This window comes from Acinetobacter sp. BWR-L5 (assembly GCF_039655985.1).
GTDB classification, from domain to species: Bacteria; Pseudomonadota; Gammaproteobacteria; order Pseudomonadales; family Moraxellaceae; genus Acinetobacter; species Acinetobacter johnsonii.
Genome location: NZ_JAGFEV010000001.1, coordinates 1 through 57671, shown reverse-complemented (window position 1 = coordinate 57671; position 57671 = coordinate 1). Strand labels below are relative to the sequence as shown.

The 57671-nt window shown below is 40.8% G+C and carries 46 protein-coding genes, 1 tRNA gene and 2 pseudogenes; 34 read left to right on the top strand and 15 right to left on the bottom strand.

All coding sequences use genetic code 11. The annotated features are described in order from the left end of the window. The first annotated feature begins 53 nt into the window (after positions 1–53). Positions 54–923 (top strand): DMT family transporter, encoded by an 870-nt coding sequence (locus JZ787_RS00245; RefSeq protein WP_346311360.1) that lies wholly within the window; start codon positions 54–56, stop codon positions 921–923. A gap of 102 nt (positions 924–1025) precedes the next feature. On the opposite strand, the gene JZ787_RS00240 is transcribed toward JZ787_RS00245, so the two are convergent. Continuing rightward, entirely contained in the window at positions 1026–2252 is a 1227-nt protein-coding gene (locus tag JZ787_RS00240) for a pyridoxal phosphate-dependent aminotransferase (RefSeq protein ID WP_346311359.1), read from the bottom strand. 217 nt (positions 2253–2469) lie between these two features. Here JZ787_RS00240 and JZ787_RS00235 point away from each other — a divergent pair, with 217 nt between their 5' ends. Continuing rightward, positions 2470–2649 carry a hypothetical protein gene (locus tag JZ787_RS00235; RefSeq protein WP_004693646.1) on the top strand — a complete coding sequence of 60 codons (180 nt, stop codon included), beginning with the start codon at positions 2470–2472 and terminating at the stop codon, positions 2647–2649. Between the two features lie 43 nt (positions 2650–2692). Here JZ787_RS00235 and JZ787_RS00230 read toward each other — a convergent pair whose 3' ends face one another. The 3 genes from JZ787_RS00230 to JZ787_RS00220 form a co-directional block, all read right to left on the bottom strand. Continuing rightward, on the bottom strand, positions 2693–4159 hold the full coding sequence (locus JZ787_RS00230) for a sensor domain-containing diguanylate cyclase (protein ID WP_346311358.1): 1467 nt from the start codon (positions 4157–4159) through the stop codon (positions 2693–2695). Positions 4160–4366: 207 nt separating this feature from the next. Continuing rightward, a complete protein-coding gene (locus tag JZ787_RS00225; RefSeq protein WP_346311357.1) occupies positions 4367–5008 on the bottom strand; it encodes a hypothetical protein in 642 nt (213 codons plus the stop codon). Between the two features lie 335 nt (positions 5009–5343). Continuing rightward, a complete protein-coding gene (locus JZ787_RS00220; RefSeq protein ID WP_058869426.1) occupies positions 5344–6135 on the bottom strand; it encodes a hypothetical protein in 792 nt (263 codons plus the stop codon). Positions 6136–6310: 175 nt separating this feature from the next. On the opposite strand from JZ787_RS00220, the gene uvrB reads away from it, so the two are divergent. The 6 genes from uvrB to JZ787_RS00190 all read left to right on the top strand — a co-directional run bounded on the left by uvrB (position 6311) and on the right by JZ787_RS00190 (position 13579). Further along, a complete protein-coding gene (uvrB, locus tag JZ787_RS00215) occupies positions 6311–8332 on the top strand; it encodes an excinuclease ABC subunit UvrB (RefSeq protein ID WP_087011130.1) in 2022 nt (673 codons plus the stop codon). 103 nt (positions 8333–8435) lie between these two features. After that, complete coding sequence (locus JZ787_RS00210; RefSeq protein WP_062032419.1) at positions 8436–9020, top strand: lipocalin family protein; 585 nt, start codon at positions 8436–8438, stop codon at positions 9018–9020. Positions 9021–9169: 149 nt separating this feature from the next. After that, complete coding sequence (rarD, locus tag JZ787_RS00205) at positions 9170–10105, top strand: EamA family transporter RarD (protein WP_148826268.1); 936 nt, start codon at positions 9170–9172, stop codon at positions 10103–10105. Between the two features lie 323 nt (positions 10106–10428). Beyond that, complete coding sequence (locus JZ787_RS00200; protein ID WP_004980374.1) at positions 10429–11886, top strand: glyceraldehyde-3-phosphate dehydrogenase; 1458 nt, start codon at positions 10429–10431, stop codon at positions 11884–11886. A 302-nt stretch (positions 11887–12188) separates the two neighbouring features. Continuing rightward, positions 12189–12890, top strand: coding sequence for an MFS transporter (locus JZ787_RS00195; RefSeq protein ID WP_346311677.1), 702 nt, complete (start codon positions 12189–12191; stop codon positions 12888–12890). 8 nt (positions 12891–12898) lie between these two features. Further along, positions 12899–13579, top strand: coding sequence for a hypothetical protein (locus JZ787_RS00190; RefSeq protein WP_346311356.1), 681 nt, complete (start codon positions 12899–12901; stop codon positions 13577–13579). Between the two features lie 52 nt (positions 13580–13631). Here the strand turns inward: JZ787_RS00190 and JZ787_RS00185 are convergent, their stop codons facing one another. Further along, positions 13632–14483: an SDR family oxidoreductase gene (locus JZ787_RS00185; protein WP_346311355.1), complete on the bottom strand. Its 852-nt coding sequence runs from the start codon at positions 14481–14483 to the stop codon at positions 13632–13634. 112 nt (positions 14484–14595) lie between these two features. On the opposite strand from JZ787_RS00185, the gene JZ787_RS00180 reads away from it, so the two are divergent. The 3 genes from JZ787_RS00180 (at position 14596) to proB (ending at position 17754) form a co-directional block, all read left to right on the top strand. Beyond that, a complete protein-coding gene (locus tag JZ787_RS00180; RefSeq protein WP_004980366.1) occupies positions 14596–14976 on the top strand; it encodes a helix-turn-helix domain-containing protein in 381 nt (126 codons plus the stop codon). Positions 14977–15379: 403 nt separating this feature from the next. Further along, entirely contained in the window at positions 15380–16594 is a 1215-nt protein-coding gene (gene cgtA, locus JZ787_RS00175) for an Obg family GTPase CgtA (RefSeq protein WP_168159028.1), read from the top strand. A 26-nt stretch (positions 16595–16620) separates the two neighbouring features. Further along, entirely contained in the window at positions 16621–17754 is a 1134-nt protein-coding gene (proB, locus tag JZ787_RS00170) for a glutamate 5-kinase (RefSeq protein WP_005399671.1), read from the top strand. A 58-nt stretch (positions 17755–17812) separates the two neighbouring features. On the opposite strand, the gene JZ787_RS00165 is transcribed toward proB, so the two are convergent. The 3 genes from JZ787_RS00165 to JZ787_RS00155 all read right to left on the bottom strand — a co-directional run bounded on the left by JZ787_RS00165 (position 17813) and on the right by JZ787_RS00155 (position 21639). Next, positions 17813–18409, bottom strand: a complete 597-nt coding sequence (locus JZ787_RS00165; protein ID WP_346311354.1) for a phosphatase PAP2 family protein — start codon at positions 18407–18409, stop codon at positions 17813–17815. Between the two features lie 128 nt (positions 18410–18537). Continuing rightward, a complete protein-coding gene (locus tag JZ787_RS00160) occupies positions 18538–20745 on the bottom strand; it encodes a TonB-dependent siderophore receptor (RefSeq protein ID WP_346311353.1) in 2208 nt (735 codons plus the stop codon). Positions 20746–20937: 192 nt separating this feature from the next. Next, positions 20938–21639: an SIMPL domain-containing protein gene (locus tag JZ787_RS00155; protein ID WP_004693610.1), complete on the bottom strand. Its 702-nt coding sequence runs from the start codon at positions 21637–21639 to the stop codon at positions 20938–20940. A 472-nt stretch (positions 21640–22111) separates the two neighbouring features. Here JZ787_RS00155 and JZ787_RS00150 point away from each other — a divergent pair, with 472 nt between their 5' ends. Together JZ787_RS00150 and JZ787_RS00145 are read left to right on the top strand one after the other, a co-directional pair. Then, positions 22112–23485, top strand: coding sequence for a diaminobutyrate--2-oxoglutarate transaminase (locus JZ787_RS00150; RefSeq protein ID WP_004693606.1), 1374 nt, complete (start codon positions 22112–22114; stop codon positions 23483–23485). A gap of 2 nt (positions 23486–23487) precedes the next feature. Then, positions 23488–25020 (top strand): aspartate aminotransferase family protein, encoded by a 1533-nt coding sequence (locus tag JZ787_RS00145; RefSeq protein ID WP_125273101.1) that lies wholly within the window; start codon positions 23488–23490, stop codon positions 25018–25020. Between the two features lie 694 nt (positions 25021–25714). Here JZ787_RS00145 and JZ787_RS00140 read toward each other — a convergent pair. Next, positions 25715–26656 (bottom strand): transporter, encoded by a 942-nt coding sequence (locus JZ787_RS00140; protein WP_346311352.1) that lies wholly within the window; start codon positions 26654–26656, stop codon positions 25715–25717. Positions 26657–27135: 479 nt separating this feature from the next. Between JZ787_RS00140 and JZ787_RS00135 the strand changes: the two genes are divergently transcribed. From JZ787_RS00135 to sohB, 5 genes are all read left to right on the top strand, one after another. Next, on the top strand, positions 27136–28161 hold the full coding sequence (locus JZ787_RS00135) for a substrate-binding domain-containing protein (protein ID WP_004693599.1): 1026 nt from the start codon (positions 27136–27138) through the stop codon (positions 28159–28161). Between the two features lie 104 nt (positions 28162–28265). Next, positions 28266–29645 (top strand): phosphate ABC transporter permease subunit PstC, encoded by a 1380-nt coding sequence (gene pstC, locus JZ787_RS00130; protein ID WP_004980352.1) that lies wholly within the window; start codon positions 28266–28268, stop codon positions 29643–29645. Beyond that, on the top strand, positions 29645–31033 hold the full coding sequence (pstA, locus tag JZ787_RS00125) for a phosphate ABC transporter permease PstA (protein WP_218287894.1): 1389 nt from the start codon (positions 29645–29647) through the stop codon (positions 31031–31033). The genes pstC and pstA overlap by 1 nt, the downstream gene beginning before the upstream one ends. 13 nt (positions 31034–31046) lie before the next feature. Next, positions 31047–31961 carry a phosphate ABC transporter ATP-binding protein PstB gene (gene pstB, locus JZ787_RS00120; protein WP_004693593.1) on the top strand — a complete coding sequence of 305 codons (915 nt, stop codon included), beginning with the start codon at positions 31047–31049 and terminating at the stop codon, positions 31959–31961. Positions 31962–32243: 282 nt separating this feature from the next. Further along, positions 32244–33215, top strand: a complete 972-nt coding sequence (gene sohB, locus JZ787_RS00115; RefSeq protein ID WP_307723581.1) for a protease SohB — start codon at positions 32244–32246, stop codon at positions 33213–33215. Between the two features lie 79 nt (positions 33216–33294). Here sohB and JZ787_RS00110 read toward each other — a convergent pair whose 3' ends face one another. Continuing rightward, a complete protein-coding gene (locus JZ787_RS00110; RefSeq protein ID WP_346311351.1) occupies positions 33295–34506 on the bottom strand; it encodes an aspartate aminotransferase family protein in 1212 nt (403 codons plus the stop codon). 162 nt (positions 34507–34668) lie between these two features. Between JZ787_RS00110 and grxD the strand changes: the two genes are divergently transcribed. After that, entirely contained in the window at positions 34669–35010 is a 342-nt protein-coding gene (gene grxD, locus JZ787_RS00105) for a Grx4 family monothiol glutaredoxin (protein ID WP_004693588.1), read from the top strand. 56 nt (positions 35011–35066) lie between these two features. Here the strand turns inward: grxD and JZ787_RS00100 are convergent, their stop codons facing one another. Further along, positions 35067–37700 (bottom strand): ATP-binding protein, encoded by a 2634-nt coding sequence (locus JZ787_RS00100; RefSeq protein ID WP_346311350.1) that lies wholly within the window; start codon positions 37698–37700, stop codon positions 35067–35069. A 181-nt stretch (positions 37701–37881) separates the two neighbouring features. On the opposite strand from JZ787_RS00100, the gene JZ787_RS00095 reads away from it, so the two are divergent. From JZ787_RS00095 to rpmE, 4 genes are all read left to right on the top strand, one after another. Beyond that, positions 37882–40023 (top strand): MFS transporter, encoded by a 2142-nt coding sequence (locus tag JZ787_RS00095; protein WP_346311349.1) that lies wholly within the window; start codon positions 37882–37884, stop codon positions 40021–40023. 123 nt (positions 40024–40146) lie between these two features. Then, positions 40147–40548: a lactoylglutathione lyase gene (gene gloA, locus JZ787_RS00090; RefSeq protein WP_058869446.1), complete on the top strand. Its 402-nt coding sequence runs from the start codon at positions 40147–40149 to the stop codon at positions 40546–40548. Between the two features lie 167 nt (positions 40549–40715). After that, the gene (locus tag JZ787_RS00085) at positions 40716–41696 is read left to right on the top strand and encodes a bile acid:sodium symporter family protein (protein ID WP_062034584.1); all 981 of its coding nucleotides are present in this window, start codon (positions 40716–40718) and stop codon (positions 41694–41696) included. 205 nt (positions 41697–41901) lie between these two features. Continuing rightward, positions 41902–42129: a 50S ribosomal protein L31 gene (gene rpmE, locus JZ787_RS00080; RefSeq protein WP_004693579.1), complete on the top strand. Its 228-nt coding sequence runs from the start codon at positions 41902–41904 to the stop codon at positions 42127–42129. A gap of 148 nt (positions 42130–42277) precedes the next feature. Here the strand turns inward: rpmE and JZ787_RS00075 are convergent, their stop codons facing one another. From JZ787_RS00075 to epmB, 3 genes are read right to left on the bottom strand one after another with little or no spacing between them, the layout of a single operon-like run. After that, on the bottom strand, positions 42278–44404 hold the full coding sequence (locus JZ787_RS00075) for an EAL domain-containing protein (RefSeq protein WP_183174472.1): 2127 nt from the start codon (positions 44402–44404) through the stop codon (positions 42278–42280). Beyond that, positions 44386–46131: a GTPase gene (locus tag JZ787_RS00070; RefSeq protein ID WP_346311676.1), complete on the bottom strand. Its 1746-nt coding sequence runs from the start codon at positions 46129–46131 to the stop codon at positions 44386–44388. The genes JZ787_RS00075 and JZ787_RS00070 overlap by 19 nt, the downstream gene beginning before the upstream one ends. Before the next feature lie 17 nt (positions 46132–46148). Beyond that, on the bottom strand, positions 46149–47165 hold the full coding sequence (gene epmB, locus JZ787_RS00065) for an EF-P beta-lysylation protein EpmB (protein WP_218287888.1): 1017 nt from the start codon (positions 47163–47165) through the stop codon (positions 46149–46151). 309 nt (positions 47166–47474) lie between these two features. Here epmB and efp point away from each other — a divergent pair, with 309 nt between their 5' ends. From efp to JZ787_RS00010, 11 genes and pseudogenes are all read left to right on the top strand, one after another. Further along, positions 47475–48044: an elongation factor P gene (efp, locus tag JZ787_RS00060; protein WP_004693574.1), complete on the top strand. Its 570-nt coding sequence runs from the start codon at positions 47475–47477 to the stop codon at positions 48042–48044. A 168-nt stretch (positions 48045–48212) separates the two neighbouring features. Further along, positions 48213–50315: a carbon starvation CstA family protein gene (locus JZ787_RS00055; protein WP_332477039.1), complete on the top strand. Its 2103-nt coding sequence runs from the start codon at positions 48213–48215 to the stop codon at positions 50313–50315. Between the two features lie 10 nt (positions 50316–50325). Next, the gene (locus JZ787_RS00050) at positions 50326–50628 is read left to right on the top strand and encodes a YbdD/YjiX family protein (protein WP_004693572.1); all 303 of its coding nucleotides are present in this window, start codon (positions 50326–50328) and stop codon (positions 50626–50628) included. 240 nt (positions 50629–50868) lie between these two features. Beyond that, positions 50869–51888: a 2-dehydropantoate 2-reductase gene (locus JZ787_RS00045; protein ID WP_346311348.1), complete on the top strand. Its 1020-nt coding sequence runs from the start codon at positions 50869–50871 to the stop codon at positions 51886–51888. Between the two features lie 165 nt (positions 51889–52053). Further along, on the top strand, positions 52054–52965 hold the full coding sequence (locus JZ787_RS00040; RefSeq protein ID WP_346311675.1) for an AAA family ATPase: 912 nt from the start codon (positions 52054–52056) through the stop codon (positions 52963–52965). Between the two features lie 16 nt (positions 52966–52981). Continuing rightward, complete coding sequence (locus JZ787_RS00035; RefSeq protein WP_168159014.1) at positions 52982–53881, top strand: DUF58 domain-containing protein; 900 nt, start codon at positions 52982–52984, stop codon at positions 53879–53881. Positions 53882–53890: 9 nt separating this feature from the next. Beyond that, positions 53891–55882, top strand: a complete 1992-nt coding sequence (locus JZ787_RS00030; RefSeq protein ID WP_346311347.1) for a DUF3488 and transglutaminase-like domain-containing protein — start codon at positions 53891–53893, stop codon at positions 55880–55882. 43 nt (positions 55883–55925) lie between these two features. After that, positions 55926–56002: transfer RNA gene (locus tag JZ787_RS00025), tRNA-Val, on the top strand. 182 nt (positions 56003–56184) lie between these two features. After that, positions 56185–56721 (top strand): hypothetical protein, encoded by a 537-nt coding sequence (locus JZ787_RS00020; RefSeq protein ID WP_346311346.1) that lies wholly within the window; start codon positions 56185–56187, stop codon positions 56719–56721. 131 nt (positions 56722–56852) lie between these two features. Further along, positions 56853–57152: a hypothetical protein gene (locus tag JZ787_RS00015; protein WP_346311345.1), complete on the top strand. Its 300-nt coding sequence runs from the start codon at positions 56853–56855 to the stop codon at positions 57150–57152. Positions 57153–57159: 7 nt separating this feature from the next. Next, positions 57160–57489 (top strand): annotated as a pseudogene (locus tag JZ787_RS00010) (transposase); the annotation flags it as partial. Positions 57490–57525: 36 nt separating this feature from the next. Here the strand turns inward: JZ787_RS00010 and JZ787_RS00005 are convergent. After that, positions 57526–57671: pseudogene (locus tag JZ787_RS00005) on the bottom strand (IS5/IS1182 family transposase); the annotation flags it as partial.

Below are 57671 nucleotides of genomic sequence, written 5' to 3'. Positions count from 1 at the left end.
ATAAGATATATTCGATATATCTAAAGCAGGCTGTTGAATAAGGACGCTCAAACATGCTGCTTAAAATTTCCATTGCAATGTTGGCCTTTGCAGCCAATTCGGTGCTATGTCGTTTAGCGTTGGCTGAGCAGCAGATTGATCCGATGAGTTTTAGCTTACTTCGGGTCTGTAGCGGTGCAATGGTGTTATTTCTACTGTATATGCTCACTACTCATAAGGCCAAAATAGAGTGGAGTGTAAAAAACGGATTTTTTCTTGCCTTATATATTGTGGCTTTTTCACTGGCCTATTTGCATATCGATGCGGGTGTAGGTGCATTACTCCTGTTTGGGACAGTGCAGTTAAGTATGGTCAGTTATGGCCTGTGTCATGGTGAAAAAATCAATTTGCGACGCGGTTTGGGATTGTCGATTGCTATTTTAGGTCTTTTGATTTTATTGCTACCAGGGGCTTCGGCACCTCCTTTAGGCTATGCTGCATTGATGGTACTTTCAGGCATAGGTTGGGCGATGTATAGCATCGCAGGTAAAAATATGCATAATCCACTGGCCAGTAGCTTGGCAAATTTTGTAGTGGCGATTCCTTTTGTTGTCTTGGTCTATTTATTTTTTTACACACAGAGTTTTATCCAGCCAAAAGGTATGCTGTTGGCGCTCTTATCTGGTGGTTTGGCATCGAGTGGAGCATATGTACTTTGGTATGCAATAGTGAAGAAAATTGATCGGGTCACGGCCAGTAGCGTGCAATTGTCCGTGCCATGTTTGGCGATTCTGGGTGGGGCATTGTTTATTGGGGAAGCGTTGAGTTTCCGAATCATTATTTCTGCGACGATTATTCTGGCAGGCATTGCCTTGGTGATCTCGGCGTCATCTCGCAAGAAAGACGTAGATACAATAGATTCTGCTGGTACTACACGGCTCTAAAATTATTTAAACGGGCTTAAGAGCAAATTTTTCAGATTTTGTTTAAAAATAAAAAACCCGCGAAGTTCGCGGGTTTCTCTAATCTAACTTTAAAGGGTTAAATTATTTTTCAGCAGCAATTGAAGCAATCGCAGCATCTACGCCTTCGATTGAATCAGCCGCTTTCTTGATACGTGCAAGCGCATCTACAAGTACGTCATCAGCAGTTGCATAAGAAATACGCATGAAACCGCCTAAGCCGAATGCATCACCAGGAACTACGGCAACGCCAGTTTCTTCCAATAGCCATTCAGAGAATTCTGTGCAAGATTTTAAGCCTTTCGCACGAATTAATGGACGGATGTTTGCATATGCATAGAATGCACCATCAGCAGGTAAGCAAGAAATACCCTTGATGTCGTTCAAACCGCTAACAACTAAGTCATGACGGCGTTTGAATGCTTCAATCATTGGCTCAAGAACGTCTTGAGGGCCATTCAACGCAGCTTCAGCAGCAACTTGTGAAATAGAAGTTGGGTTTGAAGTTGATTGCGATTGGATTTTTTTCATTGCGCCAATAAGCTTAGCAGGGCCCGCTGCATAGCCAATACGCCAGCCAGTCATTGCATACGCTTTAGACACACCGTTTAACACGATTGTGCGGTCATAAAGGTCTGGTGCAACTGTTGCGATATTGTAGAATTCGTCATCCCAACGGATTGGTTCGTACATATCGTCAGAAGCGATATAAACTTCTGGGTATTTACGAAGAACATCAGCCAAAGCTTCTAATTCAGCTTTAGTGTAGATCATACCTGTTGGGTTTGATGGACTGTTTAAAACCACTAAACGAGTTTTGTCTGTGATCGCAGCTTCAAGTTGAGCAGGTGTGATTTTGAAACGTTGTTCTTCACCACATTTTACAATAACAGGAACACCTTCAGCGATAATCACCATATCTGGGTAGCTTACCCAAAATGGTGCAGGGATGATTACTTCATCACCTTTGTTTAACAAAGCTAATGCTAAGTTAAAGAATGACTGCTTGCCGCCACAAGAAACCAAAATTTGGTTTGCAGCATAATCAAGGTTATTGTCACGCTTGAATTTTGCAATAATCGCTTTTTTAAGGCCAGGCGTACCATCTACAGCGGTGTACTTTGTGAAACCGTTGTTAATCGCTGCAATTGCTGCATCTTTGATGTGTTGTGGGGTGTCGAAGTCAGGTTCACCTGCGCCCAAGCCAATAACGTTCTTGCCAGCCGCTTTTAATTCAGCAGCTTTGTTGGTAACAGCAAGAGTTGGGGACGGTTTGATGGCATTCACACGATCAGAGAGACGTACGTCCACGGCAGTATTCCTTCTTATAGGGTTTAAAAAATAAAAAGCACACTATCTTAGCTTAAAAAACTCAAGCAAGGCGTTTAAAAACACAGATTTTCTGCAAAAAACATAAAAAAAATTCAATTTTGAATTAATGATTTCAAAAATGTACAGAATTAGGAAGTTTCTCGCATCTTTATGAAAAAAACTTTAAAATAAGCGCAATTTGATGAGAGTGATGGTCATGAGTAAGCAACAGCCTACTTCAAAAAAACCTTTGGTGAATCTCCCATTCCCAATGCCAAATGCAGAACAAAGTGCTGACGATGTTGCACATAATCAGGTTCGTCCAAAACCTGAACAGTATGCAGATCGTACTTGGATGCCACCACGTGGCACCCGTCGTTCAATGGGTAAGCGTTGATTCGCCATTGAGATAAAAAAAGCGCCCTGTTTAGGGCGCTTTTTTATTGATCATTCGCTGGGTTGTAATTGGTAACCCGTCGATCATTTTCTGCATAGTAGGTTTTTTTGTGCTCATACATCGCAGTGTCGGCACGTTTAAGCATATCTTCAACCCGTTCATTTGGCTGGCTGGTGGCAGTGCCAATCGACACACTAATAGGTTGATGATTATTAAATTGGTTATCTACCATTAAAAGCTCATGCAAACTTTCAATACAATGGTTCAATGCGGCTTCATCGGCGGCAGGTAATAGCACCACAAATTCATCACCACCGATCCTTGAAGCAGAGTATTGCGTGTTTTCAATTAACTGATTCAGGGTATTCCCCATACGGCGTAATAAGCTATCGCCTTGATCATGGCCGAGATTGTCATTGATGGCTTTCAAGCCATTCATGTCTAGGAAAATACAAGACACAGGGCGCAGGTTGTTGCGCTCAAGTCGGTTGATTTCAGTGCTGTAGAAAGAGCGGTTATAAAGTTTGGTTAAGACATCATGTTTGCCCAAGTACTCAAGATAATTTTCGGCTTTTTTGCGCGCGGTAATATCGGTGAGTGCCAGTTGTACCATACCCCAATCGTCTTCGAAGCCCGGAAACACGGCAAAATGTAACAGCACATGGCGAATACTTCCATCGAGTGCATAATTGACCGCTTCGCAGTTATGTTGAATATTGCCATCCCATAGTTCGAGCAACTGATGTCGAAAGGTCTGTTGGGTTTCGTTTTGAAAGACTTTATGCAAATTTTTAAGTAAATGGTCTTTGTCACGTGCAGCGAACAAATCGAGTGTGGCTTGGTTTACATCTGTAACCATGATGTCTCTGAGGCATTCATTAATAAAGTCATTATGGACATCAAGGAAGGTTTTAAAGTCACTGATCCCTAAACGACGTAAATGATCTAAACGTGCTTTGACTCGGCTAAAGTCCTCGACCCAAAGTGAAGTAGGCGAATATTGAAAACGTGCTTCAGCAATTAAACGACTTTTTTCTTCTAAACGTTGTGCATTGGCATAGGGCGTGATGTCTTCCGTGGTGATCAAAACCAATGAAAGATCGTGTTCATGACCGGGAAGTACTGTCCCGCGCAGTCGAATGTCAAGGCGATGACCTGTAAGCGTATAGTTTACAGCAGTATTTTCAAATAAGGTCTCACCATTCCAAAGTGCGACCAGCTCATTTAAATGAGTGCTTGACATATCTGCTTTAAAAATTTGCGCAAGGTTTGTGGTTAAGTCTTCAAAACTTTGGGCTTCAAATTGTTTTAAGGTTTGCGGGTTGACATGCAGGACTTTAATTTTATGCGCACAACTTAAAATACGTGATTTGTCTTCCAACAGAAACGACGCAATATCTACAACACCTTCACTCCGCCAAAGATCGAATTGTTTTTGTACTTCGCTAAAGTCTTCTAACCACATGGCAATGGGAGATAATTCAAAAATAGGAGAGTCCAATAATTGCATTTATATCTCGTTTTTATGTTGGAATTTAAAGCAGTATAAGCGCTAAAAAAACTTTTTAAAATAATGTGATAAAAAAAGTTATTTTTAAAATTTATGTGAGTTTATGGGGGATTTAGTCAAAAAATGCATATTTATTGCGCATAGAAAGTGCATAAGCTCAAATGGTTTTGGAACTGAAAAGAGTGTGTATGCTGATAGTGATAAGCGCTAAATGCTTTGAGGTCGATAGCGAAAAGTTTGAAATTGTTGATATTGATGGTCACGCCAAAATAAATTGATTACTAACAGGTTTGGAATCAATACCATGAAGAATAAATAAATCAAAAAATTGTTTCGTTGTTGTTGGTAGATCTGGATGAAGTCTTGGCTACTGATGGTTGTGTTGTCTGCTGTGACCGATAACACTAAAACTTCTGGGTAGATAAACTGACGGTTGTCTGTGTAATAACGGATACTAACTGCTTGTTGTTGAAAGTTTTCTAAGAGTGGGCAGCTTTTAAAGCGATCCATAAAATTACACACCAGTCTTAGTGGTTGCTGCTGAGAAGGTTCATTCAACACAACATCTTCATAATTTGATTTATTTCGCCTAGAGCCCGCAGTGTAGCTATTTAAGAGAATTTGGCCCACAGCTTGTGGTGGGTTGGATGCATAATTTGCAATTCGTACGGCTGAGTAGTCGGTAAATTTAAGCAGGCTAGAAAGGGCAAAAGCATTGATCATTACATAGAGTGCAACAAAGGAGAGGATTTCTAAAAAGGCGTTATTCTTTTCTGTTGGTTCATCCTTTGCTTTCTTGAAAAAGCTGAAGCAAACAATAAAAATAAAGCATGCAGGAAATATATTCATAAAATCAAATTCCTGAAACTGCGGCAGTTGATAAAATGCAATTAGCATTATAACGGCAACCACTATACTAAAAATGGCATGTTTATTTCTTTTAGATTTTAATGCTTCAATGTGTCGATTGGTTCGCATAATGTATTTAAGTTTTTGAAAAATATAATTATGATTTGCAGTGTAAGTCTATTTATATCAGTCGAAAAGAAAAAAGCAGCAACGCCTAAGTCACCCATAGATATGCCGAGACGATATTGTAGTGCATTTAATGATCGGGTTGCATATAGATCTATAATGCAAAAAGCCAACTCATAGAGCTGGCTTTGGGGTTTGAAAGATGGGTTTCAACGTGAGGCTTTTCGCGCACGATGTTCAGGCTTCGGTGGTGCGATTTCTCGTGTGCCTTGCCAAACCTCAATGAAGTCTTGTTCATTGATATTATAAAGTTCCAACAGCGCTAGAATGGCACCACCAAAAAGCATGCGTCCCTCAGCGTTGGTCTCAAAATCAAATATTTTCCCAGACAGCGCATGTAAAATATCTTCAATTTCAAAAACACGATCACGACCATTACTGTCGGTTGGATACATGCGTGTGTTGAGAATAATTTTGGCTAAACTTTTTTCATTATCGGTTAAGGCCAAATGCTGAATCAGCATGTCATCATTTTGAGTGCTGAAAATCACAGCATCGTTAAAAATAGTATGCAAAAATTTTTTACTTAGGCGTGGCAGAGTTCTTTCCACAAATGGGCGAAATGATGCGGGGAAAATAACATTATGAGAAATGCCTTTAAACATAGGAGCAATTTCTTCAACTTTATAACCCGCAATACCACAGCCGATAGAGGTTAGAAAGTAAGTCATTTTAGGGTGATTTTTAGTATAGATTTTAAAGTCATCAATATAGTGTTGAATTTGCGAGAGCGGCATTTGTTGTAAGTGTTCGTTCATGGTGGGAATGGCATAACTTTGCCCTGACCATCCACGTCCGACACCTTTGATTGCGCCAAAGTGCTCAAGTGCAGTTCGGGCAGCGCCATCCGCATGTTGACCTGCCATGTTACTACCAAACACAAATACGGTATGTTCATCTAGGTTTTTGACGATGCTTTCGTCATGATATTGGTATGTCATAGGCTCTGATTTTTCACTCTTCTTCACTTCATGTTGCCCTTGAAATACGGGGGGGTCAAGTGAAAAATCTTTGTAATATTTTCAGTAAATTACATTAAAAATCTAAAAGCAAGAATTGCTCTGGATTGAATCTGTTAAAATAGACGGTTGAAGAAGCAAATCTTGGGATATGTCTGTGAGTGAGAAACAACCTTTTGATTTAGTCACCAATTACCAACCCGCAGGTGATCAGCCGCAAGCCATCGAAAAGCTTGTTGCTGGAATAGAAAAGGGCTATCACGACCAGTTGTTACTTGGGGTTACCGGTTCTGGTAAAACCTATACCATGGCCAACGTGATTGCACGGACGCAACGTCCGACCATTGTCATGGCACATAATAAAACCTTAGCTGCACAGCTTTATGGTGAGTTCAAATCTTTCTTTCCGAACAATGCCGTCGAATATTTTGTCAGTTATTATGACTATTACCAACCTGAAGCCTATGTCCCATCTTCAGACACATTCATTGAAAAAGATTCTGCGATCAATGATCACATTGACCAAATGCGTTTATCTGCGACGCGTTCGCTCTTAGAGCGTCGCGATGCAATTATTGTTGCTTCAGTTTCTGCTATTTATGGTTTGGGTGACCCTAATGCTTATATGAGCATGTTGCTACATATTGTACAGGGCGATCGTATCGCACGTGATGACATCATTCGTCGTTTGGTGGAAATGCAATATAGCCGTAATGAGCTTGAGTTTTTACGTGGTACCTATCGTATCCGTGGGGAAATTATCGATATTTTCCCTGCTGAATCGGATCAGCATGCGATTCGAATCGAGTTATTTGATGATGAAGTCGATTCGATTCGTTGGTTCGATCCACTGACAGGCAAACTGGTACGTAAAGTTCCGCGCGTGACAATTTACCCAAAAAGTCACTATGTGACACCGAAAGATAATTTAGAGCGCGCCATCGGCACGATTCGTGAAGAGTTAAAAGAGCGCTTAGGTTTCTTTCGTGCACATGACAAATTGCTTGAAGCTCAGCGAATTGAGCAACGTACCCGTTATGATTTAGAAATGATGCAGCAGTTGGGTTATACCAACGGTATTGAAAACTATTCACGTCATTTGTCAGGTCGTCCCGCGGGCGAAGCACCACCGACCTTATTTGATTATGTTCCTGACGATGCCTTACTGATTATTGATGAGTCACACGTGACTGTGCCGCAAATTGGCGCGATGTATAAAGGTGACCGTTCGCGTAAAGAAAACTTGGTGAATTATGGTTTCCGTCTCCCTAGTGCTCTAGATAACCGTCCAATGCAGTTTGAAGAGTGGGAGCGGATTACCCCAGCTACAATTTATGTCAGCGCAACCCCAGCCAAATACGAGCTTGAAAAAGCCGAGCAAATAGCTGAGCAGGTGGTTCGTCCTACAGGGTTGATTGACCCTGAAATTGAAGTACGTCCGGTATTGACTCAAGTTGATGATGTCTTGTCTGAGATCAATATCCGTAAAGATCTAGATGAGCGTGTCTTGGTTACCACCTTAACTAAACGTATGGCAGAGGATTTAAGCTCGTATTTGAAAGAGTATGGGGTCAAAGTTGCTTATCTGCATTCAGATATTGACACTGTTGAACGGGTGAAAATTATTCATGATTTACGTTCAGGTGTCTACGATGTTCTCGTCGGGATCAACTTACTACGTGAAGGCTTGGACATGCCTGAAGTGTCTTTGGTGGCGATCTTGGATGCGGACAAAGAGGGTTTCTTACGTTCTGAGCGCTCTTTGATTCAAACCATTGGTCGTGCAGCACGTAATGTAAAAGGCAAAGCGATTTTATATGGTGATCGGATTACCGATTCGATGCAAAAAGCCATCGATGAAACAGCCCGTCGCCGTGAAAAACAAATGGCCTTTAATGAGCTGCATGGCATTATTCCACGTAGCACTATCAGACAAAATAAAAAGGATATTGATACAGGTGAAGTGCTGACAGATGATCAAGTTGAAAGTGGTATCACAGATCAACACCAAACGCTCAGTGCAGATGAGCAGCACTTGCTATCCGATCCGAAACTTCTTGCCAAGCATTTAAGCAAGCTGGAAAAAGAAATGCTAAAAGCTTCTAAAGAGCTACAGTTTGAGCAAGCTGCACGTCTACGAGATGAAATTTTGCGCTTAAAAGCACAACTTCTAACCTAAGTTGCATTTACATAACGCTACAGTAATTTGGGTAGAAAGCATTATTTTTTAAAGAGATGTTTATTTTTAGATCATAAATTCTGAAATATTAAAGGTACAGTTTATGTCTGCAAATCTTCCAAAGGCGGGTTTTACGCTTGCCAAAATTGCTGTAGGTGGTGCTGTTTTAGTCGGGTTAGGTATGGCAACCATGGCTTACGCCCAGAGCAAACCCTTGGCCGTGGTGGATAAGGTTGAATTAGATCGTTATTTGGGTGTTTGGTACGAAATTGCACGTAAGCCCATGTACTTCCAAAATAAATGCGGAACTAATGTCTCGGCTACTTATACCCTGAATGAAAATGGCAATGTGACAGTAGATAACCGCTGTTATGCCCAAGATGGTAAGCTGATGCAGTCCATAGGTGAAGCATTTGTACAAAACCCACCTTTTAACAGTAAGTTGAAAGTGAGTTTTTTACCTGAGGCGGTGCGTTGGTTACCTGTGGCACGGGGGGATTATTGGATTTTAAAAATTGATGATGACTATCAAACGGTTTTAGTGGGTGAGCCACGCCGTAAATATATGTGGGTGCTTTCTCGCTCGCCACAACCAGACCAAAAAGTTATTAATGAATACTTAGAATATGCAAAGTCAGTGGGTTATGACTTGAATGATCTGATTCATACCAAGCAATTGCAAAAGTAAAATCTATTAAGCCTTGAAAGCCATGCTGAAGCATGGCTTTTTTAGTTTCATATACGTATTTTAAAACTTGAATAATAAAGCTTTATACAGTCGAACGCTTTATAATTGCCGCCTATCAAAAAATCGTGTAAATCAATGTGGAGTGAAGGATGTATAAAGGTGTTGCACTATCGGTTTTAGCATCCGTCACTTTTGGAGTTTTGTATTTTTATACCTTTTTTTTAAAGCCCTTAGATAGTGAGCAAACTTTTGCTTGGCGTATGCTTTCGACCTTACCCTTTTTAACCGCATTCATGTGGTGGAGTGGCGATTTAAAACTCATTTCGGAGTTGTTTAAGCGTATGTTTAAACAACCTTGGATGATTGCTTGGTTATTGTTTAGTTCTGTTTTATGTACCACGCAGTTGTGGCTATTTTTATGGGGGCCCATGAATGGTCGTGGTCTACAAGTATCACTCGGCTATTTTTTACTGCCTTTGGTCATGGTGTTGGTTGGTTGCATCCTTTACAAGGAAAAACTATCCCGCTGGCAAATGGCCGCGGTAGCCTTTGCTGTGCTTGGGGTAGGACATGAAATTTGGCGTATTGGTAGCATGGCATGGGAAACAGTCTATATCGCATTGGCTTATCCTTTGTATTTCTTCCTGCGCCGTGTTTGTAAAACGGATCATTTGGGTGGCTTCTGGTGGGATCTGTTTTTAATTTTACCTGTCGCGTTTTATTTGGGCTTTGTGCATAGCGATAGCTTGGCTTTGATACAACAGTTTCCACATCTGATTTTGGCGGTCATTGGGTTGGGTTTCTTAAGTGCGATGGGACTTGGAAGTTATATACTTGCGAGTCGTTATTTACCTTTTGTGATCTTTGGTTTGCTGAGTTATTTGGAGCCTGTTTTACTGGCAGGAGCATCAGTTGCCATGGGAGAGCGTATAGAGGCAGGTGAGTGGTTTACCTATATTCCAATTTGGTTCGCAGTCTTATTGCTTATTATTGAAGGTGTGTTGCATTTATATAAGCAGCAACAAAATAAAAAACAGCTCGAACGAAATATTGAGCATTTTGAAAAACAGCAACATTCAGACTAATTTGATGATGTTCGGAGCTGTCATTGCGCTGCAATTTGGGCAATAAGCATGTTTCTTATTTGTTTCTTGCCCTTTAAAAATAGTTGACTGTTTGATAAAACATCATTTGCGTAACTGTTTATTTTTTATCTAAAAAAATATTTTTTTAATTTTTATACTGCAAAATCATAAGACTAAATGCAATTATTTCTTAAATTAATAATGAATATACGACAAAAAACATCATGCATTTACAGCTTTCGATTCAAACTTGGCGCTAAATCCTTTACAATTGTTGGGTTTTAAAATTTATGCTTAGATTAAATTAATTAGAGGACGTATCTGTGAGCAAAGAGACTATCATCGCCCTACACGCAGAACACCAAGGTCGCTGGAAAAACCGTGAAGAAATTGCGGAACAAATGATCGCTTTGATCGGTCAGCTTTACCGTGAAAAAAATATTGTGGTTTCAGTGTTTGGACGTTCTTTAGTTAACCGTTCAGTTATCCAAATTTTAAAAGCGCACCGTTTCACTCGTATGATGGACGTTGAGCTTTCAGTTGTACACACGTTCCCAATTCTTGAAGCGTTGGCTAAAATTGAAAATATCGGTACTGCTGAAATTGATCTAGGCAAATTAGCCGTTGCATTTAAAGAGCAAGGTGGCGATGTTGATGCATTTGTTGCAGCCGCTGTTAAATCTGTAGAAGGTCGTGCGACTTCAGTAGAAGGTCGTGACGTTGTCCTTTACGGTTTTGGTCGTATCGGTCGTATTCTTGCACGTTTAATGATTGGTCAGTCTGGTCTTGGTCGTGGTTTGAACCTAAAAGCGATTGTGGTTCGTAAGTCATCTGATGGTGATTTGGAAAAACGTGCGTCTTTATTACGCCGTGACTCAATCCATGGTCCATTCTCTGGTACGATTTCTGTTGATGAAGAAAACGAAGCAATCATTGCCAACGGTCAATTCATCAAAGTGATTTATGCGTCGAACCCAACTGAAGTTGATTATACCGATTATGGTATTAGCAATGCATTAGTGATCGACAACACGGGTAAATGGCGTGATGCGGAAGGTCTTGCTCAACACCTTAAGTGCCCAGGCGCTGCACGTGTGATCTTGACTGCACCAGGTAAAGGCGACATGAAGAATGTAGTGTTTGGTGTGAACCAAGCCGACATTCTTGATGAAGATACCATTATCTCTGCTGCAAGCTGTACAACTAATGCGATTACACCAACACTTAAAGTATTGCATGACAAATACACAGTGTTGAATGGTCATGTTGAAACAGTTCACTCGTTCACAAACGACCAGAACTTAATCGACAACTACCATAAAGCAGACCGTCGTGGTCGTGCTGCAACGTTGAACATGGTGATTACTGAAACAGGTGCGGCTAAAGCGGTTGCTAAAGCACTTCCAGCACTTCAAGGTAAATTAACAGGTAACTCTGTACGTGTTCCAACACCAAACGTTTCACTTGCGATTTTGAACTTAACTTTAGATAAAGAAGTTGATCGTGATGAAGTGAACGAATACATTCGTAAAATTTCAATCAGCTCTAGCCTTCAAGGTCAGATCGGTTATACCAACTCGACTGAAGTTGTATCATCTGACTTTATCGGTTCACGTACTGCGGGTGTATTTGATGCGCAAGCAACAATCACTTCGGGCAACCGTTTAACTGCATATGTTTGGTACGATAATGAAGTTGGTTATAGCTGCCAAGTGTTACGTATTGCAGAGCAAATGGGCGGCGTAAGCTATCCAAAAATTCCAGCTGAAACAAATGCATAATTTGTAATAGCGACTAAAAAGAGCCTCAATTGAGGCTCTTTTTTTTGCGTTGTTGTATGTGTTAAAGCTGATTAGGGGCAGCGGGGTGACATAAGTATTCGCTTGAATGGTAAGAGTTGCCAATGTTTAATTCCTACTTATTTACTTAGAATAATCAAAATGTACTGTGTAAAATAGGATGATAAAAATTAAAGAGTCTGGTTGGTATACAGCCCCTTAGACTTTCTAAGCTGACAAAAGGATGATATTTGTCAGATAAAAGAAAATAAAACAAAAGGAATTTGAATTTGCAACTGAAGCATATGCTAAGTGGATTGGCATTCATTGTGTTGGCATCTGTATGCGGTGTAATTATCGCTATTTGGACGTTTAAACACTTTAATATTTATATTCCTTTAGAAAATCAAAAAGTCAGTATTGATCTGCAAGAACCTTTACAAGCTGAGGTTAAAATTCATGATGCCTTAGATGTAGATGTCACAGGGCGCGTCAATGCAGAAATTCCAATTCGTGAAAACCTGAATATTCCCCTGACCCAAACGCTGACTCCACGGGTGTATTTTGATAATCAGGTTCCGATTAAAACCACCATTCCAGTGCGTGAAACCTTGAAAATTAATCAGAACATGCCTGTGGATACTAAGGTACAAGTGAAAGTCATGGGGCGAGATGTGACTTTACCTTTAAAAGGCAATATTCCAATTCAGTTGGATGTGCCGATTCATATCGATGTGCCACTTGAACAGCAAGTGCACCTCAAATTTGATGCGCCTGTGAAAACAGTGCTGAAAGAAAACCTGCATATTCCAGTCAATACAGTGGTTAAGACCAATATTCCAATACAGGGACATTTAAACGTTCCCATTAAAACAGCATTGAAAGCTTCGGTGGATGTACAGAATACATTGCCAATTGAAATTAAACAGGGTGAGTTGAAAATTCCACTCAATAGTTTGCAATTACTGCGTGAAAAACCTCTACCTCAAGAACACGTGAAGCCATAGGAGGGAGTATGTGGATATTCCAGTCTGCAAAGCGGCTTATACTGAGTTTTGTGTGCATTGTAATTTTGGTGGCTGTGCTGTTTTGGTTGTACCTGAATATTCAAGCTAATATGCAAGTGTCAGCGAGTGAAGCCCAAATTCAACTATCAGACTCCTTACCGACAAAAATCCAAGTGGGTAATTATTTAGAAACCCAATCCGTTGGGACTTTAGATACGCAACTGAAAATCGATCAGAAAATCAACCTACCTTTGACTGGGAAATATTTGGCAAATTTAGAGTTTGAAGTAGAAGTACCCGTTTCAGTATCTGTTGATTATCAAACCGAGGTACTCATTGATCAAAACATGCCGTTGGAGACAAGTACAGATCTAATTTATCAAAATAAACTATTGCCTAAGTTTCCACTCAATTTAGATATTCCGATTAAGCTGGCTGTGCCATTTCATTTAAAGCAGGACTATCAGATCCCGATCAAAATTATGTTTAATGGTTTAGTCTATTTTGAGTTTGATGAGCAAGTACGACTGCATGTGTTGCATCAGTTTGCACCACAGTTAAATTTGAATGACCCAATGACTATGCGCAAAATAGCAAGCTTCAATGCCACCATGTACAACATAGAGCGAAGTACGACCGCAAATTTGAAGATGAATATGACACTACCCCTGAAGAACATTCATCCATGAAAAACACCACCAATCATTGGTGGTGTTTGAATGTGAAGATTAAATGATTGGCTTAAAGTGCGGCTTTAATCGAATCTTGAATACTGGTGGTCTTATGTCCAATCAATTGTTCTAGGTCTTTACTGTTGCTGTACATCACGCCTTTGGCGGTCTGCACATCGGCATCCACAATCACATCAATCAAGTGTGATGGGAGGTTGGCTTGAATTAAGCCTTGACGCAGGTCATCGGCAGACAAATTTTGATAGATAACTGGCTTATGAGTTGCCTGACTGATGAATTGAGCCAAATCAGCTTTAGTAAAACTTTCAGAACCTGCCAATTCATAGGTTTTATTCTCATGACCTGTTGAAGTTAAGACTTTGGCTGCAGCTTCAGCATAATCTATACGCGATGCTGAGCTAATTCGACCGTCTTGAGCTGCGCCAAAAAGCGTCCCAATTTCAATGGTATGAGCAACACCTGCAAGGTAGTTTTCGCTATACCAATTATTTCTTAAGAAGGTATAAGTGATTCCACTGTCTTGAATAAGTCTTTCGGTTTCACGGTGTTCTTGAGCTAAGCCGAGTGGAGAGGTATCTGCACGAAGTAGGCTGGTATAAGCAAGATAAGGCACACCGGCCACTTTCGCAGCATCAATCACTGCTTGGTGTTGAGGCGTACGGCGACCAATTTCATTGGCTGAAATCAGTAATAACTTATCTACTCCTGATAGTGCAGGAACTAATGTTTCAGGGCGGTCATAATCAAACTCACGCAGCTCAATACCTTGCGCTTTGAAATGTTCAGCTCTATCAATGTTACGAACCAGCGCAACAATATTCTGGGCAGCGGTCAGCTGCAAAAGTTGCTCTATAACGAGGTTGCCAAGTTGTCCTGTTGCGCCTGTGATTGCAATTTTCATAATTCACCTATGTTGGTTGTTTTCTATACTTGATGGTTGTATCTTAATCTGTTAACTTACTAAATGTAAGTACGTACCAAAAAGTAAGTAATAAACCAAATGGAGAGAAATGATGCACACCTATGCGACAAGCAAATTGTTAGGTCAAGTTTTATCCACAGAGTGTCCGTCTCGTGAAATTTTGGAGCATCTTACGAGTAAATGGTCGGTATTGGTGTTGCGCTGTTTAAGTGATGGCGTACATCGTTTTAGTGAGCTCAAGCAGCGAATAGAAGGAGTGAGTGAGAAAATGCTTTCTCAGACGCTCAAAACGCTTGAGCATGATGGCTTTATTCTACGGACGGTCTATCCTGTGGTGCCGCCCAAAGTAGAGTACCAATTGACGATCTTGGGTTCTCAAGCCGCTGAGAAAACCATGTATTTGATTGGTTGGATTGAAAAAAGTTTGCCTGAAATTCTAGAAAGCAAAGAACGAGTGGCAGCTTTAAAATAAAAGATGACAAGTATTGTGGATTGGTTGTGATAATCCTTAATTGCGCTTTAATAGTGAATTCCTCAGGCGTGCGGAGGTGGTTTAGAGTTGATTCGAATTTCAGGCTGTGAAAAAGTTTTGTTATCAAACAAGCTATTCTTTTAGTGCGCTATTTTGATGTGAAAATCCTTTTTGAAAGTAAAAGTTGAGTAGGCTTGAATAAAATGAGTCGAAGAGCGATCTAACGACTAAATGGTCAGCACATTTAAATTAAAAAATGAATAAAATCAGGTGAAAAGTGTCGAAAAGTTAGATTTTGGTATTTTTGTGACTAAATTTCATGTTTCGCTGAATAATTCTATTCGAGAAATTTTGTAAAATATGGCAGAATATGCGGTTTTAAAGTATTTAGAGGATTGGCAGCATGCGCTTTGTTGATGAAGCAGTCATTACCGTAGAGGCTGGCGACGGTGGCAATGGCGTAGCCAGTTTTCGCCGTGAAAAATTCGTACCTTTTGGTGGTCCAGACGGTGGTGATGGTGGTCGTGGTGGTAGCGTATTTATCGAAGCTGATGATAATACCAGTACCCTTGTAGACTTCCGTTATACTCGCCGTTTCCGTGCGGAACGAGCTAAAAATGGTCGTGGCGCGAACTGCGCAGGCCGTGGTGGTGAAGACACCGTATTAAAGGTTCCTGTAGGTACAACCATTGTTGATACTGACTCAGGTGACATTATTGGCGACTTGGTTGAAAGTGGTCAGCGTGTGCTTGTCGCAGCGGGTGGTGATGGTGGTTTGGGTAATACTCACTTTAAATCATCGACGAACCGTTCGCCACGTAAGTGTACCCATGGTTTTAAAGGTGAATTCCGTGAAATTCGTTTAGAGCTAAAAGTACTGGCCGATGTTGGCTTACTAGGTATGCCAAATGCAGGTAAATCGACGTTTATTCGTGCCGTATCAGCAGCAAAACCTAAGGTTGCAGACTATCCGTTTACCACGATGATTCCAAACCTTGGTGTAGTCGATGCAGACAGTCACCGTTCATTTGTTATGGCGGACATTCCAGGCTTGATTGAAGGGGCTTCTGAGGGGGCAGGTCTTGGTATTCGTTTCTTAAAGCACTTGGCGCGTACGCGTATTTTGCTTCACATTGTGGATGTTCAGCCGATTGATGGTTCAGATCCTGCATACAATGCAAAAGCAATCTTGGCTGAGTTAGAGAAATTCTCTCCGACTCTTTCAAAGTTACCTATCGTTCTAGTGTTAAACAAAGTTGACCAACTTGCAGACGATACGCGTGATGAATGGTGTCAGCATATCTTAGATGAAATGCAGTGGGATGGTCCTGTATTCAAAACTTCAGGTTTGATGTCTGAAGGGACAAAACCAGTTGTGTATTACCTGATGGATCAAATTGAGCAACAACGTGAACGTGAGCTTGAAGATCCTGACTATGCAGCTGAAGTAAAAGCATTCCGTGAGCAGCTTGAAGCTGAAACACGCGAACAAACGATTGCCGCTAAAGAAGCATATCGTGAAATGCGTCGTCAACAACGCCTTGCAGGCCTGTTGGCTGATGATGATGAAGACGATGATGAAGATGACGGCGAAGTGGAAGTGTTTTACGTACGTTAAGCTCGTAATGAGTAACTGAGGACAAGATGATAGAAGTGGTAGATGGGCAACGTAAGCTCGAAGCTTGTAAACGAATCGTTGTTAAAATCGGATCATCTTTACTCACAGCAAATGGGCAAGGTTTAGATATAGATGCAATTTCGCATTGGGCGAAACAAATTGCAGATCTACACAATGCAGGACATGAGATTATTCTGGTGTCGTCAGGAGCTGTGGCTGAAGGTATGGTTCGTATGAAGCTAGACAGCCGACCCACCGATCTACCCAGTCTTCAGGCGTGTGCTGCCATTGGTCAGATGGGCCTTATTCATACGTGGTCAAGTGTGCTTGAAAAACATCACATTCAGACTGCGCAAGTGTTATTAACCCATGATGACTTAGCAGACCGTCGTCGTTATTTGAACTCATGTGACGCTTTACAGAACTTGATTGAATGGCATGTGATTCCTGTAATCAACGAGAATGACACGGTTTCGACCGATGAAATTCGCTTTGGTGACAATGATACGCTGGCCGCAATGGTTGCAGGTCAAGTCCATGCTGATTTGTTAATTATTTTGACTGATCAGCAGGGTATGTTCGACTCAGACCCACGTTCAAATCCAGACGCGAAATTGTTCCATACCGTGCGTGCTCTAGATGAGAGCTTGTTTGATATGGCTGGCGGTGGCGGTAAGTTTGGTCGTGGTGGTATGTTGACCAAAGTTCGTGCTGCACGCTTGGCTGCAAAGTCTGGCTGTCCAACGCTGATTGCCAGTGGTGAAAGTGACAATGTGCTTGCACGTTTGATGGATGGTGAAATGCTTGGGACATTGTTTATTACTGACAATGACCGCATTACTGCTCATCAACAGTGGTTAGCAGCTCACTTACAAACTGCGGGTCGTTTGGTATTGGATGATGGTGCTGTTAAAGCCATAAAAGATAATCATCGTAGTTTACTTCCAGTTGGCGTGAAAGCTGTGGAAGGGCATTTTGAACGCGGTGACGTGGTTGAATGTGTTGATATCCAAGGTGGCCGTGTTGCAGTTGGACGTGTCAACTTTAGTTCGCGCTCTGCGGAGCTGGTAAAGGGCTTGGCCTCAGATAAAGTTCACCAAGTTTTAGGTGAAGCACGTTCACTTGAGATGATTCATCGCAACCACATGGCGATCTACTGATTTAAATGCATTAAAAAAATCCCGCTTTCGAGCGGGATTTTTTGTTTTGAAGCAAAAGTTATTTGATATAGCCTTTTTGAATGAGGGGCTTAAATAAGTAAAAGTGAATGGTGAGTGCCCATTGCATGATTTTATCTTTATAGAGATTCCAAAGCTTTAATCCAAAGAAGTTTAAGGCAAAAGCCAATAGAAATGCGCCGAGCATATCTAAAGGAAAATGCACACCAAGATAGACACGTGACCATGCAACCAGCCAAGCCATAATCAAGAGAAAAATTCCCAGTTTACGCTGCGCAGAGAATAGATAAGAAAAGGCGATACTGCTAAAAATCAGCATATGGTCACTCGGGAAAGAGCCATTGGGTGCATGGTAAATGAGAGTGCGTCCGACCTCCATGACGAAAGGCCGTGGGTGATAATACAGATGAGAAATACATTGGCTGATCAAAATGGCGATACTGGTAAAAATAAACGCCTTCAATATCTGCTTTTTAGTGTCATAGTTACCACGTAGCCAAAACCAAGCAAACAGTAAAATCATGCAATAGAGCAGGTCATTGGCGATGAATATGGCAAAATGAATGCTGGTATTACTGGCTTCAGGAGAAGCATTAATCCATGAAAAAAGCGATAAATTAAGTTCTGAAAGAGTCATGAAAGTGGATTGTGTTTATAAAGTATGGAAGAGAGTCATAATTTTGTCATATTGTTAAAATAAAAAAGACCACAAAAATGTAGTCTTTTTTATTAGTTCAATGTAATTGAACTAATTAGCTTTCAGTTTTAAAAGTCAAATGACGTTTGAAGGTAGAAGGTACGCGGTTGCCCTACATATTTACCAGCAGTTGCTGTATCGGTAGAACGAGTGAAATATTGTTTATCAAACACGTTTTTAACGCCACCCGCGATTTTTAAACCATGGAATTGCTCACCAAAGTCATAGGCTGTACGCACGGCAAACGGTGCATAACCTGGAATATCACCAAATATACCATCTGCCGATTCTACAGTTTGATAAATCCCTGATTCTTGGTTTCCTGGTGAATGTTGCTTAGATTGAGCAAACATATCGGCATTAACGCTCCATTGATCTATCTTATAACCTAAACCGATATTGGCGGTATGACGGGAATAGAATGGGAGGTCTTTGTCTTTAAAATTACCTGATTCAGCCACAGCTTTAGTAAAGGTATAGTTGCTATATACTTTTAAGCCTTGCAATACATCTGCCAAGTAACCGAAATCATAAGCGATACCTAATTCAACACCCTTGTGGCTAGTCGCCCCGAGATCTGTCCAATATTTATTTTGTTGAAGGGTATTGGTTTCTAAGTACAGCTCTTTTTCAAAGTCCAAATAGAATACGGTCAACTCAGCATTTAGACCATTGCCTAAATACTTCGTCCCAATTTCATAGTTATTGGACTTTTCAGGATGTAAGCCATCAGTTGTACTTTGTGCAATACCACCTTCTAAACGTGCCAATTGGTTGTATTGCTGTGGGCCGAATGAAACGCCCGCATTGGCAAAAATGTTCCAATTGTCTGTCGCTTTATACATAACCGATAGGCTGGGTAAAAACTCATCTGAATCAATTTTGGGTGAAACGGTATTAACTGCTACGCCTTGGTTATAGGCAGTAAAATTGTTATGCGTTTCAATTGATTCAAAACGTAGTCCAGGTGTGATGACCCAGTTCCCTAAATCGAAGCGGTTATCTGCATAAATCGCATGTGCTTTAGTGCCACCTTCACTTGTGGTACGTGCTTTAATTTCGGTCACAGGTGCATTCAATGCATATGTAGATGAGCGACCTGAGAACTCAGAACTATCTTCATCTAAATAACGATAGCCGATAGTAAATTCGCTATTTGAGTTACCTAATTGGTATGCACGAGACCAGCGCGGTTCAATGGCAAAAACTTTGTAGTCGCGTGGAGAGGTATCCATACGCGAAGTGGTCGCACTAACATCTGTCTCTAAGTCGCTCGTGCGAAATGAGTCAATATAATAGGTCAGCAATTCAAAGTTATTTTTTTCATCTTGATGTGTATAGCGGAATGACACATCTGAGCGGCGACCAGAGAAATAATTACGTGACTTATTTGACTGATAAGGGTTTTGTGCATATTTTTCGGCAGTTAAGCCTTCAGGCATTTCACCATAACCTTCATAGTGATGTAGGTTTAAGGCAATAGCATCAGCATCTGTAATTTGATAGGCTGTTTTTAACATGACATCGTCAATGTCAGTTTTATTATTGGCTTCACGGTAGCCATCACCTTTTGTGCCAGAATACAGTAAAGCAAGGCCTAAACCATTATCTAAGGTTCCGCCTACAAATAAGTTCGGGCTGTATTTAACTTGATCTGTACCCGAAGCATATTCGGTCGTTAGGCTGACATTACCTGCAAACTCTTGAGGAATCGCGCGAGTTGTAAAGTTAATGATACCGCCAACGTTCTGCGGCCCAAAACGTACAGAACCTGCTCCACGAACCACATCTACAGATTCAATATTGCCTAATGATACTGGTGCTAGAGAAAGCTGAGGTTGTCCATAAGGCGCAAATGATAGCGGGACACCATCAAGCAGTACTGTAGAGCGAGGAGATAAACGAGAGGCTAAACCACGAACACCAATATTGAGTGAAACATCACTGCCACCAGTACCATTATTTTCTTGGACTTGAACACCAGGCACTTGCTTCAGGGCATCTTTAATTGAAGTCGCAGCAACTTCATCTAAGCGATTGCGAGTAATAATCGTACGAGCGCCTGCATGCTTTTGCACTTTCTCTGCATTGGCATCTTCTAACCAGTTGCCTTGTGCTTCAAGTTTGATGGTCGGAAGTACATTGTTGCTCGTTGCTTCAGTGAGTTCTTCTGCTTGTGCATAGGTCAAGCAGCTCATAGAAAGCCCAATCGCAATGCTGAGTTGTTTGGCTTTGAATAATCTGCGATCCTGCAGATGAAGACGTGATGAAATCATTCTTTTGTGCGCAATCCATAATAAAGAGCGCGGCTATCATATGCTGAACTTTGTTGAAATCAAATAATAACCATTATCACTTATTGCAATTAAAACACTAGAATTAATAGGCGAATTAAAATTTTCTTGATGGACACACAATAAAAAAGCCACGATAAACGTGGCTTTTGAGATGAATTTGAATGAAATCTGTTATTTAAGTTGAACAGTACCATTTGCATTCACAGTAATTTTGGATTCGCCGCCTGCAACATCTTGCATTGGTGCATCAGCTGCTGCAAATTTTGCACTTTCTGCACGCATCATGACTGGGCGAGGGTAGTAGTTGCTGGTATTAATGTTTAAGTTAACCAAGTTATAACCTGACTTACTCCATGCTTGTGCTAATGATTGCGCACGCTGTTGAAAGTTTTTCGATGCTTCAACAATCAGCTCATTTTCCACTTTCTTACGTTGTGTGTCGGACACACTAAAGCCGATTGACTGCGTTTGGAAGTTTTGCTGTAGCTCACCAATCAGCTGGCTCGCTGCTTTAAAATCGGTACTTTCTAAATTAATTTCAGCACGACCACGCCATTCTTTTAACTTTTGGTTGTCATCGTTGTAAATTGGGTAGGTGGTTTGAGAACCTGTTTCGACTTTAACGCTTGGATATTTACGAGCTAAAGCTGTGGCTTGATTCATCAGCTGCGTAATTTGTGTAGCGAGCTCGGCAGGTTGTTTGTTACTACGTTCAATATAAAGCGTTGCATTCATTAAATCGTTGGATACTTGGCGTGTTGCCTCGGCCTGAACATTGACAATATTGTAGTTTAATTGGTTCTCAGACTGAGCAAAAACTGCTGAGCTAAATAAAGCACTAAGCGCGATTGCTGGGATGAAGAATTGACGCATTTTTATTCCTTTTTTATTTAGGAGGAGTTTTGCAACATTTGTAAAAAGCTTAAAGCCAATTTGTGGTGAATTTGCGAAAATATTGTGGTTCGATTGTAAAAAAAGGTACAAAATTTTTTTCAAAAAAACCTGGATAAAGTGATTTATTTCAGAAACTTATTTTTCAACCAAGGTGAGTATTTTGAAATTTTGTGGCAAAGTTGAAAAATAAATAAATTCATCGGCTTTTCTTTACGTTGTCACACTATAAGAGGATAATTTAAGCTATGGTTTGGCATGATATATTTTTTTAGTAAATTTCTGGCAGATAATGTCCAAAAGCTGTTTATTTTATTGAAAATTTCTGTATCATCCGCCTCCTAGTTATGAAGTATCCAAACGCTATCTGACTAGATTTATAAAGCGCCGAGTCAAAGGACCAAAAGTCACCCGACTTATTTCTTTCAACCCATATCAGAGATGGTAATTCGATATGAGCGTTTCTTCTGTAAACCCTGCCACTAATACTACTAACGAATACTATTTGACTCGCCAAAGTCAGATGGAATCCAATGTTCGTAGCTATCCACGGAAATTGCCGTTAGCGATAGCCAAAGCATTAGGCTGCTGGGTTACTGATGTTGAAGGTACAGAGTACCTCGATTGTTTAGCTGGGGCAGGAACATTGGCTTTGGGCCATAATCATCCTGCGGTAATTCAAAGTATTCAAGATACACTTGCAAGTGGTCTTCCTTTACATACTTTGGATTTAACGACACCTTTAAAAGATGCATTTACTGAAGCATTACTTGAACAATTACCAGGCGGTAAGGAAGAGTATTGTTTACAGTTCTGTGGTCCATCTGGTGCAGATGGTACGGAAGCAGCAATTAAATTAGCGAAGACGTATACCGGTCGTAGCACAGTGATTAGTTTCTCTGGTGGTTACCATGGTATGACGCACGGCGCTCTTGCAATGACAGGTAATCTGTCTGCGAAAAATGCTGTAAATGGTTTAATGCCAGGCGTTCAATTTATGCCGTATCCGCATGAATACCGTTGCCCACTTGGTTTAGGTGGTGAAGCGGGTGTGGATGCTTTGACATATTTCTTTGAAAACTTCATTGAAGATGTTGAAAGTGGTGTAACCAAGCCAGCTGCTGTCATTCTTGAAGCAATTCAAGGTGAAGGCGGTGTGGTAACAGCGCCAACCAAATGGTTGAAAAAAATCCGCGAAGTGACTGAAAAACACAACATTGTGTTGATTCTTGACGAAGTTCAAGCAGGCTTTGCACGTTCAGGCAAAATGTTCGCATTTGAACATGCGGGTATTGAACCTGACGTAGTGGTAATGTCTAAAGCCGTTGGTGGTAGCTTACCACTTGCTGTATTGGGTATTAAACGTAAGTTTGATGCTTGGCAGCCAGCAGGTCACACGGGTACTTTCCGTGGTAACCAGTTGGCAATGGGTACTGGTCTTGCAACGATCAAAACCATCAAAGAACAAAACCTTGCGCAAAATGCACAAGAACGTGGTGATTTCTTACAAGCTGAATTTAAAAAGCTTGCTCAAGAGTTCCCATGTATCGGTAACGTGCGTGGTCGTGGTTTGATGATTGGTGTTGAAATTGTTGATGAGCGTAAACCAGCGGACCATATGGGGTCTTTACCTGCAGATGGTCAATTGGCAGCAGCGATTCAAGCGGCATGCTTTAACAACAAATTGTTGTTAGAAAAAGGTGGCCGTAACGGCACAGTTATTCGTTTACTTTGCCCATTGATCATCACTCATGATGAATGTGTTGAAGCGGTTTCTCGCTTCAAGAAAGCAATTGCTGAAGCACTTGTTGCAACTCGAGGCGCGTAATCATGGTTGATTTTGCAGAACACCGTAAGGCGTTACTCTGCAATGATGCTGCATCCATTGCTGACTACTCGTCAGCAATGGACCAAGCGACTAAAGCAGTTGCAGCATGGTTGCAAAACGACAAAATGTACACGGGCGGTAGCATCAAAGAGCTCCGCAGTGCGATTGCATTTAATCCTTCTAAAGAGGGTTTGGGTGTACAAAAGTCACTTGAACGTATGGTTGAGCTTTTCTTAAACAAAAGCTTAAAAGTCCATCATCCGCACTCGCTCGCACATTTGCACTGTCCAACCATGGTGACCAGTCAAATTGCTGAAGTGCTGATCAATGCAACGAATCAATCAATGGATTCTTGGGACCAAAGTCCTGCAGGTTCATTGATGGAAGTTCAGTTGATTGACTGGCTTCGTCAAAAAGTGGGTTATGGTGCAGGTCAAGCAGGTGTGTTCACTTCTGGTGGCACACAGTCAAACTTGATGGGTGTATTGCTTGCACGTGATGCATGTATTGCAAAAAACTGGAAAGACGAAAACGGTAATCCGTGGTCTGTACAGCGTGATGGCGTGCCGGGCGATGCGATGCGTAACGTCAAAGTCATTTGTTCTGAAAATGCACACTTTTCTGTGCAAAAGAACATGGCGATGATGGGCATGGGTTTCCAATCAGTTGTGACCGTTCCTGTGAACGAGAACGCGCAGATGGATGTGGATGCACTTGAAAAAACCATGGCTCACCTTCAGGCTGAAGGTAAGATTGTGGCGTGTGTAGTTGCAACTGCGGGTACGACCGATGCAGGTGCAATTGATCCACTGAAGCAAATTCGTGAAATCACCAACAAATATGGCGCGTGGATGCACATCGATGCGGCGTGGGGTGGTGCTTTAATCCTATCGAACAATCATCGCGATATGTTGGATGGTATTGAGCTTTCTGACTCCATTACGCTGGATTTCCATAAGCATTACTTCCAAACCATCTCTTGTGGTGCATTCTTGCTCAAAGACGAAGCGAATTATCGTTTCATGCACTATGAAGCTGAGTATTTAAACTCTGCTTATGACGAAGAGCATGGTGTGCCTAACCTGGTGTCTAAGTCACTTCAAACAACACGTCGTTTCGATGCGTTGAAGCTTTGGATGACCGTTGAAGCATTAGGTGAAGAGCTCTATGGTTCTATGATTGACCACGGCGTTACTTTAACTCGTGACGTTGCTGATTATATCAATGCAACTGCCGGTTTAGAGATGTTGGTTGATCCACAATTTGCATCTGTATTGTTCCGTGTGGTTCCAGAAGGCTATCCAGTAGAATTGCTTGATACCTTAAACCAAAACGTTGCAGATGAATTGTTTGCACGTGGTGAAGCGAATATTGGCGTAACTAAAGTAGGTCAAAATCAATCTTTGAAAATGACGACTTTAAGTCCAGTTGCGACTTTAGATAACGTGAAGAACCTGCTTGGTCTTGTCCTTGCAGAAGCGGATCGTATCAAAGGTTCAATCGCAGATGGAACCTATACACCTGCAATTGCTTAATCGATTGTTTGTGTTAAAAAAGGAGCTGATATCAGCTCCTTTTTTATGTGTTCTAAATATTAAGGAACATAACATCACTGGCTAAGTTTCTAATTTTAATTATGTTGGAGATGCTTTATTTTTCTATGAAGTAGTTTTCGATATCTGCTTGAACTACGATTTTCAGGAAAATGAACTTTAATAGTTAAGACTAATGCTAAATATTAGGGCTTTTGATTTTCAACAGGCAAATAATTTTCATTAATGGTTTTAAGATCAAAATAACCTTAAGTATAAGCAAATCTTTCTCATCATTGATGATGTATGTGAATCTTTTGAAACAATTAACTCATGACATGGTTTGCTTAATAACCAAATGCATTTCTAACAATAAGAGCAGAAAGAGAAGGGCTTACTATAATTCTGCACTCAGTAATAATCAGATATCAATAGTCTACTGAAAGATTCAATCATATTTTTAAAATCTTACATAGGTGAGAAGATTTGGGTCAAAAGATGCGATCTGTTTACACTTTGGTTTCTTAAACTGCTAGAAAATATAAGGTAAAGCCGTTTGCTTGGAAACTTCAATTATTCGGCGTGATTTTCTAAAGAATATAGAGAGAAGGCCTTTATGAACTTTCTCCCTCGTGGAATTGGATGCTCAGATCATAATAGATCACAGCTTGATTGATTTGAGGTGATAGTCGCTTGGTTAGAACTGATAATTTACAGTGAGTTGGTATGCTTCACCTTCAGGGCGGTTTTTAACATCAAACTCGTAAACGCCACGAAACGATGCAGAAAGTGCGGTGGTTTCACTTAATTTCTTCTCATAAGTAAGGATAGGACCAATACCAAGGGCTTTACCTTTAAAACCGTCAAAACGATCGCCTAAGTTACTTTTGTCATCCGTAGTCTGTTGAATCCATCCAAAAACTGCTCCAGCGCCTAATCCATCACTACCTACGTCACCAAAACGTTTTAGACCGAGAATGTCCATTCGGAAAAGATCACCATTTTCATAGTCTGTGGCATCGTTTTTAGTATAAATCTCGTAGGCAATGTTGGTGCTGATTTCAGCATTTCCAGTTGGGAAAATTTTAGTAAATGCAACATTAGGGACAAAGGTCCATGTATTTTGTCCTGCGTTGCTCACGATATTTTTGTCATAACTTCCAGTAGGCGCGTAGATAGAAACTCCAAATAAACCATGCATTACTGGGCTGAAGTGGTAGTTGAAGGAAACTGGGGAAAAGACCGCATCTCCAATTTTGGTGGTTGACTGTTCCGCATCTAAATTATTGATTGAGCCACGGATATCGGTATATTGGACGGGAATTCCAACAGTGGTAGCGACAGACCATTTATCTGTACTGTTCCATACGAAGATACCATTAAGCAAGTTATAAGAAACCTTGTAGTCTAAACCCGCACTAAGTTGACCAATAATCGGTACCTCTTTAGATTTTGAAATCCCCCCATCATAATAAATACTAGAGAGAGTAAGTACACCGCCATTTTCAGCGGGAAGGATGGCATTGTAAGGCTGAACTTGCATGCCTGTAATGGGGCGCCCAATACCACCCTCAACGGCGAGGACATTTTGGACCATGCTAGTGGTTAAGAGTAGAGCAAAAGATAATCTATAAATCATGATGAACCCTCTAATTGTAATAATGAGAATGATGGTGTTGTACGGCATTTTTTTTGTATCTGTATAATATATATACACACTGTCTGGGTTGTCGACAACATCTTTTGCTGGGTTTTATATGAAATTAAATATTAAAATCAGTAAAATGGGAATATTGAAGTCTCATTTATTGGTTGTTGATTTTAAAAAGTTTTTTTGTTTTTATTTGGTTTTTTAAGTGGTGTTGTAATAAAGGAGTCTTTAAAAAAATGAATTATTAAATCATGTGGTGTAGTGTGATATTTATCGGTATGTTTATAGAAAATGTCACACAACAAAGTGTAACGAATCATGGACAAATAAAAATAAACATCATGAAAGTGTCACAATGCTGTAACTTGCTTGTCATATTCTGAAATCAAAATGCAGTTATCCAAAAAAGTACAAGACTGAATAAAAAGTGGCGTACTCCAAAATGTTTAATATGTGAGATAACAAATATGCGCTTAAACCATATCGCACTTGCAGTAGTAGTTTCTGGGGCAGCTGTAGCAACTACGGCAAACGCAGCTCGTGACACCATTCAAATTGCGGGTTCTTCAACAGTTTTACCTTATGCAAGTATTGTTGCTGAAGAATTTGGCAATACTTTCCCACAATTTAAAGCACCAGTTGTTGGTTCTGGCGGTTCTTCAGGTGGCTTGAAACAGTTCTGTAATGGTGTGGGCGACAACACCATCGATATCGCAAACGCATCTCGTAAAATTAAAGATACAGAATTAGCTGCTTGTAAAAAAGCTGGTGTGAACCAAGTGATCGAAATCAAAATTGGTTATGACGGTATTGTGTTTGCTTCAAATGCAAGCAAAGCAGCCTACAAATTACGTCCACAGCACGTCTATGCAGCTTTAGCAGCGCAGTTACCATCTAACGGTAAAATGGTTGCAAACCCATATACACGTTGGAACCAAATTGACAAAAGCCTTCCAAACGAACCAATCACTTTAGTGATTCCAGCATCAAACCACGGTACACGTGAAGTGTTCCAAGAAAAAATGGTTGATGCAGGCTGTGAAACTTATGCAGCAATCAAAGCAATGGATAAAGATGCACAAAAGAAAGCATGTTCAACTTTCCGTAAAGACGGCAAAGTGATTGAGATTGCGGGTGACTACACTGAAACTTTGGCGCGCTTAAAAACGTCGCCTAGCGCAGTGGGTGTGTTTGGTTTAGGTTTTTACGACCAAAACCGTGACAAGTTACGCGTAGCTACAGTGAACAATGTTGCACCATCTGAAAAGACAATTTTGAATGGTTCATACCCAGTTTCTCGCCCATTATTCTTCTATGTGAAGGGTGAGCACTTGAAATCAATCAAAGGCTTAAAAGAATACACTGAATACTTCATCAGCAAGAAAGTATCAGGTAAAGGTTCTAAGCTTGAGCGTGCTGGTTTGATCTCAATGTCAGACAAAGAGCGTGCAGCAGTTCTTGCGAACTTCAAAGCAGGCAAAGCGGTTAAGTAATTAAGCGTAGAAACAGTCAACGGTAGGCAAGTCCTACCTTTGACGTTTTTTACTAGGATTAAGTTTTTTCAAATAATGAAAATTGAAAGAACCGTGGAGAATACATGAATCTGCTACTTATAGGTGTGTTATTGGCACTGATCGCCATAGCCTATCAAATGGGCTTAAGTCAGAGCCGTAACTTAGCAGGTAAGGGAAATAATTCTGCAAAATTACACTCACGTCCGGGGTATTACGGTGCGTTAGTGGCTTTGTGGTGTGGTATCCCTGCTTTTTTAATTTTGATTGTTTGGAATATTGTTGAACCAAATGTTTTGAATCATGTGGTGTTAAATCACGTGCCAGCACAAGTCGCTGCAACCTTAGATGCTGCTAGTACAGATGTGTTGATTAACCGTGTAGAAGCGATTGCCTCAGGTTTTGGTGTAACAGATACACCAGCTGCGTATGAGCTTGCTGCAGCGGAGCAATTGGCGAAGTTTCAAAGCATTGGTACATTTGCAAAAATTGCAGTAGTGATTTGTGCAGCACTGGCAGGTTTAGTCGCTGCGAAAAAGCGCATTGCAACTCAGTTCCGCGCTCGTAACCAAGTTGAGAAAACCATTAATGTTGCACTTGCACTCTGTTCTGGTGTCGCGATTCTAACCACGATTGGTATCGTGATGTCGATGTTCAGCGAAGCGATGCGATTCTTCCACTTCGTGAGTCCACTCGACTTTTTCTTCGGCACAGAATGGAACCCTGGTTTTAGTACTTCAGGTAGTGCAGACGGCAGTTATGGTTTGCTTCCGCTACTTTGGGGCACCTTAATGGTTAGTGGTATTGCACTCTTAGTTGCAGTCCCTGTGGGTTTAATGATCGCGATCTATCTTGCTGAATATGCATCTTCTGGGTTCCGATCATGGGCAAAACCAACCATTGAAGTGCTCGCAGGGATTCCAACCATTGTTTACGGTGTATTTGCACTGATGATCATTGGTCCATTCTTTAAAATGCTTGGTGAATCCGTTGGTTTACACATCAACGCAACCAGTGCACTCACTGCTGGTTTCGTCATGGGTATCATGATTATTCCTTTCGTTTCATCGCTGTCTGACGACATTATCACGCAGGTACCACGTTCATTACGTGATGGTTCATTAGGTTTAGGCGCGACAAAGTCTGAAACCATTCGTCAGGTAGTGATACCAGCAGCACTTCCAGGCATTATCGGCGCGTTCTTGCTTGCAGCATCACGTGCCATTGGTGAGACCATGATTGTGGTGCTTGCAGCAGGGAATAGTCCTTTACTACATGCCAATCCACTTGAAGCCATTTCAACTGTGACCATTACCATCGTAAACCAATTGACTGGTGATACTGACTTTGCAAGCCCGCAAGCTTTGGTGGCATTTGCACTAGGTCTGACCCTCTTTGTAATTACGCTTGGTTTGAACATTGTTGCACTGTACATCGTGCGTAAATATCGTGAGCAATACGACTAATGACGACTTCTAATAGCACAGCAGATCAAGTATTTGATCCACAACATGCGGCAGAATTACGAGAAAAGCGTAAGCAAACGATCAGTAATTCACTGGCAAAACGTCACCGTAAAGAAAAAACCTTTCGTTTCTTTGGTTTCTCAGCGGTGATTGCAGGTTTATTCTTTGTCGCGTTACTTTTTGGCAGTATTTTATCGAAAGGCTTACCTGCTTTTTGGCAAAGTAGCATGAGTTTACCCGTTTACTTTGACCCTGCCATTATTACGACAGGTGCAAAACCTGTACAGCGTTCAGGCGAATCTCCAGCACAGTTTGAGGAACGTTTTATTGCTTGGCAAACTGAAATGGGCATGGTGGATTGGGATGCTTTAATCGTGAATGCCATGATTGCAAAAGACCCAGCACTTGCTTCTAAACGCGATGATTTGGCTTCTTTGTACACCAGTTCTGAAGCGTATCGCTTACGTGATATGGTGATGAAAGATCCATCATTGGTCGGTAAGAAAGAAGACATTAAAGTGCTTGCTGATGCAAACGTTGATGTGTGGCTCGCAGGAAATATTGACCGTAGTTTGCCTGATGAACAGCAACAGTTGAGCCCAGAAGTTCGTCAACTTGCCGATGAAATGAAAGCTTCAGGGGTAATGGAAAATACTTTCAATACCAACATCTTTGTCAGTCCAGACTCTCGTAGTTCTCCTGCAACTTCAGGTTTAGCAGGGGCATTCATGGGATCACTGTTCATGATGCTGATCGTGATCATTATTTCGATTCCAATTGGCGTGGCATCTGCAATTTATCTTGAAGAATTTGCGCCTAAAAACTGGATCACTGATGTCATTGAAGTCAACATTAACAACCTTGCGGCTGTACCATCAATTGTCTTTGGTTTGCTCGGTGCTGCGATCTTTATTGGCTGGATGCATTTACCGCTTTCTGCGCCATTGGTCGGTGGTTTAGTGCTGAGCTTAATGACTTTACCAACGGTGATTATTACAACACGTGCATCGTTGAAAGCTGTACCACCATCAATTCGTCAGGCAGCTTTAGGGTTAGGTGCTTCACGTGTACAAACTGTATTTCATCACGTTTTACCACTTGCACTACCGGGGATTCTAACGGGTGCAATCATTGGTGTAGCACAAGCATTAGGTGAGACTGCACCGCTGTTATTAATAGGTATGAGCGCCTTTGTTGCGAGTGTACCTGCGACCCCATTTGATCAATCGAGTGCTTTACCTGTACAGATTTTCTTGTGGCAAGGTAATGAGCTGCGTAACTTTTTCGAAGGACGTACAGCAGCTGCGATTATTGTTCTGCTTGCAATGATGATTGGACTCAACAGTATTGCAATTTGGTTACGTAAGAAATTTGAAGTCCGTTGGTAAGTGAGGGCAAAATATGAATACCGTTGTTAAAAATTCCTTAGATCAGGATCAAACAGTGAATCAAGAACACACTCAATTTACAAACCCGAATACGACCTCAGGTCAGCAGGGTACTTCTTTTGTGTCGCAGTTTGATACACAGACTTCTGCTAAGAAAGATCAGGCACAAGGACAAGTCAAACTCAGCACTTCAGATGTACATGTTTACTATGGCGAAGCTGAAGCGATTAAAGGGATTGATCTGAATATCTACGAAAATGAAGTGATTGCATTTATTGGGCCATCAGGCTGCGGTAAATCGACCTTCTTACGTACTTTGAACCGTATGAACGACACCATTGATAGCTGTCGTGTGACGGGTAAAGTGATGTTGGATAATCAAGATATTTATGACCCAAACCTAGATGTGGTACTGCTTCGCGCTCAAGTAGGTATGGTATTCCAAAAACCAAACCCATTCCCAAAGTCAATTTTTGATAACGTGGCTTATGGCCCTAAACTCCATGGTTTGGCGCGTGATAAGTATGACTTAGAAGAAATTGTAGAAAACAGCTTACGTAAAGCGGGTCTTTGGGATGAAGTCAAAGACCGTTTAAACCAACCGGGCACGGGTTTGTCGGGTGGTCAGCAGCAGCGTTTATGTATTGCACGTACCATTGCGGTGAGCCCTGAAGTGATTTTGATGGATGAGCCATGTTCAGCGCTTGACCCGATTGCAACAGCGAAAGTGGAAGAGCTTATTTCTGAGCTTTCAACGCAGTATACGATTGCGATTGTGACGCACTCAATGCAACAGGCTGCACGTGTATCAGACCGTACCGCTTACTTCCATTTAGGTGACTTGATTGAAGTGAACTCAACAGAGAAAGTCTTCACTCAGCCAGATCATCAGTTAACTGAAGCCTATATTACAGGTCGTTTTGGTTAATACGCACAACTTGAAATATTTGAGAAAACAGAGCCTACGCGCTCTGTTTTTTTATGCGCGAGCATTTGGTTTGGTGATTAAACAGTCATGATAATGGACATTGTGTATTAGAGTCACATTGGACAAAAGATGCGAAGGTGTGCTATCTGAAAGATTGGACCCATCTTATAAATGATTAAATGTGAAAGATAACGCATTACAGAATAAAACAAAAAATGGCTATTGAAAAAAAATGCCATTGACCTAATCTAGGTCATATACCGACGTATTATTTTAGAGAATATAATTTCTATGTTATTTCATTTACCGAAACTTCCCGCTGAAATTCGAATTACACATTTAAATGCGCGTATCAATGAACAACGTAAAAAAATTGCGCAAACTACAGCCTCTAAATTGGAGTTATTGCAACTGACTCAGCAGTTAGCGAAAGAGTCTCGTCACCGTAAAAAAGCCAATCAAAAAGTTTATATTCTAGATTTTAAAGGTGATACTGCGGCAACAGCGGTAGAAAGCTTACGTGAAGAAATTACCTTGATTTTAGCGACAGCCAAAGCAGGGCGTGATCGCGTTGTGGTGCGTTTAGAAAGCCCAGGCGGTATGGTGCATGGTTATGGTTTGGCTGCTGCACAATTGGTACGTTTACGTGATGCAGGTTTCAATCTCACTATCTGTGTCGATAAAGTTGCAGCGAGTGGCGGTTATATGATGGCATGTATCGCCAATCAGATTATTGCTGCACCTTTTGCGGTTGTCGGTTCAATTGGTGTGGTCGCGCAAGTCCCTAATTTTAATCGTCTGCTAAAAGAACACAATATCGATTTTGAACTGTACACAGCAGGCCAATATAAACGTACAGTGACGATGTTTGGTGAAAATACAGCAGAAGGTAAGGCGAAGTTTGAAGAAGAGTTACAACAGACGCATGTGCTGTTTAAACACTTTGTTGAAAAATATCGTCCACAGCTCAATGTTGAGAAAGTAGCAACAGGTGAGCACTGGTATGGGCAAGATGCTTTAGATTTGAATTTGGTCGATCAGTTACAAACTTCAGATGCTTATTTGCTTAATTTGCTGACCGATCATGATGTTTATGTCATCTCAACGCGTAAGAAACCGACTTTAGGTGAGAAGTTAGGCTTACAAGCTGCGCAAATGGCAGATGCTTTGGTACCAGCAGTCATGAATAAAGTGATGGAAACCTTAACTAAAACCAATGCAAGTTTGGTGCAAATGCGTGATCCGAAACTTTAATATTTAGTTGGCCGATTCATTTCAAAAAGTCTGGTTCCGAAATATGCAAAAAGCAATTTTAGAACCAGACTTTTTTGTCTTAAACTAAGTACGCTTTAATCATTTTCACTAGACGTTCAATCAGTTGATCCGCCTGATCTTTGGTAATATTCAAGGTCGGCAGTAAACGCACCACAGAACCCGCAGTAACGTTAATAATGGTGTGGTATTCATCGCGAGCGATGTTGACCAAGTCACCACATGCTTTTGGTAGCTCCACACCAATCATCAAACCAAAGCCACGGACAATCACATTTTGATCGGCAAGTTGGTTACGCAGTTGTTCTACGATGTAAGCACCTTGTTCAGCCGCATTTTGAACGATGTTTTCTTTTTGCATAATATCGATGATGGTATACACCACACGCGAACCCAATGCTGAGCCACTATACGTAGAACCGTGGTTACCCGCGGTCAATACGCCTACACCACGACCTTGAGTCATCACCGCACCAATGGGGAAACCATTACCTAAACCTTTGGCTGTGGTGAGTACATCAGGAATGATGTTGGTGTGTTGGTAAGCAAAGTATTCACCTGTACGGCCATTACCTGTTTGAACTTCATCCAGCATCATCAGCCAGTTGTGTTGATTGCAGATTTGACGAATCTCTTCCAAATAGCTAAAGCCTTGTGGAGCGGTGTTGACCCCACCTTCACCCTGAATTGGCTCGACAAAGATTGCGACAATGTCAGGATGATGGATTGCGGCTTCTTCAATGGCTTCAATGTCGCCGAATGGGACACGAATAAATCCTTCAACCAATGGACCAAAGCCTTCTTGGACTTTTTTGTTGCCTGTTGCCGATAAAGTTGCCATGGTACGACCATGGAATGAGTGTTCTGCAACAATGATTTTTGGATTGGCAATGCCTTGCATGTAGCCAAATTTACGGGCAATTTTGATTGCCCCCTCATTGGACTCTGCACCACTGTTTGAAAAGAACACTTCTTCCATGCCAGCAACTTCAGCAAGTTTTTGTGCTGCAGCCGTTTGCCAAGGCACTTCAAACAAGTTACTGGTATGAATCAGAGTTGACGCTTGTTCTGCAATCGCTTCTGCAATGATAGGATGTGCATGGCCTAAACCACAGACTGCAATGCCCGTTAGCGCATCAAAGTATTCAGTACCATCCTCCGTGTACAAATAAGAGCCTCGACCTCGGACAAAGCTGATCGGCTGACGGCCAAATACTGGCATCAAATGTGAGGGTTGATCAGTTTGTACAGGAGCAAGGGTAATGTTATTCATGACTAACTCTTATCTGTTAGAGGGTAAGTGAAATCCAATATTAAGCAATTATGCTTGTAGTTTTAAAGCCTAAATCTAAATAAAAGTCGAAATATTGCTTTAGGCATACTGTTTTTCTACGTTTTGGGTATAATGCGGGTTAGATTAGTTGAGGATTGATCAATGACTGAACAAGCACGCGATACCGAAGCGTTAATTCGTGACCAAATTGCAAAACACGCTGTACTTCTTTATATGAAAGGCACCCCACAGTTTCCACAATGTGGTTTCTCTGCACGTGCTGTAGAAGCGCTTAGTCAAATTGGTCGTCCGTTTGCTTATGTGAATATTCTTGAAAATCCAGATATTCGTGCTTTGTTACCACAAATTGCAAACTGGCCTACATTCCCACAGTTATGGATCAACGGTGAGTTGATTGGTGGTAGTGATATTATTTTAGACATGTTCCAAAAAGGTGAATTACAACCTTTAGTTGAACAGCATAGTCCAGCACCTGAAGCTTAATCTTCAGTTGTAAAAAAAGCGCCATTGAGGCGCTTTTTTTTGTTTGAGGGAAAGGGTTAATCTGCTGTAGTTGCTGTGCTTATGGCTTCAGGAGTTTGTTCCGCTGCACTTTCAGTTGCAACGGTCTTCTTTTCAGTTTTTGCCTTTTTTTTGTCCTTCTTCTTTTTTTTCTTTTTCTTCGGCTCTTCTTCAAACTCAGCACCATCTTCAATGGCTTGCCAATAATCTAGCTGATCCATCACCGCCGCATAAATGGACTTCTTGGTGTAGCGTCCTTTTTTGTCTAAAGTGCCGACTGGTCGAGCCATAAGTAGTTCAAGCGCTTGATCAATCGTATCTATAGCATGAATGTGGAACTGGCCATTTGAAACCGCATCAATCACATCTTTACGTAACATTAAATGCTGCATATTTTGACGCGGAATAATCACACCTTGTTTACCAGTTAAACCTTGAAGTTTACATGCATCGAAGAAGCCTTCAATTTTCGCATTGACACCACCAATTGGTTGAACTTGACCTAATTGGTTCATTGAGCCAGTAATCGCCCAAGATTGATCAATCGGGAGTTGGCTAATCGCTGAGATTAAAGCAGACAGCTCTGCAACCGTAGCACTGTCACCATCGACTTGACCATAGCTTTGTTCAAAGGCAAGTGCGGCAGAGAAGTGTAGCGTTTGCTCACGCCCGAAATGTGCTTTTAAGAACGAGGACATCAATAGCACACCTTTCGCATGCAGAGAGCCACCGAGCTCGACACTACGCTCAATATCTAGAATATCGCCGCCGCCTTGATACACAGAGGCTGTTAAACGTGACGGCAAGCCAAATTCAACATCTGCATAGTGAATGACCGAAAGCGCATTAATTTGACCGAGGCGGTGTCCACGCGTTTCGATGAGCTGCGTACCACGTGACAAATCCTGCCAATAGAGCTCACGTAAATAGCCTAAGCGATATTTACGATGATCTAATGCCATATTAATGTGTTGATCCGAGACCATCTTATCGCCTGATTGGAAGGCATGATGATGCGCCTCACGAATCAAATCACCCAAAGTGAGGGCATGTAGAGATAAGGAGCTTTGGTCTTCGGCTTGACGGCTAGAGTCGGTCAAAAGTGCAGAAAGTGCAGATCGATCGAAAGGAAGCAGTTTGTCGGCCTGTACATAGTCTGCAATCAGTTGCATATAGGCTTGTTCATTTACTTCATTACGCTGCAACGTATCAGTAAAGTCGGCACGGATTTTAAAGACACTGCCAAGCTCAGGTTCTACTTCAAGTATTTCATAGTAAATTTCAGGCTCAGCCAATAAAACCACTTTCAAATTCAGTGGGATTGCCTCAGGTTCAATTGAAATACTTCCCGTCAGTGTCAACATATGCTCAAGTGAAGAAAGTTTTAACTGGCCTGATTTTAAAGCACGTTTTAGGCCTTGCCATGCATAAGGCTGTTCAAGCAGTTGTTCTGCTTCTAACATTAAAAAACCACCATTGGCTTTATGCAATGTCCCTGGGCGGATTAAGGTAAAGTCTGTAGTAATGGTGCCATGTTGAGTCAGTTGCTCTACATGACCAAGCAAGTTGTAGTGTGTTGGGAAGTCTTCAAAAATAACCGGTGCGCCAGCATTGGGTTTATGCGACACAATCACATTGGCTTGGTAGCGCGAAGGGATACGACTAAACAGGCCTGGCGTAAAGTCATCTTCTTCTTGTTCGAGTACCACCTCGACATTGTTAATAATGTCTTCAGCATAATATTTTAAATAGTCTTTTAAGCCTTCAACCTCAGCAAACTTAGTCAGTAACTGTTCGACTTTAGGTAATAAAACTTGCTTGGCAATATCGCGGTTCAACACTTGAACTTTATCGCGGGCATCTTCTTCCAAGTCGCCTAAATGCATGCCTAAACGTTCAAGTTTTTTATCCATGTGGCGTATATTGGCATTAATTTCAGAACGCTCTTTAGAGCTTAAAGCATTGATGTCGGCCTGCGTCATTTCCAATACTTTATCGTCTACATACTGGACGGGGATAAAGCAGTGTTCATCATTCCGAGAGACCAGTTTGAGGTCGAGCTCTTCGCCTTCTTGAGTCAATTCAATCAAGGCTTGTTGCTGAACGTCACCCGTTTGTTGGCGAATGGCTTCTATACGGTTGTAGTAGGTTTCAGCAGTAAAGCGGCGCTCGAGCTGCTTTAAAGTGGTTTGCCATGTTTGATGTAACATGGTTTGAAATTTTACCGCCTGACCCGCAGGTAATTCTAAAGCAATCGGTTGACGTGGGCTTTTAAAATTATAAACGTAAACCCAATCGTTCGGTGTCGGCATATTTTTGGCGTGTTGCTGGAGTAAACGCTTGACCATGGTGCGCTTGCCCAAGCCAGCTGTCCCTACGGCAAATATATTATAGCCAGAATAAGGTAAGGAAATTCCTGCTTCAACTGAAGCACGTGCGCGGTCTTGCCCTAAAAAATTATTGAGCGGTTTAATACGACGCGTTGAGGCTGGAATCTTATCCAGAGCAGGGGTATGCGTCAGTTGCTCTGCTTGAAGTTGTGTCTTTGCTAAGGTCGTTTGAATTTCGGGTTGGTCAAATGCTGAACTAAGGTTGTTTTCTGGATTTTCTTGACTATTTAATGCGGGTGGTACAGATATAGAAGAGCTCATTTGATCGTGTTTTTGGGTCACTTTGAAATCCGAAACTAAAGATTGCGTTAGAAACTTAAAGGTATACAGGTTTAATGCAAAAGATCAAGCAAAGTCGCAGTGTTTGTCGACAAAAATAGAACATTGATTTTATAAATCAGGTTGAAACAAATTGTATTAAGGGTTTGAATAGCAGCATTGGTTTTAAGACAACAAAAACGTAATGACAACACAATCTTTAGGATGGAAATCCGCCTTTACTGCATTTTTAGATCGCCGTGCGTTGATCATGCTGTTTTTGGGTTTCTCCGCAGGTATCCCAATCCTGTTAATTTTCTCGAGCTTATCTTTATGGCTAGGGGAAGCAGGTATCGATAAGAGCGCGGTGACTTTTTTTAGTTGGGCAGCTCTGGGTTATTCATTCAAATTTGTTTGGGCTCCTTTGGTCGATGAATTGCCTGTACCAGCGCTGACCAAATTATTGGGTCGTCGCCGTGCATGGCTATTGATCGCACAACTCTTAATTATCTGTGCCATTTCTATCATGGCTTTTTCAGATCCGTCTCTTGGTCAGAGTTATCTTTACCAAATGGCTGCGGGTGCGGTGCTTTTAGGTTTTTCTGCTGCGACACAAGATATTGTGATTGATGCCTATCGTATTGAGCTGGCAGAAACGCAAATGCAAACAGTGTTGGCTTCAACTTATAACGCTGGTTATCGCATCGGCATGATCGTTGCAGGTGCGGGTGCGTTATTTTTAGCGGCTTATTTGGGTACAGCCAAAGGTAACTATATTTATGAGGCGTGGAAGTGGACGTATTTGGCAATGGCGGCGGTCATGTTGGTCGGGATCGCAACCACTTTATGCATACGTGAGCCACAAGTTGATCGGGTACGTAAAGAATATAAACGAGTAGATTATTATCGTTTAGTGGCAGTTTTCTTTGTGTCTGTGGTGAGTTTTGTACTGAGTTATATTTACTCAGGCAAGCTCACAGAAATGCTGATTCAGCTCTGGTCGATCAAAGATAGTTTTGCACTGTTTTGTTTTGAGGCTTTACGTTTTATTGGCTCTGGTGCTGTTGCATTTTTAGTGGGTTCAAGCCTAGTCAAAATGGGTGCTGTGAACAAACAAATGGCCTATGAAACATGGGTGAATCCTGTTGCAGACTTCTTTAAGCGTTATGGCGTGAAATTGGCGTTGGTATTGCTGTTGTTGATTGGATTTTACCGTATTTCCGACATTATTGCAGGTGTGATCTCCAATGTGTTTTATCAAGACTTAAACTTTACCAAAGAACAGATTGCTGAAGCGGTGAAAGTTTATGGGGTGATTTTTAGTTTGGTTGGTGGTTTTTTAGGAGGACTACTGGCGCAGCGTATGAACATCATGAAATTGATGTTTGTCGGAGCAATCTTGGCCAGTTCAACCAATCTCATCTTTATTGGCTTGGTCAAATCAGGACAACCTTTAAATGATGTTGTGATCAATGTCGGTGAGCAAAGTTTCAAAACTCAAGCGGATGAGACAGGTGCATGGACAATTAAGGTTCCTGTTAAGCAGCTTCAGGCAAATGAAAGTCTAACTGCAACGGCCAGTTTTCAAAATGATACTTCAGAGCCTGTTTCGGTCACATTGCCTTATATCAGTCAAACGGGTGCATCTACGGCATTGCTATTGCTACCGATCACGGCTGATAATGTGATTGATCAACGAGAGTCTGAAGGAAGTATCGTAGTACGAGGTCAATACCTTGCTACATTGGCTGAAAACCAAAGGATTCAATTGAGCTTAGATGGTCAAAGCTTTGATGCAAAGTTAGACAAAGAAGGTGTGTTTAGCGCAGCAATTCCCGCGAAACAGCTCCTTGATTCAAATTCTAAAAAGCTGAATGCCGTATTGATGCAAAATGAGCGTGCGCAACAACACACTGCACTGAATTATCAGGTGAATCCTGCAGCTGAAAAATCTGCAACTTTAGATGTTGATCTTCAACCAATCAACTTGAATAAAGCGGTTGATGGACAGTTAGAAGTTAAAGGGAAGGTGATTAAGGAATATAGTTCAAACTGGCTGTATTTTGCGATTATTGTTGATAACTTGGCATCAGGTTTAGCTGGTGCTGCATTTATTGCATTTCTATCAAGTTTGACCAGTGTATCTTTTACTGCGGTTCAGTATGCGATTTTTAGTTCATTGATGACTTTAACACCCAAAATTCTAGGTGGTTACTCAGGGACAATTGTGTCCAATATTGGCTATCCAAATTTCTTCTTGCTGACCACACTCATTGGAATCCCCATTTTAATCCTAGTGGTCTGGGTAGCGAAACTTCTACGAGAGCATGCCGCTGAACAAAGTTAAAGCATCGACTTGTCTCGAATTAAAAAAGTAGCCCTTGTGGCTGCTTTTTTTATGGTTGAGGTTTGAAATATAGGACGGCTTTGCCTATATTGGGGGCTGAGAATAAATCATGAGGAAATTCCAATGCGCATGCTACATACCATGCTACGTGTAGGCAATTTAGAACAATCTTTGGCGTTCTATACTGAAGTGCTTGGTATGACTTTACTTCGTAAGCGTGATTATGAAGAAGGTCGTTTTACCTTGGCATTTGTGGGTTATGGTGATGAGGAAAATCATACGGTTTTAGAGCTGACACATAACTGGGATACGGACAGCTATGAATTAGGTAATGCTTACGGTCATATTGCCATTGCTGTAGATGATGCTTATAAAGCTTGTGAGGACATCAAAGCGCGCGGTGGTAATGTCGTGCGTGAAGCCGGACCAATGAAGGGTGGCGTAACGGTTATTGCCTTTGTAGAAGATCCAGATGGCTATAAAATTGAACTGATTCAACAAGATAATAATGCACGTAATAACTAAGCTGTTATTAGGTCATATGCAGCGTGTATGCACAGTATTAATTAAAAAAATATTGAACATATCCTGTAAAAGCTAGCTTTATTTATATAGCTCAGTAAGATGAATTTACCCAAAGGTAAATTAGTCGCTGGGCTTTTTCATTTTTAGAGGAATGACAGGATGTTGGTATGTTGAAATTATTGGCACTCGATCGGTTTACGTTATTGCTATTTGTTATGGTGCTCTTAGCCAGCTTTGTCCCTGTTTCAGGTCAAGCTGCCAGTGTATTTGGTGTACTGACGACGGTCGCGATTGCGATATTATTCTTTTTGCATGGTGCTAAACTATCCCGTGAAGCCGTGATTCAGGGCATGATGCATTGGAAACTCCACGCGTTGGTTTTTGCATTTACCTTCATCCTTTTTCCCGTTTTAGGTTTGCTTGCAAAACCTGTATTGGTACCACTACTTGGGCAGGAGTTGTATTGGGGCTTTTTGTTTATGTGCTTTTTGCCATCGACAGTACAATCTTCAATTGCGTTTACTTCGGTCGCGCAAGGCAATGTGGCTGGGGCGGTATGTAGTGCATCATTTTCAAATTTGATCGGGATGTTTATTACCCCTGTGATGGTAGCCTTTTTCATTTTGGGGCAGTCAGAGCATGGTTTTGATCCAACCTCGTCTATTCTTCAAATCACCTTATTGCTGTTGGTTCCGTTTGTCCTTGGACAGCTACTTCGACCATATGTATTTCCGTATATGCAGAAAATGCCAAGCATCGTCAAAGCATTCGATCAGGGTTCGATATTAATGGTGGTGTACGGTGCTTTCAGCAGTGCTGTGGTAGCGGGCCTATGGCAAGAGGTGAGTGTTGGTACATTAATCCTATTGATTATTGTGTGTTCAGTCTTATTGACGATTATTATGTTGCTTGGGTTGTTTTTACCACGTTGGTTAGGCTTTAACCGTGCCGATCAGAAAACCATTTTTTTCTGTGGTTCAAAAAAGACTTTGGCTAGTGGTGTTCCAATGGCACAGATTCTTTTTATTGGACAACCTTTGGGGATGATTGTTTTACCGATTATGATTTTTCATCAAATCCAGCTGATGGTGTGTGGGATTATTGCTAACTATTGGGCCAAGCAATCTGAAATTGAAACGAAAGAATAATTGGCTATCTGATACTATATCTCGTATAATATTTGCCACTTGTTGTGCTTAGCTCTGACGGTATCCGTCTCGGTGGGCCAAAAGAATGGTCTGTTATGGTGTTGATCTGCAACTTAATTTAATTAAGTGGCCCTTTCCTCAATTTTGAGAGTGATCAATTGCGATGACAGCAAAACCTTCTTTAATTTTTATGGAGTAATCGACGATGCGCGCCGATATTCACCCAAAATACCAAACTTTAGTTGCTACATGTTCTTGCGGTAACGTAATCGAAACTCGTTCAGCACTTGGTAAAGAAACTGTTTACCTAGACGTATGTTCAGCTTGCCACCCATTCTACACTGGTAAGCAAAAGAACGTTGACACTGGCGGTCGTATCGACAAGTTCAAACAACGTTTTGCTGGCATGTCACGTTCTATCAAACGCGACTAATAGCAAAAGAAAAAAACGGGCATTTGCCCGTTTTTTTTATGCCTATGATATTTGAATACAGAGTCATAGGGCTGCTAGTTAGACCATATAATAAAAGACCCCGTATAGGGGCCTTGAAATTTAGAGGTTAGTATCCAAGATTTAACTTTTACTGATCCTGCACATCAATCAAATGATCAAGTTTCTTCTGGAAATAATCACCTTGAATAAAGCGGGCATCGACATTCCATGCATTGGCAAACGACGTCATATCATTCAGATCACGTAACATAATTTGAATGTTTTTCAATTGATGATATACCGCAACTTTTTCTTGCAACTCTTCCGTGTTGGCGTCGCTACTGAGCATGCGAGTTAAGTTTTCATGTAAGGTGAGATTGTTGATATCGAGCTGACGTAGAATAGATTCACTATAAATGCTATTACCAAAGTCACGAATCGAAACTTCAGCACCATATTGGCGAAGCTGGGCAATGTATTTTTGCGCTTCAGCAATGTTCTGGCTGATATCATCCTCAGAGAACTGAAGGGTAATTGGGTGACTTAACTTACTGCGTACAATGGTAATCAGTTTGGCGATAAATTCAGGGAAAGAGCGGTCATTCAACAGTACGGCTTTGTTTAAATTTACAATCAACTTTGCTTCAGGATACTGAGTGATAAAATTGTGTAGCTGTTTACACGACTCAACTAAAATCCAGCGGTCAAGTTTAATAGACAGTTCGTGGTCTTCACTTAACTCTTTGAGGCTCGATATATCTTTCCACGTATTACCATAAATAAAGCCACTAGTAACTTCATAGGTGTATAAATTAGTGTCTTCTTTGTCGTAAAGCTGTTGATATTTAAGATGAATCTCGCCACGCTCTAATGCAAGATGTAAGGCTTTAAGCACCGTAGGTTCATTTGCTGTTTTTTGAGTGTCTAAAGTATCGCTGACAGTAGGGTTGATCAACTCAATCACAGGCATGTCAATACTGGCTTTTTGCTCAATTTCGCAATCGTCTTGATTGGTCGGTAAGGTGGTTTTAAAGGCTGAGCACAATAAGTTTTCAAACTGATCTTGATTTGAAATTTCACCTTTCAATAAAGTATAGCCAATGCGCAAATTTACTGGATAGCTATTGTTTTCTACGGTAATGAGTTGTGGTTTGGTGAGCGCATTTAACGCAATCAGCTTAGATTCAAGTTTGGCCTGTGATTCTGCTTGGAATAAACCAACGATGGTTTGCCCACCCGCCTTAAACAGAGGAATATGAGTCTGTTCATTTAAAAAGCTGTAAATATTGTTAAAATAATCACGCGTGGTTGCCCAGTTGGCTTTAAAAATTTCATCTGGACAAGAGCTGAGTGCAAAGCTAACCAAAGCATTCTGATCAGAGGGTTGCTTGGTCATGGCACGGTTAATTTGTTGATACGTATTAGGTTTTATCGCGTGTTTTTCAGTGTTGATCGATGGAGCAGCAGGTCGTTCAGATTCGACTTCAATCGTCAGTTGGAGTGCATCCTCTTCAGGTGCAGCTAAAAATTCAACCTTTAAAGGATTTTTAGTTTGGGCATTATTATTGAGAGTAGCAACTTCAAAAGCACCTAAATCAAACTGACCTTGTGAAATTTTCTTAAAACGGATTTTGAAATCGTTTACATCTTTCGGCTGGAGAATATCAAGCAGCGGTTGACCAATAATATCATCTTCAGAGCTTAGGCCGAACAGTTGTAAGTATTCAGCATTGGCTGAAACATGAATCCCTTCTTGAATTAAAGCAATGGCTTTATTGCTTTCTTCAACTAAAGCCTGTGCTTGGCTTTGCGCTGTTTCAAGCTCATTCATAAGTTGTTGTTGACTTTGCAATAAGCGACTTAATGACAGCGCACGCAGTAGACCTAAGTAAAAGTTATCCGCTTCTTCTAAGTCCAAAATATCATAGACTCCTTTACGAATAAAACTTGCGTATTGGGTTGATTGATATTCATCGGGCTTTAATAAAATCAGTGGTAAATTGACTTGGTTAGAGTTGCGAATCAAAGTCAGTGCTTGTTCATACTTTAAGTCATAAGCGCGACCAAAAATCACCACATCCCAAGGCAGATGGAGCTGTTTTTCAAAGTTTTGTAAGTCATCCAGTAAAGTGGCATGAACTTGATGATCGCTAGAAGTTAAAAGGTCACGAATTTGGTTATAACGGATCTGATTATCATCAATAATGAGTAAACGTGTTTCCGTACGTTTTAACTTTTTAGATAATAATGGATTTCTCACTTCAATGCTTCCCATAAATCGTGATTCTTAATAGCATTCATTTGCTTTTGAATAAAACTTTGAACCAATGGTTCTTGTTGGTCATTCAACAATTCATAATCAAAACGAATAAAACTTTGTGTAATTAAATGTGCTTTTACTAAATAAATTTTAAGATCTTCATCACCTAGGCGTAAGTGAATGGTTTGTTTTTCTCGGTACATATTCGAACCCGGGACAATGAGACTAGTCTGTACTTCATCTAGCTGGGACGTTTGTACCAATAATGCAGGCTGATAGTTCTGAGTGGTTCGATCTGTTTTTACCATTACGGCACATGGGAAAAGGTCTTGTGCTAAGATTTCTAAACCCAGTTCCAAGCTTTTTTCACTTGATTGTTTAATCCAGCGAATCACACCACCGCGCCATTGGCTATGTGCATTTTCTTGAACCAAAATAAACTCACCTGTTTTTAAATGCGCAGGTGTTGGTCCAGTCCAGCGAATACGGTAACCATTCACACTAATATCTAAAACTTCGGCAGGGTAGATTTGTTTCGATTCACGATCAATCATACGAGCAGAACTCGTCTCCACAGGAATATTACTGTTCATGGAGTTGATCACGTGACTTTCATTCTGAAAGTTGTAGTTGCCTTCTAGCTCTAAAGTTTCATTAAAGTTTTTGCCTTTAGACAAATAGAAATGTGCGACCGACAGGCCAAAACAAATTTGTAATTGAGCAGAGTATTCATAACGCTCATGCTTACGTTCAATATTATTCGTCAATAAGTTATGAATGTGAAAATGCAAAGCAGGGGTAAGGAAAATCTTCTCATCGCGAGACAGTGGCTCAGCGCGTTTGGTTTGCATCTCTGAGAGATGATCAAGCAGGGCTTGCGTCGAGATAAAAATATTCGGCTGAATGTGACTGTTTTTTTGAGAATTATAAGTTGGTGGATAATCTTTTGATGCATCGACAATATAGCGAGATAAGGTGGTTTCTTTAGGTAAAATTTGAATCAGTTTCGCCCAATCAAAGCTACACAAAAACAGCCCTTGAATCTCACCTGGACGGATTTGATGGGTATTAAAAATATCCAATAGAATGAGCTGCGCATAGGCTTGACTAATATTGCTCAGTTGATGCTGCGTGCCTTGTAGTTGATTAATGTTGGTCAAATAGAAGTTATTTTGAATAGCAGAATCCAAGAGTTGATGAGCTGCTAGCCACTGACCCGGAATCGGGGAACTATAGAGCAAGTGTTGTTGGTACAACAGCAGTGACAGTTGTTGTAAAGCATAATAACTCGATACGGTTCGAGCCATTTGTAGGTTCTTTTTTTGATTAAAAGCAAATAGAGAAAACTTATTTTGAGTGATTTGCTGAGAAACACGTTTTGCAATGTCGATATAGACTTTAGCAAAATGACTACGCATTAATAAGGCAAGCTCAATAATATGGTCATTTCGGTCAGTGGTGATGAGGCCTTGATTAAAAAAATGTTTCTCTAAACTGGTAAGCACATTTTCCAAATTTGGATGCAGCACTTGAACTAAATCAAAGCGAAGTGTTTCGCTGACTTGAAGTTCGGAGACTTCAAGTAATGCTTGAAATAAGGAACGAGAAGAGTCACCCAACTGTAAAATGGATAAGTTTGCTAACCATTCTTGTAAGCCTTTGACTGTGCTTGGGCAGAAACTAAGCTTATCCAACTTTAATTCAGTTGGTTTTTGGAAAATATCTGAAGTACTCGTCGTCATCATCGTTATTATTTAACTCAAAAAGTTGAAACCCCGAAAAGTGGTGTCTTATTCTTTTCTCCCGCAATTTCCCTGACCAACTTGGGAACCAGATAGCCGGGTAGATTCGCCAATAATCCTTGATACAGCAAATCAATGTTTTGCGAGTTTAAATCAAAATGGTGAGCCCCTTTTACTTTATCTAAAACATGTAAATAGTATGGCAAAACACCTGCATCGAATAAACGGTAGCTCAAATCTGTCAAAATTTGAACGTGATCATTGACCCCTTTCAATAAAACCGCCTGATTGAAAACGGTGATTTTTTCTGCGACTAATTGCTGTAATTGACGGCAGGTAAAATCATCCAATTCCGATGCATGATTTGAGTGTACCACTAGAATAATGCGCAGCCTACTGTTTTTTAAGATGGAAATTAGCTCATCATCGACACGGTTAGGCATTACGATAGGAACTCGTGAGTGAATTCTCAAAAATTTAAGTTGGGGAATACTTTCTAAGCGTTCAATCCATAATTTTATTTTACGATTGGACAGCGTTAAGGGGTCTCCACCACTCAAAATGACTTCATTAATGTCAGGTTGCGACTGAATATAATGTTGAATATTGATCCAATCTTCTGACTTTGGTAGGTTCTCTTGATAGGGGAAATGTCGACGAAAACAGTAACGACAATGAACGGCACATGCCCCAGTTAGTGTCAGTAAGAAACGAGTTTTATATTTGTGTAAAACACCGGGTTGTTGGTTGGCTTGTTCCTCACCCAAGGGGTCGGTCACGAAGTCGGGATGTTCTTCAAGCTCAAGATGATGGGGCAGGACTTGAAGGAGTAAAGGATCAAGCGGATTACCTTTTTGCATTCTTGTCACAAAAGCACGGGGAACACGGAGTTTAAATTGGATTGATGCAAGCAGTGCGCCTGACAGCAGTTGCTCAGGAGAAAGCTCTAGAATATTAAGTAATTCTAAAGGATCAGTAATTAAATCACTGAGTTGAGCTTGCCAATTTTGCTCTTGGTACAAATAATGAGTCATGCAATAAGGGGTCAAATACTAGGTCAAAAGAAAGTTAGGTCATCAAATCGAGTGATGTCGAAACGAGTTGTTCGGATGTGTGCGGTCTAAAAAGGCTTTTTCAATACACAAAAACACGCGGAACGAGGCTATTTTATCAAGATCTTCGGCTTATAGGCAGTGGATTTTCATTGCTTCATAACACCTTGCTCATTTACAATACGAGGCATCAAAAAAGATGCCCTATCTTTATGGCCCCGCTTTTCAAAGCTTTGGTGTCTAAGATAAAGACATAAATATTTAAGTTAGTTAGTTTGGAGTGCGCCAGTCATGGCCTATTATTCTACGAATGATTTCAAGTCAGGCCTTAAGGTTATGCTTGATGGTAACCCATGTTCAATCATGGAAAATGAATATGTAAAGCCAGGTAAAGGTCAAGCATTTAACCGCGTAAAACTACGTAATTTACGTTCTGGTAAAGTTTTAGAAAAAACATTTAAGTCTGGTGATTCTTTAGAAGCGGCTGACATTGTAGAAGTAGAAATGGAATACTTGTACAACGACGGCGAAATGTGGAACTTCATGGATCCTGTATCATTTGAACAGATCGCTGCTGACAAAACAGCAATGGGTGATGCTGCAAAATGGTTAAAAGATGATTCAAATGAAAAATGCACTATTATGCTGTTCAATGGCGTGCCGTTAACAGTAAACCCACCAAACTTCGTAGTTTTGAAAATTGTTGAAACTGATCCGGGTGTACGTGGTGATACTTCTGGCGGTGGTGGTAAACCTGCAAAATTGGAAACAGGTGCTGTAGTACGTGTTCCATTATTTGTACAGCAAGAGGAAAGCGTTCGTGTAGATACTCGTACTGGCGATTATTTAGAACGTGCATAATGGTTTAAAAATAGACTATTATCGGAAGGGATGATGAAAATCATCCCTTTTTTTATGCCAAAGTATTAGATCAAAACAAGGAGATGCAGAGTAAAGTCGCAAAGGAAAACAGCAGTACCTCGAATAATTAAAGACGCTGATTGAATGCAACAAATATGAGGGATTGAAATGGAATCTGTTCAGCCGAAGTCAACCCTGACTTCAAAAATCATCTGGCTACTGGTAGCCATCATCGGTGCAGTCTCGTTTGGGATATTGGCACTGAGTCGTGGTGAGCATGTCAATGCCATCTGGCTCGTACTTGCTGCGGGCTGTATTTATAGTATTGCTTATCGCTTCTATAGTTTATTTATTGCAAATAAAGTTTTTGAGCTTGATGAACGTCGCTTAACTCCCGCGCATCGTTTGAATGATGGTCTGGACTATGTTCCAACCAACAAAAGCGTTCTATTTGGACATCACTTTGCAGCGATTGCAGGTGCAGGTCCATTAGTAGGGCCTATTTTAGCAGCGCAAATGGGCTATTTACCTGGCACAATTTGGTTACTTGTGGGTGTTGTGCTTGCAGGTGCAGTACAAGACTTTTTGGTGTTGTTTATTTCTACCCGTCGTGATGGACGTTCACTCGGTGAAATGGCAAAGCAAGAGCTTGGAACTTTTGCAGGTATTGTGGTCATGCTTGGTGCATTGGGGGTAATGATTATTATCCTTGCAGTTTTGGCACTGGTCGTGGTCAAAGCACTTGCACACAGCCCGTGGGGCGTATTTAGTATTGCGGCAACGATTCCAATTGCACTCTTTATGGGGATTTACATGCGTTTTATCCGCCCGGGTAAAATTGCAGAAGTATCTATTATTGGTTTCGTTTTGATGATGCTCGGTATTGTCTACGGTGAAAATATTGCACAGCATCCATATTGGGGTGCGTTCTTTACACTGTCGGGCACTCAGTTGACTTGGGCACTGATTATTTATGGTTTCGTGGCTTCAGCACTACCTGTGTGGTTATTGCTTGCACCACGCGATTACTTATCAACCTTCCTAAAGATTGGTGTTATTGCAGGTTTGGCAGTCGGTATTATTTTCGCAATGCCAGAAATGAAGCTGCCAGCGTTCACGCAATTTATTGATGGTACTGGCCCTGTGTTTGCAGGTTCAATGTTCCCATTCTTATTTATTACCATTGCCTGTGGCGCAATTTCAGGTTTCCACGCTTTAGTGTCGTCAGGCACCACGCCGAAACTTGTGAACAATGAACGTGATATTCGAATGATTGGATATGGCGGTATGCTCATGGAGTCATTTGTTGCAATCATGGCTCTGATCTGTGCCGCAGTGCTTGATCCGGGTGTGTATTTTGCGATTAACTCACCAGCCGCTTTGCTGGGTACAAGTGTAGACACCGCAGCTGAAGCTGTTCGTAACTTAGGTTTTGTTGTTACTCCAGAAACATTAACTTTACTGGCTCAAGAAGTGGGTGAAAGTACCATCCTTTCACGTACTGGCGGTGCACCAACTTTTGCTATTGGTATGGCACACATCATTACGGAAATTTTCAATAGCCGTGAAATGATGGCGTTTTGGTATCACTTTGCCATTTTATTCGAAGCACTATTTATTTTAACAGCAGTTGATGCGGGTACGCGTGCATGTCGTTTCATGGTGCAAGATACCGTGGGTATTGTGATTCCTGCGGTGAAAAACTCACATAACTTCTTCGGAAATTTGTTGGGTACAGCGGTTGCGGTTTCGGGTTGGGGCTTCTTTGTTTACCAAGGTGTCGTCGATCCGCTCGGGGGCATCAATAGCTTATGGCCACTGTTTGGTGTGGGTAACCAGATGCTTGCGGCTATGGCATTGATCTTAGGCACGGTTATCCTCTTCAAAATGAAGAAAGAGAAATATGTATGGGTCACGATTATCCCGACCATATTCTTGTTGGTAACCTGTATGACAGCGGGCTGGCAGAAAATTTTCCATGAAAATCCAAAAATTGGTTTCTTGGCACAAGCTGAACGCTTTAACAATGCAATTGCAAACAATGAAATTTTAGCACCAGCAAAAACGGTTGCTGAAATGCAGACTGTTGCGATGTCGAATCAGATCAATGCCGCACTCTGTGGATTCTTTATGATTGTGGCGATTGTGATGCTGTTTGCTGCGATTAGAGTGATTCGTCGTGCATTGGCAAGCCCAGTTCCGACTGTGCATGAGGCAGAAGCCATTTATCGTGATCCTGAAGACATTCAGCCATCAAAAGCTGGACATTAAGGAGAGTCAGATGAATCTAAAATTTGCTAAAAGTGGAAAAACGATGATTTATAAAATCATTAAAATGACCGTGATGTCGCAGAAAGATTTGATTCTGAACCCTAAAAATTGGTCTCGAATTGCGACATTGTGGCAACGTTTGCAGCAAAGTTTTCGCTTGATGGTGGGGGTGCCTGATTATCCAAACTATTTGGAGCATATGAAAAAGCACCATCCTGATTTAGAAGCGATGGATGCTAAAACTTTTTATCGTCATTGTGTGGATGCACGTTATCCATCTGCAACGAATGGCATGAAAAAGTGCCCATGTTAATATAATTAATCAATTCAAAGACGGCACTTCGGTGCCGTTTTTTTGTGAAAATACTCAATTACATGCGGTTGCTCGTGTTAGATTCGACAGTGTACTTTTTGCATGAAGCAAGTTGTTACATCACGGCTTAAATCATAACGCAACACGGAGTGTGAGGCATAAAAGGTTCATGTTGTATATTTGACAGCTTTTGATTGTTATAGTTCTTAAAATACTGGAATGTTTGCAAAGGGAAATTGAATGAAAATATATATTTATGGTGCTGGAAGCATTGGGTGTTATTTAGGCGGAAGGTTGGTTGCTGCAGGTAATGATGTTACTTTTATCACGCGTCCACGTATTCATGCAGAGCTTTCCCAATGGGGCTTAGTCTTAACTGATTATTTAGGCAAAAAGATCAAACTTGCACCTCATCAACTCAAACTAACGACCGATCCTACTCAGGTTGTGGATGCCGATGTTATTTTAATTTGTGTGAAATCGGCGGCAACCGAACAAGTTGTACATGAACTTAAAGAATATCTAGGGGCTAAAACACCGCTGATCATCAGCTTTCAAAATGGTTTAAGTAATGTCCCTATTTTAAAAAGGGTTTTGCAAGGGCCGATGATTTTAGAGGGGATGGTTCCTTTTAACATCGCCACGCAAGAAGCTGGGCATTATCATCAAGGTACCTCTGGTGCATTAAGTGTTAAGCAATATCCGAATCAAAATTTGTTTGAGAATGCATTTCAAAAAGCAGGTTTAGAGATTGTTTTTGAAAAAGACATGCTGGCTGTGCAGTGGGCCAAGCTTTTACTTAATTTAAATAATTCAATCAATGCATTGTCAAAAAAACCGCTAAAGGAACAATTGTCGATTCGTAAATATCGCCAATGTGTGGCAATGGCGCAGCAGGAAGCTATAGAGCTGCTTGATTATGCACAAATTAAACCTGCAAAGTTAACCGCAGTTCCGACCCATTTGATTCCAAAATTACTGAGTTTACCCAATCCATTATTTAAATTATTAAGTCGTAAAATGTTGGCAATCGATCCACTAGCCCGGTCGTCTATGCAAGATGATTTAATTGCAGGTCGCCCCACAGAGGTCGACTGGATTAATGGTGAGGTTTTAAAACTTGCAGAGCAATGTGGTAGACAGGCTCCAATCAATGCACGACTCATAGAATTGATTAAGCAAGCAGAGAAATCATCTCCATCATTTTCAATGAGCGCAGATACTTTAAAAGATCAGTTGAAATCTGCAGTGAAACAATAGCTTGATGTGAGGGAAGTTATTCATACGCAAATCATTGAATATTTATAAGGATCGTCTTTGAGTATGTTTGAAAAACCTGTATGTTAAACCTTGATTTATATTTTGATTGGGGAGAATAAGGTGCTTTGGGGAAAAGAGAAAACGGTAGAAACGTTGCAATATGACATGCTCGATGAATCACAGTTAAGTATTTTTTATCCAAAAATCCAAGAATTCCTCAATCAAGTTAATCAAATCGTTTTAGATAAAAATCAACAAACCCAATTAGCCTTATGCAGCCTTTTAGCTGGTGGGCATATCTTATTTGAAGACTTGCCCGGTTTAGGCAAAACCACATTGGCCAGTAGCTTGGCCCATTTGGCCGGTCTTCAATTTAAACGGATTCAGTTTACCAATGACATGCTGGCAAGCGATGTGATTGGGGTGAATATGTTTAACCAAAAAGAACATCTGTTTGAGTTTAAGCAAGGGCCAATTTTTACTCAAATTTTACTCGCAGATGAAATTAACCGCTGTAGTCCGAAAACGCAGAGTGCGCTTTTAGAAGCGATGGAAGAGGGTGTGGTGACAATTGATGCAAGTCGTTATGTGCTACCGCAGCCTTTTTGGGTAATTGCAACGCAAAACCCACTTTTTCAAAGTGGAACCTATGCACTACCAGAGTCACAGCTCGACCGTTTTCTTATGCGGCTATCTTTGGGTTATCCATCACGTCAGGCAGAAAAGGCTTTATTGCAGCAGCAATCCCGTCATGACTTGATTCAGCAGTTGATGACTGTATTCACCGAACAAGACATTCTTGCCTTACAAACTTTGGTGCCACAGATTTATCTGTCTGAGGAAGTCTTGGATTATATTCTAGATTTGGCGGCTGAGACCCGTAAAGGTCGACATGGATTATCTACACGTGGCGTACTGGCTTTGAAGAAAGCAGCTCAAGCATATGCTTTGGTCAAAGCCCATGCATTTGTTACACCCGATGATGTACAGGCTGTATTTGTCGCAGTGACCGCGCATCGAATAGGGCTGGGTGAAGCTGAAACTGAGCAACTTATGAAGCAAGTCAAAGTTCACTGATAGGATAAGCTGACGCATGCTGTGGCAAAACTGGATAAATAAACGCTTTCAATTCAAAGCTGAAAAACAACTGACCCAAAAAGATGTACTGGTGTTTATTTATCAGCAAGGATATGTGTATGTGGTGCTGATTTTAATCACCTTTATTGCTGGGGTGAATTATGCCAATAATTTAATTTTAGCGTTTTGTTTTTTAATCAGTGCCGTGCTGTGTATGAGTTTTTATTTGACCTTTAAGCAGCTACATGGCTTAAGTATTGACCTTGTATTCCCTGAAATAGGGCAGGTTGAGAGTGCATTGCAATTACAAATGCATTTCAAACAATTGCATTCGCAGCCTCGATACCTCTGGATTACTTATGCTGATCATATAGAACAGTTGTTTATTCAAGATACCCATCAGGTGGTCGATTTAAATTTTTTTCCCAAAGAGCGCGGACAGTTTAGTTTTCCAGAGATTAAAATATATTCGACTTATCCATTTGGTCTCGTTCGCGCTTGGAGTTATTTTTTTATCCAAGCACCTGTGTGGATCGCGCCTAAAACTAAGTCTTTAGCGGCAGAAAATAAACAGCAACAGCACAGTTTTGAACCGGACATGGATGAATTCCGAGAATTGCGAAATTTTAAAGAGGGTGACTCTTTACAGGCGGTTTCATGGAAACAAGTGGCACAAGGACAAGGTTTATTTATTAAGGTCTTTGAACAACATCAGGATCAACACAGTTTAGACATCCACTATGCACATATGCCGAGTCCTTCACATGAAGAAAAATTAAGCTTAATGATGGGCTTGGTTGAACAATGTGAGCAGTTACAATACGCCTATGCCCTGTATTTACCTCATACTGAACTGGCCAAAGGGATAGGGCGAGAACAGTACCTTCAAGCCAAATTACTTTTGGCGCAGGCATAGGTGAGTAATATGCACTCTTCTATTCGTATTGCCATTGTGCTGACACTGAGTTTGATTTGGATCACACAACTAAGTTTTAGTCCTGTGCTATTGAGTGTCATTTTCGCCATTTGTATCGGCTGTCTATGGTATTTCATGAAATCCACGGGCAACCATTTCCCGAAATGGGCAATTTACATTTTGACTATTATTGCTCTAGCAGTGACCTTTTGGAGCTATCAAAGCTTTTTAGGTGTGGAAGCGGGTGTAGCCGTTTTAAGTATCTTTCTCTTTGCGAAAGCCTTAGAAACAAAAACGCAGCGTGATGTTATCATTCTGTTTAACTTTGCATTATTCGTTGCGGCGAGTATGTTTTTACATAGTCAGTCATTTATGACGGCTGCCATGGTTTTACTCTGTTTATTGAGTTGTTTGTTGGGGCTGTATCGAGTGCAAACCCATTCTTTTGCATCTGAAAACTCGAATCGTATGGCATTAAGGCAAGATGCAAAACACGTCATTAAATTTGTAGGTCTCGCACTGCCTTTTTTTGTGCTGTTGTTTATCTTTTTTCCGCGTTTACCCCCACTTTGGCATATTCCAATTCCTGAAAATAAGGCGGTGACAGGGATGAGTGACAGTATGTCGCCTGGAGATATTGCGCAATTATCCCAGTCCAGTCATTTGGCTTTTCGTATTATCGGTGATGTCACTCAGCTGCCCAATCGTTCGCAGCTTTATTGGCGCGCGATGGTCTTGGATCAATATGATGGGCAAAAGTGGACCAGTAGTTTTATTAATCAACAAGGTATTTCGGATGATACATTAACGCAAATCTCTACATCCAAAAAATGGAACTATCAATATTTACCTGCTGATGTCGCGATTCCGTGGATTATGGCATTGGAATATTCACAACCCTTAGAGCGACGTTATCAGCTACGTCAGGATTGGAGTATTCAGGCTTATCGTCAAGTGCAGCGGGTGGAACCTATTGCATTGCAATGGATGGGAAATGTTCAATTTTCCCAAAGTGAATTATCTAAGTTACAACGAAGCATAAACTTAAAAGCGCCTGAGCACGTGGACTTGAAAGCGCAGCAATTGGCACAGCAGCTGTTTAAGCAAAGTGACGAGAACCCGAAACGTTTTATCCAAAATATTTTGCAATGGTATCGCAACAATGGCTTTAGCTATACCTTGCAGCCAGGCTTGTTGGGACAGCATCGTATTGATGAGTTTTTGTTTCAATCCAAACAGGGTTTTTGTGAACATTATGCTTCTAGCTTCGTGATGCTGATGCGTTATGCGGGAATTCCAGCGCGTATTGTGGTTGGGTATCAAGGTGGTCAGCCTTCACCAGATGCAAAAAGTTGGGAAGTTCGACAGTTAGATGCGCACGCATGGACGGAAGTCTTTGTGGATGGGCGCTGGAAACGCTATGACCCAACAGCCATGATTGCACCGCAGCGTATTGAACAGGGTATGCAAGATTTAATGAGCCAAGATGCCAGTGTTTGGGGTGAGAGTAGTCGATGGAATGTACAGCGCTATTCGGTATTAAACAAAATCCGCATTTGGAGTGACTATGCAAGTTACCAATGGCAAAGTAAGGTGGTTGGCTATAATGCAGAGGCTCAACGAGGTTGGTTGCAGAAGCTAGGACTCCAATCCACTTATTCATTGGTATTGCTGATTATTATTAGCATTGGTGGGTTAGTTTTACTGTACTGGTGGGTTATATTTTGCCGTAAACGTGCTCAAACTTCTGAATATGACATTGTCATTCAATCTTTTTCTCGAAGCTTAACAACTGAGCAGCGTAAACAAGATGCCGAAACGGTAAATCAATGGTTGTTGCGTTTAGCTCAAGACGTTAAACCTGAACAGCAAGTTTTATTTAAACAGGCGGGTGATTATTATCAGAAAATACGTTATTCCAATACATTGAATTCAAAAAATATTCAACAATTTAAACGAATGCTTAAAACTTGTGCATCTACGTTAAAAAACAAAAAATAGCGCTTGTCATACTTTTTAAAAGTGAATATTATGCTTCTACTTCAGGTGTATAGCTCAGTTGGTTAGAGCGCTACGTTGACATCGTAGAGGTCTCCAGTTCGAGTCTGGATATACCTACCAAAATTCGTTGATATTTCAACACATTAAAGCCCACTTCAAAAGTGGGTTTTTTGTTTTCGGGGAATGGCGTAATTCCCCGATGTGGAAAACTCGCTCATTTAAACTTAAAAACGATGATTAACGGTAGATAATTTTAGAGAAACTTAATTTTTGAAAACTAATTCTTTGTAAGGTATGAGCAATTGATCCCAAATTTAGAAGCTGAAATTATTCCAACAAAATCTATTGCTGATATCTCATTAGGATTAGATTTCGAACATTTTAAGGCTAAATCAAAATATCAGATTATTAATGATTATGCTGAATTAGAAAGCACGTATTCCGAAAGTGATCAGTGGCTAATTTTACATCGAAATGAGGTTCTACCTTGGGGCGATTCTATCAATGAAATATATTGTTATTGGAATAAGATCATCACTCTAACATTCAATTCTAATACCCAAAGGCTAGAATTCATTTATGCTGGTCAGGGGTATCAAGGGAGATTATTAGGTCTACTAGGTATTGGAGATAGGTTAGATTCTGCCAAAGATCAATATAATTTCTATTTTGAAGGTGATAAGCACTATCTTGAATATAAAGAATATAGTGATAAAGCGGGTGAAATTATTCCCGTTGAAATAGAAACAAACTATAGAACAGCATATTCAGAAGAATATTCAGATCAAATTATTGAAGGTTTCTTAGTTTACTTACTTCCTGAAGAACGAGGTCATTAACATAATTGTTGTTATGCGAAATATTTTTAAAAATATAGTAAAAATAGTGACTTACAGATAAAATTTTTGACTTATTATAAGGTGTATTATGTTGGTTTTAGAAATATTTAAAAATATAAAAGGGAATTAATATGGAAATTGATTTCAATGTTAAATCCGTTTCAGGTTTAATTGGATCTTTAAATATTCAAATTATTCCTAGTGATCTAAATAAAAATGGAAGTTGTCTAAATTCGATAGTAATTAATGAAGTTGCATTTTCTTTGGTTGAACACCTTTTTAATAGGAATAAGGTGAAATATTTTCATTGGGGAAATACCTATATTGGTTCTGAAACCATTGGAGATATTGTTAAAGATTTATACTATTTTCATAGTTTTATAGGGCTTTGTTGCACAAACCTATCTATAAAGGCTTATTCCACAATATAATTCTCAAATGAATAAGCCCACACCTAAAATCTATCGTACAACCAATTGGTCTTCTTATAACAGTGCATTAATAAATCGAGGAAATCTCTCAATTTGGTTTGATCCCAAGACTCAATGGTACGCTCAACCCAAAGGTAAACATGGTCGAAATCAAACTTATTCAGATACAGCCATCCAATGCTGTTTAATGATCAAATCTTTATTTCGTCTTTCTTTACGTATGGTCACTGGCTTTGTGCAAAGTCTCATTCATCTTTGTAGATTAGATTGGACAGCACCAGACTATTCCACCATCTGCAGAAGACAAAAGCATATTGATATGGCTTTGTTGCATAAAGCCTTTGACGGCAGAGTTTTCCTAAGTTGCTAAAATTTAGGTTACAACTTGGGTATGAGGTCTGCCTAATTCTGTAAATTTATTTAATACGGCTACGCGTGCATGGATCTCATTCACTTGGCTTTGAAAGTTTCTCGCACGGAGTTTATCGCCTAATAACTTGATGCAATGCATCTTAGTTT

Coding starts and splice junctions, on each gene's coding strand:
- JZ787_RS00245 (WP_346311360.1), top strand. CDS start 54: ATGCTGCTTAAAATTTCCATTGCAATGTTGGCCTTTGCAGCCAATTCG.
- JZ787_RS00235 (WP_004693646.1), top strand. CDS start 2,470: ATGAGTAAGCAACAGCCTACTTCAAAAAAACCTTTGGTGAATCTCCCA.
- JZ787_RS00230 (WP_346311358.1), bottom strand. CDS start 4,159: ATGCAATTATTGGACTCTCCTATTTTTGAATTATCTCCCATTGCCATG.
- JZ787_RS00225 (WP_346311357.1), bottom strand. CDS start 5,008: ATGAATATATTTCCTGCATGCTTTATTTTTATTGTTTGCTTCAGCTTT.
- JZ787_RS00220 (WP_058869426.1), bottom strand. CDS start 6,135: ATGACATACCAATATCATGACGAAAGCATCGTCAAAAACCTAGATGAA.
- JZ787_RS00210 (WP_062032419.1), top strand. CDS start 8,436: ATGTCTGCAAATCTTCCAAAGGCGGGTTTTACGCTTGCCAAAATTGCT.
- rarD (WP_148826268.1), top strand. CDS start 9,170: ATGTATAAAGGTGTTGCACTATCGGTTTTAGCATCCGTCACTTTTGGA.
- JZ787_RS00195 (WP_346311677.1), top strand. CDS start 12,189: ATGCTAAGTGGATTGGCATTCATTGTGTTGGCATCTGTATGCGGTGTA.
- JZ787_RS00190 (WP_346311356.1), top strand. CDS start 12,899: ATGTGGATATTCCAGTCTGCAAAGCGGCTTATACTGAGTTTTGTGTGC.
- JZ787_RS00185 (WP_346311355.1), bottom strand. CDS start 14,483: ATGAAAATTGCAATCACAGGCGCAACAGGACAACTTGGCAACCTCGTT.
- JZ787_RS00180 (WP_004980366.1), top strand. CDS start 14,596: ATGCACACCTATGCGACAAGCAAATTGTTAGGTCAAGTTTTATCCACA.
- cgtA (WP_168159028.1), top strand. CDS start 15,380: ATGCGCTTTGTTGATGAAGCAGTCATTACCGTAGAGGCTGGCGACGGT.
- proB (WP_005399671.1), top strand. CDS start 16,621: ATGATAGAAGTGGTAGATGGGCAACGTAAGCTCGAAGCTTGTAAACGA.
- JZ787_RS00165 (WP_346311354.1), bottom strand. CDS start 18,409: ATGACTCTTTCAGAACTTAATTTATCGCTTTTTTCATGGATTAATGCT.
- JZ787_RS00160 (WP_346311353.1), bottom strand. CDS start 20,745: ATGATTTCATCACGTCTTCATCTGCAGGATCGCAGATTATTCAAAGCC.
- JZ787_RS00155 (WP_004693610.1), bottom strand. CDS start 21,639: ATGCGTCAATTCTTCATCCCAGCAATCGCGCTTAGTGCTTTATTTAGC.
- JZ787_RS00150 (WP_004693606.1), top strand. CDS start 22,112: ATGAGCGTTTCTTCTGTAAACCCTGCCACTAATACTACTAACGAATAC.
- JZ787_RS00145 (WP_125273101.1), top strand. CDS start 23,488: ATGGTTGATTTTGCAGAACACCGTAAGGCGTTACTCTGCAATGATGCT.
- JZ787_RS00140 (WP_346311352.1), bottom strand. CDS start 26,656: ATGATTTATAGATTATCTTTTGCTCTACTCTTAACCACTAGCATGGTC.
- JZ787_RS00135 (WP_004693599.1), top strand. CDS start 27,136: ATGCGCTTAAACCATATCGCACTTGCAGTAGTAGTTTCTGGGGCAGCT.
- pstC (WP_004980352.1), top strand. CDS start 28,266: ATGAATCTGCTACTTATAGGTGTGTTATTGGCACTGATCGCCATAGCC.
- pstA (WP_218287894.1), top strand. CDS start 29,645: ATGACGACTTCTAATAGCACAGCAGATCAAGTATTTGATCCACAACAT.
- pstB (WP_004693593.1), top strand. CDS start 31,047: ATGAATACCGTTGTTAAAAATTCCTTAGATCAGGATCAAACAGTGAAT.
- JZ787_RS00110 (WP_346311351.1), bottom strand. CDS start 34,506: ATGAATAACATTACCCTTGCTCCTGTACAAACTGATCAACCCTCACAT.
- grxD (WP_004693588.1), top strand. CDS start 34,669: ATGACTGAACAAGCACGCGATACCGAAGCGTTAATTCGTGACCAAATT.
- JZ787_RS00095 (WP_346311349.1), top strand. CDS start 37,882: ATGACAACACAATCTTTAGGATGGAAATCCGCCTTTACTGCATTTTTA.
- gloA (WP_058869446.1), top strand. CDS start 40,147: ATGCGCATGCTACATACCATGCTACGTGTAGGCAATTTAGAACAATCT.
- JZ787_RS00085 (WP_062034584.1), top strand. CDS start 40,716: ATGTTGAAATTATTGGCACTCGATCGGTTTACGTTATTGCTATTTGTT.
- rpmE (WP_004693579.1), top strand. CDS start 41,902: ATGCGCGCCGATATTCACCCAAAATACCAAACTTTAGTTGCTACATGT.
- JZ787_RS00075 (WP_183174472.1), bottom strand. CDS start 44,404: ATGGGAAGCATTGAAGTGAGAAATCCATTATTATCTAAAAAGTTAAAA.
- JZ787_RS00070 (WP_346311676.1), bottom strand. CDS start 46,131: ATGACGACGAGTACTTCAGATATTTTCCAAAAACCAACTGAATTAAAG.
- epmB (WP_218287888.1), bottom strand. CDS start 47,165: ATGACTCATTATTTGTACCAAGAGCAAAATTGGCAAGCTCAACTCAGT.
- efp (WP_004693574.1), top strand. CDS start 47,475: ATGGCCTATTATTCTACGAATGATTTCAAGTCAGGCCTTAAGGTTATG.
- JZ787_RS00055 (WP_332477039.1), top strand. CDS start 48,213: ATGGAATCTGTTCAGCCGAAGTCAACCCTGACTTCAAAAATCATCTGG.
- JZ787_RS00050 (WP_004693572.1), top strand. CDS start 50,326: ATGAATCTAAAATTTGCTAAAAGTGGAAAAACGATGATTTATAAAATC.
- JZ787_RS00045 (WP_346311348.1), top strand. CDS start 50,869: ATGAAAATATATATTTATGGTGCTGGAAGCATTGGGTGTTATTTAGGC.
- JZ787_RS00040 (WP_346311675.1), top strand. CDS start 52,054: ATGCTCGATGAATCACAGTTAAGTATTTTTTATCCAAAAATCCAAGAA.
- JZ787_RS00035 (WP_168159014.1), top strand. CDS start 52,982: ATGCTGTGGCAAAACTGGATAAATAAACGCTTTCAATTCAAAGCTGAA.
- JZ787_RS00030 (WP_346311347.1), top strand. CDS start 53,891: ATGCACTCTTCTATTCGTATTGCCATTGTGCTGACACTGAGTTTGATT.
- JZ787_RS00015 (WP_346311345.1), top strand. CDS start 56,853: ATGGAAATTGATTTCAATGTTAAATCCGTTTCAGGTTTAATTGGATCT.